Consider the following 45,458-nt stretch of genomic DNA (forward strand, 5'->3'; position numbering starts at 1 on the left):
GGTCCAGAGAGTATAGTTGGATGAGGGAAAACATTTTCCGGGGAATCTTCAATGATGAAACCCATAACTCCGAAAGTCAGAATTAACGCTATGTACAGGCTATAAAATATACCGTTCTTTTGTCTGGTCCATTTATAATAGACAGCAAAGGATACCCAGAATACCCACAGAATCCAGAGGATTAGAAAGTAGGAGGTAAGGTTTGCCATGTTTGAACTGTCTTTCTGAATCTTCAGGATGAGAAAAATAAGATTAAATTCTTCGCATCGTTCATTATGAACTAAGGATAATAATCAATTATTATTTCTCAATTGTTAATTAAAGCTTTCTAACCCAGATATTCCTGAACTGCACCGGGGTGCCATGGTCCTGGAGAGCGATCACATCTTCGCCATGGGCTTCAGGATAGTTGTGTAAGCCAATATAAAGGGTAAGGCCCTGTATACTGGTGTTGTGTTGCACTACGACTCCATTGTGTAATACAGTGATCCTGGCGGGACTTTCCAGGTTGCCGTCTTCCCCAAATCGCGGAGCGGTATAGATCACATCGTAGGTGTTCCATTCGTCAGGAGAACGCATGGCATTTACCAGGGGCGGCTTATCTTTGTATATGCTTCCTGCCTGGCCGTTGCTATAGGTCCGGTTGTTGTAAGAGTCAAGTATCTGCAATTCATACCTGTTTTGAAGAAAAAGACCACTGTTTCCCCTTCCCTGTCCCGAATACTGGACCTCATCTGGGGCGCTCCATTCAAGGTGTAACTGTACATCGCCGAACTTCATTTTTGTCTGAATGCCGCCGGTGCCGGGAACTACTTCAAAATACCCATCTTTGATGGCCCAGGGTGCCGGTTTACTGGTGTCTTTCTGGCTCACCCAGTGTTCCAGACCGTTAGCATTAAAAAGTTTAATAGCGTCTGAGGGAGCTTCTCCAGGCTTGTCTCCAGGAGTGATCACTTCTACCTCGGGTTCCCAGATCTCCGTCATTTCCGGTTTCATGGGCATGGGGGATTCTTCGGGTGGTGTGGTGGGATAGTTTTTTTGAGCAATAGCAGAGGTGGAAGCTAAAATTAGGATCGTCAACAGATAATGATGGCTTTTTTTCATGAAATTTTATTTACTGATTCAATGCTTCTAAAATAAACACTTTTTTATGGCTTCAGCCAGAAAATAGAGAAGAAGAGAGCAATATTTCTTTTTAGACTTAAATGAATGGAAGCAAATAAGAGGCTGAAGTATAAAGAATAGACAATCAGGATTCCTGATCTAAGTCTTCATTTTTCTTTCATTAAGGTAAGCCTTATCGGTAAGGTCCAGGATCATAGGGGTGATACTCGTTTTGCCGTTTTTGATGGCCCATCGATCAGAGTCCTCTTCTTCAGGTTCTACTGGAAAAACTGTGAACCAGTAATGCTGCCTTCCTATAGGATCCTTTCCCATTCTTTAAAATTCGTCTCTACTCCCGAATGAGATTTCCACTAATATAACGGGTATATAAAATTTAAAAACCGGCTGAAAATTTTCTCACTATCAGACTTCGGAAACGACGTTAAATAATATCTAAATTTATTTATCAGAACAAATTTTTAGTATCTTTATGACTGTCATTCAGGGTGCTACATTAAGTTGAGCTGAGAATACACCCGTAGATTGTCTGGATAATGCCAGATAAAGAGTATGACATTCAAAGGGAACAGTTAATGTGAAATATTCATTTTTGTTCCCTTTGTTACTTTTAAAGAATTCTCAAATTTCTGGTATCCTGGCCATTATTCTGAATAGTTCTGCTTTGCTGTAAAGAAGTTTATTCTGCAGTAAGATGTTCTTTTGACGGGCCGCTATCAAACTGGATTCCCTTGAATTCACAAGGAAAACTGAACTTTCTCCCAATTCAAGCTTTCTTTCTTCTGCGCGAAGCATTTTTTCATAGCTGTCTATGAGGTTGTTCATTATTTTACTCTGCTCACTGAGTGACCCTACTTCTGTCCTAAGTGAGAGGATCTTGTTCTGTAAGGTCACACGTTGACTTATAAGATCAAATCCTGCGTTCTCAAGTTTTAGTTTGGCCAGTTGCAGTTCACCTCTTTCTTTTCTCAGGAACAATGGAATGCTGAAATTCATTCCAAATTTATAATCATCATAATTAAGGCTGTTAATTCCCTCAATTTCACTGCTAAGAAAGTTGTATTCGAGGTCAAGTTTGGGGAGGAGCTTGTTTGCTTTTAATTTTTTATCAAATTCAAATGCCCGAATCTTATAATTCAAAGACCGTAATTTAGGATGATCATCTAGATCAGAAAGTTCATTTATCTCAAGGATCTCATCTAACTTTACCGGTAATTCCCTATCGGGGAACATATTTTCCTTCAGTTCCAGTGGCGTATTTTCCTGTCCCCATAGAAAATTAGATAGGTGAAGAGATGCCTTCATGTAATCAAGTCTTGCCTGTTCAAGATTTAATTTACGGTCCTGGACGGTAAGACTGGCTTCAAGGGTATCTATGGCCGGTTTGTCACCAAGTTCATAACTTTTTACAATTCCCTTGAAGCGGGTTTCAGCATTTTTGGCGAAGTTCCTGTAAAGCAACAAGTGTCTGTAGGTTTTCAACCAGTCAAAATAAGCCAGCGAGGCTTCATACAGTATACTGTTTACAGCGATTTGTCGCTCAAGTTCTGACTGCTCCCGAAAGATCCTTGCCTGTTTTAGAGAAGCCATTCTTTCATTGATGAGAAGTCCCTGGGCTACAGGGATGGCAATTCCTGCAGAAAATAGGCCGTCTTCAGGTGTCTTATTCTGTGGATTCAGAAATTCACCTGAGTTATTTTCAAATTTTGCTTTAAGTTCAATACCATACCAGGTTGGGATCTTAAAACTGGAAGTAAGAATATCATAATATTCAGTCTGCTTGAAATCTTTTCGGTCATAATCCACTTCAATTTTAGGGTCAAAATTTCCCCTGGATTTTCTTACTTCAGCTTCAGCCCGGTCTACCATTATCCCGGCCTGTTTCACTACGGGATGATAGGTTTTGACCATATTTAAATATTCTCTGAAGCCAAGCGAGAGACTGTCTGTTTCCTGTGAACTGAGTAAGGAAGGCAGAATTAACAACAATATGAAAATCCCAGTGTGCTTCATTTTTTTTGTTCAATTTTGTTTTCAGGATCATAATAATTTGGAGGGAAACCATTAAGATGGCGCCATATCTCATACCAGATTGGTACATCCTCCAAAAGAGCCAGTGTATTTGCTCCAGAGCCTATTCTAAGGGCATCGGGCCATTCGTGATCTTTAGAATCCGGGGCCAGTAATACCCTGTATTTTCCATTCTCACTGATATAATTTTCTATAGCTACGACCTCTGCACCATAGGTCCCATAAGAAACATTTGGCCATCCGCTGAATACAATTGCAGGCCAGCCGTCAAATCTTACGCGAACTTTCTCTCCTACATGAAGCAAGGGTAAATCCAAAGGATTTACAAAGGTTTCCACGGCAAGATCATAATTAGCCGGCATAATATTTACCAGTTTTTCTCCTTCCTTGAAAGTTTCACCTATACCCCCAAACAGGGCCTTATTAATGTAACCGTCCTGCGGAGCTCTCACATAATAGAGATCTTCCCTTAGATCATAATTAACATAGGCATTCTCAAGTTTACTTACTTCTGCTTCAGTATCGAATCTCATTGACCGTGCTGTAGATCTTTCGCTCTTTGTTTTTGAGATTTTATCACTATATTCAGCGGTGATCCTGTTTATTTCCAGTTTTGCATTTATAAGTTCGTTTCTACTTGCCATCAGTTTATTCTGCTGTGAAATAAACTTAGCCTGGTTTTCCTGGAGTTTCAGCCTTTTTTCTTCAACATCGGTAACAGCCTTCAGGCCTTCCTCCTGCAATTGTCGGGTTCGGTTATATTGTGTTTCGGCTATACTAAGATTGGTCTTTGCCGCTTCCAGGTCTATACTATCGCTTAGAATTTTTAATCTGGCCTGTTCCAGTTTATTCTGGGCCTGTTCCAATTTAAGTTCCCTTTCCTGGTTTAAAGCAATTATCTGGTCTTCCAGGGCTTCTATCTTTTCATCATAAGAAACCAGGGAGTTTGATTTGGCCCTCACCTGATCACCGGTTCTTTTTACGAGCTCAGGGTCCATATATTCATTTTTGATCTCAGTAATATGGAGAATAGTATCTCCTTTTTCCACGAAATCCCCTTCTCTTACAAACCACTTGTTGATCTGTCCCGGGATGGGAGATTGAATGGTTTGAGGGCGATGTTCCGGGTTTAGGGTAGTGACTGAGCCTGTTCCGGAGATCGTTTGAGTCCACGGAAGAAAAAGGATAATGATACCCGCTGCGCTGAAGTATTTCAGAAAGCGATTGAAATACTTATAATGCCGCTGGTGGAAAACCTTTTTGCCAGCTTCGTATTGGCTAAGGTCCACCTTTTCGTGCAATGTATTTTTGGTGATGTTTAACATTTTTATAAACTGTTTTTTATCTCTCCGTTTTCCAGACTGATTTTTTTATTGGCGTATTTCCTCCAGATCCTGTCCTGGCTAGTGACGATTATAGACCAGTTCTGATTTGGGCTGAAAAGAAAATTTAGGATCCTTTCAACTTCAGTTTCATCTATCTGGTTAAGAGGATCGTTCAGGATAAGCAAATGCGGTTTTCTAACTATACTTCTGGCAAGTACTATCTTTTTTGCAATAGTATGGGGAAGTTGCCTTCCTTCCGGAAAAATTACGGTATCGAGTCCTTTTGGTTGTTCTTTTACGAAATCGATAAGCCCTGTATCTCTTAATACTTCTGATATTTCCTTTTGTGATATGGTTTTATCTCCAAAAGTGATATTCTCCAGCAAAGTACCTTCAAAGGGGCTTTCCTCTGAAATGGATTGTCCTAATAGAGAACGATAGTGGTTCAGATTGATATTCTGAAGTGAAATTCCATTGATGTAAATCTTTCCTGAAGTAGGTTCTAATAAACCGGCTATGATTTTAAGCAGAGTGGATTTTCCTGATCCATTAGGACCATCAAGTATGATCTTATCTCCGGGTTCAATTTTAAGATTTATATCTTTCAGGATCTCTGCACCATCTGCCGTAACATATCCAATATTTTTAAGTTCTATGGTAAGGGAAGCATTCTCTGAAAAGCTTTTATCTTCATTAACAGGTTCCAGTTCCTTATCTACCACCTCACCAAGTTTTTCAAGTGAAGTAAGTACGTCGTAAAAGTTCTCTAAGCCTATGATCATTTTTTCTACCGAACTAATTATGAGTAGTATAATGATTTCGGCCGCTACAAACTGGCCTATATTCATCTGTTGGTTAAGTACCAGCAATCCCCCGATGATCAATAATCCAGCCGTAACCAGAACCTTAAAAATGATCATTTGTATGAATTGTAATCTTAAGATACGGAAATGGTTCTCCCTGGCATCAAGGTATTTGCTAACCAGCTTATCGTTTTTTGTGATCGCCAGGTTGGTGCGGCCCGAGATCTTAAAACTGATGAGGGTACGGGCTACTTCCTGAATCCAGTGAGCAATCCTGTACTTCATTTTGGATTCTTTAATACTGGTATTTAATCCCGCTTTTCCTGTAAAGCGAAATACCAGGAAAATTAGAAGAACCAGTAGAATGCCATAGATTATGAAAAATGGATGATATAATGATAAAAGGATGAGCCCGAAAGTGATCTGGAATATTGCAGCAGGGAAATCAAGAACGAGTTTTGAAATTCCCTTTTGTATGCTCAAAACGTCAAAAAAACGGTTAGCCAGCTCAGGAGGATAAAAGTTATGCAATTGGGACATCTTGATTTTTGGAAATCGATAAGTGAACTCAAAAGAAGCCCGTGTGAATATCTTTTGCTGAACATTTTCAAGGATACGTATTTGCATAAGCTGAAGTATCCCTACAAATCCAACTCCCAGTGTAACCAGGCTTACAAGCACTATCCATGAAGTTGAAATACGGGCACCCTGGATAAGGTTAATGATAGCCTGGATTCCAAGGGGCACAGATAGATTGACAATTCCTGCAAAGATCGCATAGTAGAGGATCTGCATGAAATCTTTCTTTTCAAGCTTTAGAAGCCCTGTAAATCTTTGCCAGGTTGTGAGGGTGGTCTTAGACATTATCTTTCATGTTTAATACGCTAATAATAAGGTGCCGGAAATAAACAGGAGGCATTACCTTTTTATTGCAATCTGTTATTGAAGTGAAATGGTCTTTTAAAAAATGCTGATGCAAGGCTCCTTCTATGATCATACTTGCCAGGCTTCCCGGATAAGGATAGGAAGATTGCACTTCGAGGATCATTTCCCGTATTCTGTGAACAAGTCGTTTGTAAACAAGAAAATAACCTTCCCTGTTTTCGTCGTCAACCTCTTTGGTTAAAAATGACTTGGAAGATTCATTGATGATGATCTGGTTTAGAGCTACTTCGTTGATGTGACCAAATGAATCATCTTTTTTAACGGTCTCAGTAACGACCTCTATTGCTTTCAATAATTTTTGAGAGGGATCAGTAATACTGTTGGTTGCGAAAACCAGCTGATATTCTTTCCACCCCCAGTACCATGAAGTTAGATAAACCAATAACTTGTGCTTATTCTCAAAGTAGCGATAGATTGAACTTTCATTAGATTTTATTTTTATTCCCAGTTTTTTAAAAGTGAAATTCTCAAAACCAATTTCATGAATTAGTAATATCCCATTTTCTACAATGCGCCTTCCTAATGCCGTAGACTCGGGATCCTTTATATAGACCTTATCATTTACACTTATTTTAAGGTCCTGTAACAAGTATTTCATGTTTAAAACATTTGCTGTCAAAGATAATAGTAAAAATGTTATAAATAATAGTAAAACTATTATTTAACAATAAATTGATAATTGCATAACTTTTAGTTTAAGGCTTAATGGTTGTGTAAAGAAAGAACCTGTGCCTGACTGAAACATTGAGCTTTTTCCATGCCTGGAAAAAATATTTTTTTTAAAAGCTATATTTCATTCAAAAAAAAGGGGAAAAACAATTTCAAATTCCAGATTTTGAAAATTAATAAAGGAATTTTTGCGGATACCGTAAATGCTTAATTATTCCCTTAAATACCTGTTTTTAAATGCTTCAAAAAGACTTAGTTTTATCCATTCAATTTTAAAGGATTTTATATTTCGGCATGGAAAACAAACGCTATTTTGTGATAGATTTTGATAGTACTTTCACTCAGGTGGAAGCCCTGGATGTACTCGGTGAACTGTCACTTACTAATCATCCAAAGAAAGAACAAAAACTAAAGGAACTGAAAGATCTTACAGACCTTGCCATGGAAGGGGAACTGGCCTTCCGGGAATCCCTTGAAAAGCGTCTGGAGATTCTTGAGGCGCATAAGGATTCCATCCCGGCACTGGTTGACATGTTGAGGAAAAAAGTCTCAGTCTCCTTCGTGCGGAATGAGGAGTTCTTTGAAGAATATAAGGAACGTATCTATATTATTTCCAGTGGTTTTAAAGAAGTAATTGTCCCTATTGTCAGCAAGATGGGGGTGAAGAAAGAAAATGTCTATGCCAATACCTTTGAATTTGACGAGGAAGGCAATATAATTGGATTTGATAAGGATAATGTGCTTTCCTCTAATAACGGTAAGGTAGAATTACTAAAACAACTGGAACTTAAAGGAGATGTATATGTGATTGGTGATGGATATAACGATTATGAGATAAAGGCAGCCGGTCTTGCCAATAAATTTTATGCCTTTACCGAAAATGTTGAACGCGATAATATTCTTGAAAAAGCCGATCATATAACTCCCAGTCTTGACGAATTCCTATACCTTCATAAAATGAACAAAGCCATATCCTATCCTAAAAACCGTATTAAGGTTCTTCTGCTTGAAAATGTACATGCCGATGCCGTAGCCATCATGAAAAATGAAGGTTACAATGTAACTACAATTCCGGGTGCGTTGGATGAGGATGAGCTAGCAGAAAAGATAAAAGACGTTTCCATCCTGGGAATCCGGTCTAAGACAAACCTTACTGCCAAGGTTCTTGAAAACGCCAACCGGCTTATTGGTGTGGGCGCATTTTGTATAGGAACCAACCAGATAGACCTGGAGGCCTGTCTCAAGAAAGGAGTGGCAGTATTCAATGCGCCATTTAGCAATACCAGATCTGTTGTAGAATTAGCCATTGGCGAAATCATATTGTTAATGAGAAATTTGCCCGATCGTATTGCTGAAATGCATCGTGGGGAATGGAATAAGTCGGCCAAAGGGAGTTATGAGATAAGAGGTAAGAAGCTTGGGATCGTAGGCTACGGAAATATCGGGGCTCAGCTTTCGGTGGTTGCTGAAGCTATTGGTTTCGATGTATATTACTATGATCTTGTGGAAAAACTAGCCATGGGGAATGCCACTAAGTGTGGCAGCCTTAAGGAGCTCTTCGAAAAGGTGGATATAGTAACCCTGCATGTGGATGGAAGAAAGCAGAACAAGAACATGATTGGGGATAAGGAATTCAGCTGGATGAAAGAAGGCTCTATCTTCCTTAATCTTGCCCGGGGGCAGGTAGTTGATGTGGATGCTCTGAAAAAGCATATGGAATCTGGCAGGATAAAAGGAGCCGGGATTGATGTGTTCCCTAAAGAACCTAAGACTAATCAGGAAGAATTTGAATCTGTCTTAAGAGGCCTGCCAAACCTGATCCTTACTCCGCACATTGGAGGTAGTACTGAAGAAGCCCAGGAAAACATAGGTAATTTTGTACCCGGAAAGATCATTGAGTATATAAACACTGGTAGTACTACCAATTCGGTGAATTTCCCTAACCTGCAGTTGCCAATTCTTGAGAACGCTCACAGGCTTATTCATATTCACCATAACAAACCGGGGATCATTGCGCACATTAACAAGATTCTTGCCGCTCATGATATCAATATCGTAGGACAGTATCTTAAGACCAATGAGACAATAGGTTACGTAATCACTGATATAGATAAGGAATATGACAATGAAGTGATCAAGGAGCTGAAAGGAATACAGGGAACCATCAGGTTCAGAGTATTGTACTAATCGTTAGTCTATAGAGATATAACCTTGATCCTTTTACATTAAATATTTTTTATTAATTGTTCAAGACTTGAATTATGAATATACATATACCTGAAGAATTTAGGATAACCGAACAGTTGCACCAGGAAACCTATCTTTCCAGTGGTGAGCTGATCAAATGGAACGGAAAGACAGATGAGGTCTACTCAACGATCTCTTCGACAGATGAATATGAACCAACTCTGCTGGGCACCGTACCGCATATGGATAAGGAATCGGCCCTGGAAGTTTTAGGTTCGGCATGTGATGCCTATGCCAAAGGCCAGGGAAAATGGCCTACCATGAAAGTAGCCGACAGGATTGCCTGTATGGAGAATTTTGTGGAGCAAATGAAGACCAAACGGGAGCAGGTGGTGAAATACCTGATGTGGGAAATAGGCAAATCCCTGCCAGATTCCAGGAAGGAGTTTGACCGTACCGTTGAATATATTCTGGATACTATAGAAGATTATAAACAACTGGATCGCGATAGTGCAAAATTCCAGGAGAAGGACGGAGTCTATGCACACATACGTCGTGGTCCGCTTGGAGTTGTTTTATGCCTTGGGCCCTATAACTATCCGCTGAACGAAACCTTTGCCCTTCTTATCCCCGCAATCATCATGGGGAATACGGTGGTTTTCAAACCAGCCAAACACGGAGTTTTACTACTATCTCCATTATTGGAAGCATTTCAGCAATCATTTCCTAAAGGAGTGGTGAATGTGATTTATGGTAGGGGCAGGGAGGTAGCTGCACCCATTATGCAAACAGGAAGAATTGATGTGCTTGCCCTTATAGGAAACAGTAAATCGGCAATTGCCTTACAGGACCAGCATCCATACAAGAACAGGCTCCGACTGGTACTGGGCCTCGAAGCCAAAAACCCGGGAATTATCCTGCCAGACGCCGATCTTGATCTGGCCGTTGAAGAATGTATCTCCGGAACACTTTCCTTTAATGGTCAGCGTTGTACGGCTTTAAAGATTTTGTATGTGCACGAAGAGGTGCGGGAAGAATTCAACAGGAGGTTCTCTCAAAGAGTTGATGAGCTTAAATATGGAAATCCCTGGATAGATAATGTAATGCTTACTCCTTTACCGGAACCTAATAAGCCGCAGTATATACAGGAGCTTATAGATGATGCCACAGAGAAAGGAGCCGTTGTGATCAATGAACGTGGAGGAGCTACATCCGAAAATTATATCTTCCCTGCAGTGCTTTACCCGGTGACAGAAGATATGCGTGTTTATAAAGAAGAGCAGTTTGGTCCTGTGATCCCGATCAAACCATTTAAGTCTATTGAAAAACTTCTTGATGAAATAGCCGATTCAAATTATGGACAGCAGGTAAGCCTCTTCGGAACCGGAATAGACAGGATCGCACCTCTTATAGATACATTAGTGAACCTGGTATGTCGTGTGAACCTTAACAGCTCATGCCAGCGAGGTCCTGATGTTTTTCCTTTCACCGGAAGAAAGGATTCCGCTGTGGGTACCTTAAGTGTACATGATGCCTTGCGTTCGTTCTCCATAAGGACTTTTGTAGCCAGCAAGGATAAGGCCTACAATAATGAAATCCTAAGAAAGTTACTTGACAGCAAGAGTTCGAATTTTGTGAGTACAGATTATATACTTTAAACTTCAGGGATAAAGTATAAATCAGAATGTAGATTCGTGGTTTGGTTCAACAGAACTGGATCACGAATTTCTTTTATCCCTTTTTTACTCCTTTTATTTTAGGTTTTTATTGGCTTAAAATTAGCTATCAGTTAACTATATACATACTCTTTTTGAACTATATTTACATTGTAATTATCGGTGAAATAGACGATAATTGCGAAGGGTAACTGAGAAATGGTTTAAATATTTCGGTTACCCTTTTTTAGTTTCTAAACCGTAATATACATGTAGTGTGTTTGGCATAAAAGGAAAAGTGGTTTTAATATCAGGAGGTACTATTATCCACATAATGGTTTTACTTCTTCCAGAACTGCAATAGCTAACTAAACAAAATGGCTGGCAGTTGAATTAGCGTCCAAATATGGTGATACTTTCCGTGTAAATGCAATTGCACCGGGCTTCTTCCTTACAGATCAGAACAGAGTTTTGTTAACAAATAAAGATGGGTCTTTAACCCCAAGAGGGTCTACTATAATAAATCAAACACCTTTTAAAAGATTTGGAGATCCGGAAGAAATAATAGGTACTGTAATATGGCTTTGTAGTGATGCTTCAAAATTCATTACAGGAACAATTATTAAAATTGATGGAGGTTTTAGTGCTTTCAGTGGTGTGTAATTATTATAAAAGTGAGTTTGGATATAGAACAAAGGTGGAGCTGGTATGGTCCTGAGGATCTCGTGTCCTTAAAGTAATAATCAAAAGGTTTTTTAAGTCGTTATAGAATTTCAATTCTCATTTAATTATTTTTGCAGGTTAAAATAATTTTTCTTCATGAAAAGGGAGTTTAGAGAATAAAACTTCGTAACAACTGAAAGTCTTTTCCTGCTAACTATAGTATAATATTAAGATAAATAACCTGTATATCCTTTAAAAGGATTGGTTCTCAGCTATATTTAGTATATTTCGCACGCAAATATACTTGATTAGAATGAGGAAGATCTTGGTGATCCAGGAAGATATTGTAATTCTCAAAATTCTTGAACAACTTGTAAAAATAAATAATTTTGATTGCAAGGCTATCAGATCACTTGAAGAACTCAATATTGATGATCAGCAATCTAACTTTGACTTTATAATAACAGGGATATTATTTGAAGGCATTAGCCCCTTGGAATTTGTGGCACAGGTACAGGAGGTAATTTTACATAAAAATTTACTAATAGTTACCAATATGGGACAGGACAAGGTAAAACAGGAAATTTTTGCTCTACGAGGTGTTACGGGTTTTTATACCGTACCCATTGATCTTGACGAAATAGAAGCTATTATACAGGCCTATTAAATGAATAAAGAATCCTTACTTTTAAGCATAGAGATTGTTTTTTCTTTAATAGCCATATTCTGGATATTTATTGCTTTCAGCCTTCTTTACCGCAGAATAAGAACTTCCCAGCTCAGGTTAATTGAGGAAACTTTCGCTGATATCGTAAGTCGGTATCTATATAACGATCCCAAGAATCCCCTCACCCTTGCAGAGATTACAAGAACTTTAAGAAATGTCGGGATTAAATCCAAGAACAGTAATAATATACAGTTCTTAATACGCCTGATGATACGTACTCAGCGTACTTTATTAGGAAATAATTTCAAAAAACTTCAAAAACTATATACACAAATCCCACCTTACGGAGTTTCCATTAAGAAGATATCGAGCTGGAGCTGGTATAGTAAGGCAAGAGGAATACGGGAGATATATGAGATGAATCAGTCTCAGTATTTTGATGAGATCTTTAAATATCGTAACGATAAGAATATTTATGTCAGGCGGGAAGCCCAGATCGCGCTGGTGGTATTCTTAGGTTGGGAGAGCCTTAGATTTCTACCCTATCTAAAGCATAATATTACCCTGTGGCAACAAATTAAGATCGTGGAGAAATTATATGATCTTTATCCCAGGCCAGAATTAAAATGGCTGCACAGGGCCTATGAAACTGAAAAACTTTTCGGTAAAAAACTCCTTATGCGTATCATTAGGAAATATGAACTGCATGATGAAACTGGCTATATCATAGATCATTTAAACCATTATGACTATGAAGTGAGGGAAACTGCCATTTACTGTATTCAAACTTTTGCTGTTTCTTTAAATAAGATGAATTATATAAAGGAACTTTACGAAGATATTCCGAATGTAAACCAGCAAGGATTACTACTGAATTATATTTTTGAAAATTCTGAAATAGATTTAGATTTTTATTTACAGCAATTATATAGTGACAATGAAGATTTAAAACTAAGCATAGCTGAAATTCTTTGGAACAATGGTTACAAGGAAAAAGTGCAGGAATTCTATTATCAGCAATATCCAAAAAGGGAATTGAATGTTGGATAATATTGAAAATATAATTAGGAGTTCTTACGTCTATACAACTGCGAATTATTTTTTTTTCATTTATGGACTAACACTCTTCGGTCTGTATTTTAGTGGGGTTTTACTGGCAATAAAGGGAATTAGGAGAACAAAAAGAAAGTCAACCTTTTTACAGGTTGGCGATATTGTAAGCGCTACTGATATACCATCTGTCACCCTGATTGCTCCTGCCTACAATGAGGGTTTAACGATAATAGAAAACGTTAAGTCTTTATTATCAATACAATACCCGTATTATGAATTTATCCTGGTAAATGATGGAAGTAAAGATGACTCTCTTGAAAAATTAATAAAGGAATTTGATCTTGAGAGAAATGATGCCAGTTTTATTCAACAGCCTATCCCCACTGCTTCGGTTAATTATATCTATAAAAGCCGGAATAAGAAATATGCCCACCTAACCGTAATTGATAAAAATAACGGAGGGCGGGCAGATGCACTAAACGCAGGAATCAATTTCGCCAATACAGAGCTGGTGGTTTGTACAGATGCCGATTGTATTATAGAACAGGATGCAATTTTAAAAATGGTACGTCCTTATTTAGAAGCAAATGAGAAGGAAATAGTTGCCTGTGGCGGAGGAATAGGTATTGCTAATGATTCTGTTGTTAAAAATGGAGTGCTGAAGGAACTAAAATTGCCGGATAGTATTGTGCCTATGGTTCAGGTTGTGGAATATATACGGGCATTCCTTTTAGGTCGAATGGCCTGGGGGGAAATTAATGGCTTAATGCTGGTGTCGGGAGCCTTTGGAATGTACCCGCGCAAAAGGGTGATACAAGTGGGGGGATTTAATCCCAGGACCGTTGGGGAAGATCTGGAATTATGTATCCGTCTCCGTACCCATATGGAAGATTTGAATATCCCTTATAAGGTAGTCTATTTGCCCGAGACCTTATGCTGGACAGAAGGTCCTCCGGATTATGATATCTTGATTAAACAGCGGGACAGGTGGGCCAGAGGTTTGTGGGAAACAATGAGTTTGCATAAAAAATTATTCTTTAATCCCAGGTATAGGTACATGGGCATTCTGTATTATCCATACTGGCTATTTTTTGAATTTGGTGCGCCGATTGTAGAATTTCTAGGTATTTTACTTATCATATTCTTTGGAATTTTTGGATTGATAAATTGGCCCATGGCGGTACTTCTTTTTTTCTTGATATATGGAATAGGGTGTTTGTTTTCTACCACGGCAATCTTTCTGTATGTAAAGAATTTTGATCACTATACCAGACCAAAGCAGGTCGTGGAATTACTTCTTGCAGCATATCTGGAGCCTTTTCTTTATCATCCTGTTCTGGTATATGGCCAAATGAAAGGATATTATAAGAAATTATTTAATATAAAATCAGGATGGGGAACCATGACAAGAAAAGGATTTAAGATTTCAAAATCCTAAAAACGAAACCTATATCCAATATTGCCAATAAATTGATTTCCTTTATTGCCATTACTAAGATCTTCAACTAGATAGCCCCCAGTTAGCTGTAATATATGATTAGTGCCAAGGGTTTTATTGATCCCCGCAGTGAAGTAATAAGCTTCAAGATCAGGATTGTTTTGAACCTGGGTAAATATGGTTCGTTCATCTGGTGAAATACCACTTCCTAATCTTCCGAATATATAATTATCGGTATCAGAAAAATAATAGCGAATATTGAACTGATAGTTTTGGATAAGCTGATTAAGCCTTTCAGGACCAAGAAAGCTTCTTGCATTCAGATAGAACCTGCCCTGGTAAGCGGTTAATCCTAATATACCTGTGAAGTAATCCTGCTCACTGAAATGTAATAATCTACCACCGGCTTCTAACTCAAGGATTTTTAAAAAATTTATAAAAACTGAAGCACTACCTCTGAAATCGGGAAAGAGACTGCCGTCTGATATTCCAGCATTTAAGAACCCATAAACCTTTTCGCTGAAGACCGGGTAAGATTCAATTTCATATAAATAACTCTGATCATAGGACCGGTCGGTATAGGTTACTCTTCCAATTAACGCAGTTCTTTTGAAGTAATGCAAAAATTCACCGCTAACAGTATTCCAGGGCGAATTACGTGAATAATCCTCACTAAAATTAATGTACTGGTAATTGAGCCCTATTTCATTAGACACCGTTCTATTGAGGATATTCTGAAGAGTATATCTTAAATCGTTGCCTATGTCCTGGTTAAAAAGACTGAGCGCTATTTCTCTGGCCTCTTTTCTCTCACCATTTTTCAAAAACAGTGAGGCTTTTAGTACCTTAAGCTTATCATCAGGTTCATAAAAACGTTCCAGATTATTTATATAGGCTAAAGCAGTGGCCGGCTCCCTTAGATAGTTGGCCTGTCGTATTGCAAGTTCTTTTACTGAGGGATAATCTTTAGCCTCTTTCAATAAAAACCGGAGGTCATCCCCAGCCTTATCGATCTTTTCTAAAGCCCAATAATTTCTTATTCTTAGAATACGAATATCATGATATTCCGGAGCGAGTTCAAGACCTCTATCCGTATAATTTAATGAAACCCGGTATTCTTTATTCTTATACAGACTTAATGCCTTAAAATAGATACTATCAGTATTGATTTCTTTTATTTCTTGGGAGAATGATGAGATACAGAAAAAGTTCAAAAGTATTATTACGAAGATTCTGTAAATCATAAAGCAGGAGATGGTTCGATTCGGGATCAAATTTACTTTTTAAATTGAATCAAAAAAAATAAAAGACAGGTATCTGGAGGGCTCAATACTCTATACGACTTCGGGAGTTCTTAAAAACCGGAGTTGATACTTTATTCCTAATAAATTTTAGTTTTCTGAAGACAGTCTTATGTATGTGTAATGACGGTTTACTGTATAATTAAAAAAAAGCCTTGCTCCGGCAACTTCATGCTTTGATAACCTGAATTAACAGGTTCCTGCCGAAGAGCCGGGTTTTATTTCTTTTGCCAGTATTGTGGTGAAGTATCCTCGCTTTCCTGATTCCAGTATTGCGGGGTGACCTTATGACCATCGAAGGTTTTTAATTTTCTTTCAAAGACTGCGACCACCGGGTTAAAGGTGATATCGGTGACACCCACAGTATAAAGCTGAGGTTCTTCCTCACTTTTTCGTTTTTCTTCGTCCACGATCACTTCAAAACCATTGTGTTCCAGGAGCTTTTTCAGAAAATCTTTCCGGTTTTCATCGATCTTCTTTTCGATAAAGCTTACGCGGGTATCGCTTATGCTGCCAAATGTATGTTTACCTTCAAGTGCCATAATTTCTTATTTTAAGATCCCACTTAACTGAAAAATATAATCATATAGCGGACTGTATAATCCCAGGGCCAGAATCCCGATCACGGTTATCAGCAGACCTATTCTCATATAGACTTTATTCCTGAAAAACGGAATAGGGTCTTCTCCTTTTCTTATGAACATCGCCCTTATCACCAGGAGATAATAGTATAGGGAAATGGTAACGTTCACCACCGCAAGGAATACGAGCAGGTAATAACCCTCGCTTGCCGCGGCGGTAAAGAGGAAGAACTTCCCAAAAAATCCGGCTACCGGTGGAATTCCTGCCAGTGAGAACAATGCCAGCATCATCACCAGGCTTAAATTGGGATTGGTCCTGTACAAACCTTCATAATCTTTCATGTTTTCTCTTCCGGTTTGGAGTGAAATGGCCTGAACCACTCCAAAAGCTGCCAGGTTAGAGAAGATATAAATAGTCACAAAGTAAACCACAGTTGCTGTTCCTAACTGAGTTCCTGTAATAAGGCCAAGCAGAATAAATCCTGCCTGGGCAATAGAAGAGAAAGCCAGGAAGCGTTTCATATTCTGTTGACGCAAAGCGAACAGGTTCCCTGTGAACATAGTTGCCAGTGCAAGAACATAGATAAGTTTTTCCCAGACTTCCATCAGCGGTTTTAAAATGCTGAACAGTAATATCATTAAAATAAAGACTGCGGCTCCTTTAGAAATAACCGAAAGGTAGGATGCAATACTTATGGGAGCTCCTTCATATACATCGGCGGTCCAGAAATGGAACGGAACCAAAGATATCTTAAAGGCCAGTCCTGCAAAGAACAGCAGGAATCCGAGCAGGGTCAGATTATCGGCAGTGATATTCAAAATGATCTCATCAAAGTAAATAGAACCCGCAGTGGCGTACAGCATCGAGATTCCGAAAAGAGAAACTCCTGAGGCCAGAGCTGCGGAAAGGATCAGTTTGATGCCTGCCTCACTCGAGCTTCTTTTCATCACTTCAAAAGCAGCAAGAGCGGCTATTGGAAGGGTAGAAAGTTCCAGCCCAATATAGAACATCAGGAAATCTCCGGCTGAGATCATAAAGTACATTCCGAACAAAGAGGCGAATAGGAGGATAAAGAATTCGGTACCACGATCGTTGCTGGTCATTTTTTCCTTCACCCAATCTGCCGACTGTAGCAGAAGGATCAATACACCCAGATTGAGAACATTCTTAAAAAAATGAATCAGCTCATTGCTTCGGAACATTCCCCCAAAGAGATTGCTTTCCGCTAAAGGAAAGAACCCGGAAACGGTATGTATTCCAAAGAGGAGGAGAGCAAGAGAAACCACCCGGCTCTTCTTAGCTTCCGAAATGAATATTTCAGCAATTAAAAGAATCAGTATTATGACGAGAAGGGTAAGCTCGTGGCGCATTAGAAAAAAATTATTTAGGTCCATTACAATTCTTTTTAAAAGTTATAGTACTCCGCGGATAAAAGGTTCAAGACTTTCCAGGATCATATTGCTAAGCCATAAAGGGGCCACTCCAATACCAACAATTGGGATAAGAAGCAGCATTACTCCAGCTTTTTCATACCAGGTTGCTTTGGGTAATTTCAGATATGCGGTATTTTTCACCGGTCCCATCAGCATTATTCCCACTACGCGAAGAACATATACGGCTGTCACCACTATGGCTGAAATGGAAACAATCGTGAGTACCCGGTGGAACATATCGTCATGCAGGAAGGCTCCCATAAAGATGTTCATTTCGGCAACAAATCCGCTAAAACCAGGTAGTCCTAACAGGGCAAGTCCCGTGATCACATATATAGCCGATATGAAGGGAATGACTTTAAGCAACCCCCCTAGTTTTGTGATATCTCTGGTATGAGTTCTACTGTAGATCATCCCTATTAGGGCAAAGAAAAGGGCGGTCATAAACCCATGGGAAAGGGATTGCAGGATCGCGCCATTCCAGGCAGTCTTATTCAGCATTAGCAGGGCAAAACTCACCATTCCAAGGTGGCTTACCGAGGCGTAGGCGTTAATATATTTCAGGTCGGTTTGTCTTAAGGCAGCGAAAGCTCCGTAGATGACTCCAATTGCTGAGAGTATGATAAAGAACCAGGACCATTCCAGGGCGCCTTCCGGAAGCAAGTACATCGCAACCCTGAATATCCCATATCCACCAAGTTTCATTAAAACCCCGGCGTGTAACATTGATACCGCGGTTGGGGCGGATGCGTGCCCGTCAGGAGACCAGGTGTGGAATGGGAAGAGAGCTCCCAGAACGGCAAAGCCTATAAAGGTCATAGGGAAGAACAGTTTTTGTGCCTCGAAAGGTATATTCACTTTGGCAATCTCAAGGATATTGAAGGTCAGCGCTCCACCATCGGCATTGGAGTTGAAATAGATGCCCAGAATTCCTACGAGTAGAACAGCTGAAGCTCCCATCAGCATCAGGGTGAGTTTCATAGCCGAATATTCCTTGGGCCCGGAACCCCAGATACCGATTAGAAGATACATCGGGATCACCGCGATCTCATAGAAAACGAACATCGTGAACAGGTCTATTGAAATAAAGAACCCGTAAACACCTGTTGAAAGTACGATGAGTGAGACAAAGAATTCTTTGGGAAGATCCTCTATTTTCCAGGAAATGAACACTCCGGCCAAAACTACAATGGAAGTAAGCGTGATAAGGGCAACCGAAATTCCATCGACTCCAATACTATAATGAATATTCATTTGCTCAAACCAGGTAAGGTCTTTGGTGAAGAGCATAATAGAATTGTTCACAGCTCTTTCCCTGATATAGGCAAATATGAGATTGATAGCCATTCCCAGCTGGATGATCCCACCGCTCATAGCAATGATGCGGGCCTGTTTTAGTCCTTTTGAAAAGACCAGTGCCAGGATGACCAGAATGGGAACTATTACGAAAAGTGATAAAATGTCCATAATGCTAATTAGTTAGTCCATATATAAATGAATACAAAGGCGATGATCACTACTCCGGCAACAAAACCGAAGGCATAATCCTGTACTTTTCCCGATTGTATAGCTTTGATCTTCCGGGAGACCAGTACCGTTTTATTTCCGATTCCTTCCATAGTGCCATCCACGAATTTCTTATCGAAAAAAGCGATGGGAGCCGCTACACTTTTAAAGAAGACCTTTCGGGCCATAAAGAAGTAGATCTCATCAAAATAGAACTTATGGCTGGTCCATTTGTAGAAGACCCCAAAAGCACTGGCAAATCTTGTGGCCAGATCGTTTTCCTTTTTATAGAAGATCCAGGCCAGGATGATGCCAATAAGGCCTACGCCCACTGCGATAGCCGCAAGCGGAAGGTTTAAATGCGCTTCAAATCCAGTTTTATCGGCGGTAACGAGTTCGCTGAAAGGAACAAACCCGGCAATTAAGGTCAGGAATGCCAGTATAAGCAGGGGTAAGGTCATCGATGATGGCGATTCGTGAGGGGTATGTTCATATTTTGTGTCCTTACCCCAAAATATTCCGAAGTAGATCCTGAACATATAGAAGGCCGTAAGTCCGGCTACAAATACTCCAATATAATAGATAAACTGGCTATTCTCATAGGCAGCCACTAAGATCTCGTCCTTACTCCAGAAACCTGCCAAAGGGGGGACACCTGCGATTGCCAGTGCGGCAATAAGGAAAGTGATATTGGTTACCGGCATATATTTTCTTAATCCGCCCATATCTTTCAGGTAATTACTATGAACCGCATGGATCACAGAACCAGCTCCGAGGAATAATAAGGCTTTGAACATCGCATGAGTAAAGAGGTGGAACATTGAAGCCATGTAACCTACTCCTTCATGACCTTCAAATCCCGAAACACCTAAGGCCATCATCATATAACCAAGCTGTGACATGGTGGAGAAGGCCAGCACCCGTTTGATATCGGTCTGGGTTATGGCAATTATGGCAGCAAATAAGGAAGAAAATGCCCCCACATAAGCTACTATTTGAAGGGCGAATCCACCTTCCACCAGATAAAACATCGGAAAGAGTCGGGCCACAAGATAAACACCTGCGACTACCATGGTGGCTGCATGGATAAGTGCTGAAACTGGAGTTGGACCTTCCATCGCATCTGGAAGCCATATATGCAACGGGAACATTGCTGATTTTCCGGCACCCCCCATAAAGATTAATATAAGTGCCCAGGTGATCACCGAAAGCCCCATAAAGGAAGTGGAGGCCCAGTTAAGGATAACAACTCCTTCAGGATTGGTAAGTTCCTGGAAATCGAAAGTTCCGGTGTAATAACCCATTATAAAAATACCTATCAGAAAGCCGAAATCAGCGAAACGGGTCACTATAAAGGCTTTTTTAGCAGCCGCAATGGCTGAAGTTTTGGTATAATAATATCCTATAAGCAAAAAGGAAGAAACCCCTACCAGTTCCCAGAAAATATAGATCTGGAAAAGATTGGTAGCCAGTACCAGTCCGAACATTGAAAAAGTGAATAGAGAGAGGTAAGCGAAGAAACGGGTATAGCCGTCGTCTCCTTTCATATAGCCACGACTGTAAATATTCACCATAAGGGAAACCGTAGAAACCACTACCATCATCATTACCGAAATAGGATCTATCAGATATCCCATATCTATATGAAGGCTTTCAGTAAAATGCATCCAGATAAACTTGTCTACAAAGGTCTGGTAGACACCGTCTGCTTTACCATGAACAAAGAAATACTGAAAAGCCGTATAGTAGGAAAGCAGTGTTGAAATGGCCAGGCCGGCAACTCCCACATATCCCGAAACAGCCGGTTTTATCTTCTGGTTGAAAATTCCCAGTACCAGAAATACTGCAAGGGGAACAAAAGGAATTAAAAGTATATAGCTTAGGTTCATAATTTCCGGTTTTTAGTACTTCATAACTTCAGTTTCTTTTACTTCCACAGAACTCACCTGCCTGTATAGGTTGATGATGATCGCCACGGCCAGAGCAGTTTCTGCTGCTGCCACAGCAATGATGAAAATCGAGTACACTACTCCCTGTAACACATCAGGGAAAAGGTATTTGTTGATGATCACAAAATTCACCACCGAGGCATTCAGGATCAGCTCTACAGAGATCAGGATCGAGATAAGGTTCTTTCTCGTAATGAACCCGTAGATCCCAATAAAGAAAAGGATCGAGGTGAGGGTGAGTATTTCGGTTATGCTAACTCCTGGGATCATATCTTTCAGATTTGATAATTATAAAATTCTTGTTATTCTGTTTCTACCGTAGATTTTTCATTTAGTATCCTGTCCAGTTGAATCTCCTGTTCCGTTTCAAGGCTAACTTCTTCATCCGGTTCAGGACTTTTATGTGGTTGTTTGTTTTTGATCTTCTTTTCTCCTTTAGCAATTATGATTGCTCCAATCATTGCCGCCAGTAGGAGTACACTTATCACTTCAAAAGGAAGGATAAATCCGCCCGGCCCATAATCAAGTAGCCTTTCCCCGATCTGGGCCGTGGTTGTAGTCACTGTTTTTCCGGCAACGTCAAAGGGATGGGAATAGATGGTGGTAAGGAAAACCGCAAGGCCTGCAAAACAAAGGAGCCCTGTGAGTAATTGCTTTTTTCGGTTTGCCACTTCCAGCTGCATTTCTATATGATGAACCAGTAAAACCGAAAAGATGATAAGTACTACCACACCACCGGCATAGACCGTGAGTTGTATCGCTGCCAGGAAGTTATAGTCGGCAAGAAAGTAGATCCCTGCGATCCCGATCAGGACAAAAAGCAGGTAAACCACCGATCGTAACATTTTGCGGCTACTTACTGAAGCGATAGCAAAAATGACCATTATTGCTGCCAGGAGATAAAAAATGATTCTTTCCATAATCTTAATCTTCTACACCGGCTCTCACTTTAGAACCGGGTTTATTCAATATTCTGGTTAGTTGTGTCCTGTCATAGACCGAATTCTCAAAATTCTGCGCCCATTTAATGGCATCACTGGGGCAGGCATCCACGCAAAGACTGCATTGAGTGCACATCCCAAAATGATAGATATGCTTGTCTATAATCTTTTTCTTTTTACCGGTCTCTTCGTCTATAACCCGGTCCCAGATGATCTCGATACTTCCATTGGGGCATGCGATCTCACATTTCTGGCAGCCAGTGCAGCTGTGTTCGTTGTTCTCGTCGTGAGGCATCACTACTTCTCCCCGAAAACGTTCGAACATCTGAAGACTATCACGGTTATCTGGATATTGCTGAGTAATAGCTCCTTTTTTTGAATGAAGGAAATATTTTCCGGTAACCTTCATTCCTGTGAGGAGGGTCTTTATACCTTTATATATTTCTGAAAAATAACTCATAATCCTAAAGTTGAAGGGTTAGACCCAGCCATACGATCAGGGCCATTATTACGATATTAGCCAGATTGATTGGCAGAAGGTATTTCCATTCCAGGGTGAGCAGCTGGTCTACCCGAAGTCTCGGAAAGGTCCAGCGGAACCACATCATAAGGAATACCAGTATAAAAGTTTTTAACAGGAACCAGAATACGCCCAGCCAGGGAATAGACTCGGTGATCCCAAAGGGGGATAACCAGCCTCCGAAGAAGACCGTAGCGGCAATAGCCGCAATGATGAACATATTGATGAATTCTGCCAGAAAGAAATACGCGAACTTCATTCCCGAATATTCGGTGTGAAAGCCGGCGCCGAGTTCAGACTCTGCTTCAACCATATCAAAGGGAGCACGATTTGTTTCCGCGGTTCCGGCTATCATATAGATCATAAAGGCGATCACGGCAGGGATATGCCCCTGAAGGATCAGCCATCCATTTTTTTGTACTTCAATGATCTCTGAAAGCTGAAGGCTTCCTGTGATCAGGACCATTGTAAGTAGCGAGAGTCCTATGGAAAGCTCATAGCTAATGGTTTGTACTCCGCTACGCATAGCCCCAATCAGGGCATACTTATTATTACTGCTCCATCCTCCCAGTAAAACCCCGATCACTCCTATGGAGGAAATGGCAATCAGGAAGAACAGTCCTATGTTAATGTCATAGGCCTGCAGATTTTGGGTGAAGGGAAAGATGCCTAATGCCATCAGAGAGGTGACAATCACAAAATAAGGAGCAAGATTATAAAGGAATTTATCGGCTTTTACCGTTCCGGTTAGTTCTTTAGAAAGTAGTTTAAGAGCATCGGCCATTGTTTGCAGTAGTCCCTGAAACCCTACACGGTTTGGTCCGATCCTTAACTGGAACCATGCGGCAACCCTTCTTTCCAGTAAAACGAGATAAAGGCCCAGCACGGCAAAAAGCGTAAGATAGGTAAGGGCGATCAAAGCCATTTTGGTGAATCCGGTGATTTGGGCTGGAAGTAGGCCCAGAAACCAGTCATGTATGCTTAAGATTATATCCATGGGTCAAGATTTATCGGTCAATATCCGGTACAACAATATCAATGGTCGCCATCGTGGCAACCAGGTCGCCTATCTTTCCACCCACCGTTATATGGTTGAGGAGTGAAAGATTAGAGAGTCCTGGAGAGCGGAACTTAACCCGGTAAGGGTTCTTGGTCCCGGTGCTTACAATGTATACCCCAAGTTCGCCTCTGGCGGTTTCCACTTTCTGATAATATTCTCCTTTCGGAAGTTTGATCACGGCATTGGTAGCCACTTTGTGATCACCATCGGGAATATAATCTATAAGCTGTTCTATGATTGAGATAGACTCCCACATTTCCTGGATCCTAACAAGGTAACGGGCGTAAGAGTCCCCATCGGTATGTAAAGCTTCATTAAAATGCACCCGGTCCAGCGCACTGTAGGGGTGATATTTTCTCACATCGCATGAATAACCCGAAGCCCGCCCCACAGGACCGGTTGCTCCAAAAGAGATAGCATCTACTTTGTTCAGGATACCAACACCTTTGGTACGTTTTTGGAAGATTATATTGCCTGTTAAGAGGCGGTCATATTCGGGTATTTTTGTTTTAAAATGGGTGATAAATTCTTTGACTCTTCTTACGAAGTTTGGATGAATGTCGTGCATGAGTCCACCGGGAATATTATAATTCATGGTGAGCCTGGCACCGCAGGTTTCTTCGAATATATCATTGATCATCTCACGATCCCTGAATCCATAAAAATAGGAGGTAAGGGCTCCAACATCCATTCCCATTACTCCCCACCAGAGACAGTGAGAAGAGATCCTTGTGAGTTCATCTAAAATGGTTCTTATTACCTTTACTCTGTCTGGTACTTCAAGTTCGAGGGCATTTTCCACTGCAAGACAAACCGCTTCATTATTAATGTGGGAAGAGAGGTAGTCCATCCGGTCTGTGAGATGTACTATCTGCTGATAACTGTCATTTTCGCACATTTTTTCAATAGACCTGTGAATATATCCTAGATCGGGTTCTACCTTTTTGATGATCTCTCCATCAATGGTCAAAAGGAGCCGAAGAACGCCATGAGTAGCAGGGTGCTGTGGCCCCATGTTGATGAAGTATTCTTCAGATTTAAAGTTGTTATTTATTGTAGCGGTTTCCATAACTTCTTATTTAACAACCATGTTTTTTTCGTCTACAAAATCCTTCCGGAGCGGATAGCCTTCAAAATCTTCTGAGAGGAACAGCCGTTTCAAATTCGGATGATTTTTAAATCTGATTCCGAATAAATCAAAGGCTTCACGTTCATGAAAATTGGCTGTAGCCCAGATGTCCTGCACCGATTCGATCTCGGGATTTTCGCGGTCCTCAATTTTTGAACGGACTACCATAATATGCCTGTAATCGGTAGACTCCAGATGGTAAACCACTTCCAGTTCTTTTCCCCAGTCTATGCCGGTGAGGCAAAAGAGGTAATCAAAACTTGTATTTCGATTTAATTTCAGGTAATACATCAATTCATGCAGATAATCCGGATGTATACTCAAATTGAGGAATTGTGAACCTTCTTCGGTAAATTCCAGTTTTACTGCGGCAGGATCGGTAAACCAGCCAGTAATTAGGTCTTGGAGTTCTTGATTGGTCATGACTTTCAGTTTTTAAAGTCCTTCATCAAAACCATCCACAGGATTCTTCTTTTGCAGCCTGCGTTCGGTCTTTATTTTTTTCTGAAGCATCAGCATTCCCTCCAGGAGTGCTTCAGGCCTCGGAGGGCAGCCAGGTACATATACATCTACGGGGATCACATGATCGGCTCCTTTCACAACCGAATAGGAGTTATAGAAGAACGGCCCTCCGGAGATGGCACAGGCTCCCATTGCGATCACGTATTTAGGTTCGGCCATCTGGTCATATAATCTTCGTAGTACAGGAGCCATCTTTGTAGTGATGGTCCCCGCGATGATGATAAGGTCTGCCTGTCTTGGGGAAGGCCTAGCGACTTCAAACCCAAAGCGGGAATAGTCGTGACGGGCAGCTCCCGTTTGCATCATTTCTATCGCACAGCAACTGGTACCAAAGTACAGGGACCAAAGCGAATTGGACCGCCCCCAGTTGATGATCTTGTCCAGGGAAGTGACAAGAATATTTCCTCCGTTCCCGGCAGGGATCACTTCTCCCGGAAAATCCTTCGGGATCTTATTAACGTTGTTTTTTGTTACTCCCATTTTAAAGCTCCTTTTTTCCACGCGTAAGCCAGACCTAATCCAAGGATGAGAAGGAAGATGAGTATTTCAATAAATGCCACTGCGCCAACGTCCTGAAAGACTACAGCCCAGGGTACTAGAAATGCTACTTCCACATCAAAGACAAGAAACAGGATTGCGAAGAGGTAATAACCAACTTTGAATTGCACCCAGGTAGGCCCAATAGTGGTCATCCCGCTTTCGTAAGGTTCCCTTTTCTGTGGATTGTCTGATTTAGGGGAGATTAATTTTGAGATGAAGTTCGCGCCGGCAACTAAAAGCACCCCGGCAAGAAAGAACACTATGATAGCTTCTGAACCCATTTTTTTTCAGGTTAAATTCTTAATAAAATTAACAGTATTCAGGCAGGCAGGAACTGATCAAAGTCAGTTATCCCGCTATTTTACTTCATAAGTTTCACCTGAAAAGAATAGATCATCAGTACACCTGAAAGAGGATTTGGATTTGATCTCTTCGGTGAGAGCATTTTCTCTTTCCTCAAGGGTTACATCATTATAACTTCTAATAATTCCGGTCACTAATGGATACTCTAAACGTACTAGCATCTGATGCAGTGTGGGGTCTTTTTCATGGGCATCGTGTACCAGGATATCATCTTCGGTTATTCCATTCTCACCGATGGTAACTACTTCTAATTTGAGACCATTCAAAACGAGTCCTTTATTTCCCTCTTTTCCGAAGATCATTGGCTTACCATGTTCTACATAGACTTGCTTGTCTGAACGTACGTTCTTATCTGTGTATTTAAGGTAACAGCCGTCGTTAAAGATCACGCAGTTCTGCATTACTTCTACCAAAGAGGTACCTTTGAATTTCTGGGCTTCCACGAAAGTTTCGGTCATTTCTTTTGGAGTGTTCCCCGAGATTCTTGCAAAGAACCTGGCATGAGCTCCTATTGCCAGTTCACCTGGAGAAAAAGGAGGCTGGGTATTTCCGTAAGGCGAAGATTTTGTTTTCTGCCCGACAAGCGAAGTGGGGGAGAATTGCCCTTTGGTAAGACCATAGATCTCATTGTTGAAAAGGATGATGTTGAGGTCGATATTCCTTCTAAGAACATGAATAAAATGGTTTCCTCCAATGGCCATACTATCACCGTCGCCGGTGATCACCCATACGCTTAGGTCTGGATTGGCCAGTTTCACTCCGGAAGCGATAGCCGGAGCACGCCCGTGTATCCCGTGCATTCCGTAGGTTCCCATATAATAGGGAAAACGTGAGGAGCAGCCTATTCCGGAGATGAAGACCACATCTTCTTTTTTTACATCCATTTCTGGCAGGGCCTTTTGAACCGAGCGAAGGATCACATAATCATCACAGCCCGGGCACCATCTTACCTCCTGGTCGTTGCCGAAGTCTTTGTAGGTATACTTTTTATTATTGAGAGTTGGTGTTTCCATAGTTAGATCAGACTTTTAAATTGTTCAACCAGTTCGGAATTGGCAAAAGGCAATCCCTGTACTTTGTTATACTGTAAGAAGTTAATATTGCTAAAGTTCATTCGTAATACATTCACGAATTGGCCATTGTTTAGTTCACAAACAATAATCTTTTTGAACCTTCTCAGGATATCTTCGGTGTTCTTTGGAAGTGGATTGATATAGTTGAAGTGGGCAAAACCAATATTTCTATGCCCCTCTTCATATAATTCTTTTACAGCCGAGTGTAAGGCACCGTATGTGCCTCCCCAGCCAATCACCAGAAGGTCCCCTTCATTACTGAATTCAGGTACTATTGATGGGATATGGTTCTGTACTCTTTTTACCTTTGCTGCACGCGTCTGCACCATAACCTCGTGGTTTTCGGGTACATAGGAAACATTCCCCGTCACCTTATCTTTTTCAAGTCCTCCAACCCGGTGTTCAAATCCCGGTGTTCCGGGAATAGCCCAGGTTCTTGCCAAAGTTTCTGGATCCCGGTCATAGGGATTCCAGTCTCCTTTGGCTTCCTTTATAAGATGATTTTTGATCTCGGGCATTTCTTCAATGCTCTTGACCTTCCATGGTGCCGAACCGTTAGCGATATAGCCATCGGTTAAAAGAATTACGGGGGTCATATGTTCCAATGCTAACTTTGCAGCTTCATAGGCATAATTAAAACAGTTGGCCGGTGTACTTGCGGCAAGCACTATTACCGGGCTTTCTCCGTTGCGACCGTATAATGCCTGAAGGAGATCAGATTGTTCTGTTTTTGTAGGAAGTCCAGTGGAAGGGCCACCTCGCTGGACGTTCACAACCACCAGCGGTAATTCCACCATCATGGCCAGCCCCAGGGCTTCCCCTTTTAAGGCAAGTCCCGGCCCTGAAGTGGTGGTAATGGCAAGGTCTCCTGCAAAGGATGCACCAATGGCCGACGTGATTCCTGCTATCTCATCTTCTGCCTGGAAGGCTTTTACTCCAAAATGTTTATGTTTCACCAGTTCATGGAGGATGTCTGTTGCCGGGGTGATAGGGTAGGAACCTAAGAAGAGTTCCAGTCCCGATTTCTCTGCTGCTGCGAGAAATCCCCAGGCGGTAGCCGTATTTCCCATAATGATCCTGTAAGTTCCCTTTGCCATCCTGGCTGGAGAGATACTATAGGAATTAGGAATAAGTTCAATGGTCTCCGCATAAAAATAACCCGCATTCAGGACCTTGGTATTGGCCTCTATTAAATGGGGTTTGCTTTTGAATTTTTTATTGAAAAATTCGATGGTATGTTCGGGAGATCGGTTGTAAAGCCAGTAAACCATTCCAAGGGCAAACATGTTCTTGCTTCTTGTAATACTTTTGTTATCCAGACCTTCCACGTCCTTAAGAGCCTCCTTGGTGAGAGAGGTCATTTGAACCTGGACCACCCGGTAATTCTCAAGACTTCCATCTTCCAGCGGATTGGTTTCATATTGTGCCTTTTCAAGATTCTTCTTGGTAAAGGAATCGGTGTCTACTATAATAGTATGTCCCGGTTTAACTGCATAAAGATTGGTCTTTAAACCAGCCGGATTCATAGCGACCAGCAAATCTACATTATCCCCGGGGGTGCTTACTTCCACACTGCCAATATGTACCTGGAATCCCGATACCCCATATAGACTTCCCTGGGGAGCACGTATTTCGGAAGGGTAATTCGGAAATGTTGCTACATCGTTTCCGAACATTGCAGAGGTATCAGAGAACTGAGTACCGGTAAGTTGCATTCCATCACCTGAATCACCTACAAATCGTATTACAACGGCATCCAGGGCTTCTGCGTTAGGTTTCTTGTCTAGTGTAATCATATTTGGCTTATTTAAACAGCTCAGTTAACAACTGATACTTTTAATATATCTGTACCAAATTTAGATTCACTATTTAGCATTAAATATGATGTTCGTCATATATAAAGGACATTAAAAAAATTAGAGTTTTGATCAAAATATGATGAACGTCATATTAAGGCAGGTAGGAGCAGGGTAAATTTATGCGAAAGTTTAAATTAAAATTTTACGATTATGGCACTAATTATAACCGATGAATGTATCAACTGCGATGCCTGCATTTCAGAATGCCCAAACAACGCCATTTATGAACCAGACCAGGAATGGTCTTATTCCGATGAAACCAATTTAAGCGGTACCGTTACGACCCCAAAAGGAAAAGAGATCGATGCTGATTCTGAAAATGAACCGCTTTCTGATGAATTCTACTTTATTATACCGGAAAAATGTACCGAGTGCAAGGGCTTTCACGATGAGCCTCAGTGCGCTTCTGTATGTCCTGTAGATTGCTGTGTTCCTGATGAAGACCATCCTGAATCTGAAGAAGAGCTTCTTGAAAAGAAAGCATGGCTTCATGGTGAATAACTGAAGATAGAAGATATTAATATAAAAAAGGAATCATGACTAAGGAATTCCCTAAGCTCATTTGTGATGCCAACGAGGCAGTAGCGCGAGTGGCACACAAAACAAATGAAGTCTGCGCGATTTATCCCATAACACCGGCGTCTCCAATGGGTGAACACGTAGATGTTTTTAGTTCAAAAGGAAAGAAAAATATCTGGAGCAATGTTCCAAGAATTGTTGAAATGCAAAGTGAGGGGGGTGCTGCCGGAGCAGTACACGGATCACTCCAGGCTGGAGCTCTTACTACTACATTTACGGCATCACAGGGACTGCTGCTTATGATCCCTAATATGTATAAAATAGCAGGAGAGCTACTGCCTTCTGTTATCCATGTGGCGGCCAGGACTATTGCCACCCATGCGCTGTCTATTTTTGGAGATCATTCAGATGTAATGGCGGCAAGGCAGACAGGTTTCGCTATGCTGTTTGGCGGCTCTGTTCAGGAAGCGCAGGATTTTGCGCTGATCTCTCAGGTCGCCACCTTAAAGTCACGTGTGCCTTTCATGAACATTTTTGATGGTTTCAGAACCTCTCATGAGATCTCAAAAATTGATGCGATACCAGATGAGGTAATCAGTGCATTGATGCCTGAAGACAAGATTATGGAGCACAAAAAACGCTCTCTCGATCCCGATTCTCCGGTAATTCGAGGTACTTCTCAGAATCCTGATGTTTTCTTCCAGGCACGGGAGGCAGCAAATCTCCACTATGAAAAAGTGCCAGTCACGGTTCAATCGGTCATGGATGAATTTTATGAACAAACAGGTCGCAAGTATAAACTGTTTGATTATATAGGTCACCCAGAGGCTGAAAGGCTAATCATTATAATGGGGTCCGGGGAAGGAGCTGTTAGTGAAACAGTAGATACCCTCCTTAATAACGATGAAAAAGTTGGAGTACTTCAGGTACGCCTGTTCAGACCATTTTCTATTAAACACTTTATTGATGCAATTCCGGAAACCGTTAAGAAAATTGCGGTCATGGATCGTACTAAAGAGCCTGGAAGTACCGGAGAACCTTTATATCTTGATGTGGTTACCGCTTTTAACGAAAGCCAAAGGAAAACTCCGGTAATTGTTGGAGGCCGTTATGGTCTATCTTCCAAAGAATTTAATCCGGCAATGGTCAAAGGAATTTTTGATGAGCTGGAAAAGCCTCAACCAAAGAATCACTTTACCATTGGTATTAACGATGATGTGAGCCACACCAGCTTGTTATACAATCCTGTTTTCAAGACTAAAAAGACCACCTTTAACTGTATGTTCTATGGTCTCGGGTCTGATGGTACTGTTGGGGCTAATAAGAACTCTATTAAGATTATTGGGGAGACGACCGATAATTATGTTCAGGGGTATTTTGTATACGACTCCAAGAAGGCCGGAGCGCAAACTGTTTCCCACCTTCGTTTTGGCCCTCAACCTATTTATTCCAGTTACCTTATTAATACAGCCGATTTCCTCGCCTGTCATCAGTTCAATTTCATTGAGAAATATGATATTCTGAAAAAGATCAAAAAAGGAGGAACTTTCCTTTTAAATGCGCCTTTTTCAAATGAGGAGATCTGGGATCAGCTTCCGCAGAAAATGCAGGAGGAGATCGTGGAAAATGAACTTGAATTTTACGTGGTAGACGCTACTAAAGTAGCCCAGGAGACCAAACTTGGTAAACGAACCAATACCGTGCTTCAAACCTGTTTCTTTGCGATTTCAGGAGTCCTTCCCAAAGAGGAAGCCATTCAGAAGATCAAGGATGCCATTGTGAAATCATACTCTCACAAGGGGGAAAAGATCGTGAAGATGAACTTTAACGCTGTAGATAAATCTCTGGAATATCTTCAGAAAGTAGATTATCCGAAAACAATAACCAGTGACCGTGCACTCAAACCGATGATGACCGGTGAAGCCGATCCTTTCGTGAAAGAGGTGCTCGGTAAGATACTTTCAGGTTATGGTGACGAACTTCCTGTAAGTGCCTTTCCGGTGGATGGAACGTTCCCGACCGGAACAACCCAGTACGAAAAACGTGGTATTGCCGATTTCATTCCCGTATGGGAAGGAGAAGATCTGTGTACCCAGTGTAATAAATGTGTAGCGATTTGTCCGCATGCCGCCATAAGGGCGAAAGTGGTTCCCACTGAAGAACTTGCCGATGCACCGGAATCGCTAAAAGCGGTTCCTGCCAAAGGCAGGCCATTTACCAGTGCAACCGATTCTTATGTGCTTCAGGTTTCTCCTGAAGACTGTACCGGTTGTGACCTTTGTGTAGCTGTTTGTCCTGCCGAAAGCAAGGAGATAGAGAACTTTAAGGCCATCAATATGAGAAATAAACTTGATGTCGCCGAAGAAGAGAACAAGAACTGGGACTATTTTGTAGATCTGCCTTATTACGATCGTACCGAACTGCAGATAACCAATGTAAAGGGATCACAGTTTCTTGAGCCATTATTTGAATTTTCGGGAGCCTGTTCGGGTTGTGGGGAAACCCCATACATCAAGATGCTTACCCAACTATATGGTGACAGGATCCTGATTGCAAATGCTACCGGCTGTTCTTCCATTTACGGGGGAAACCTGCCTACTACGCCTTATAAAAAGAACGCTTTAGGACAGGGACCTGCCTGGGCCAATTCATTATTTGAAGATAATGCAGAATTTGGTCTGGGAATGAGACTTGCCCTTTCCAAGAAGGAAGAAATCGCCGTGGATCTTTTGAAATCTCTTGAAGAACAGGTTGGCAAAGAGCTGGTAGAAGCCATTCTAACCAATCCTGAAGAGAATGAAATTCAGAAAAAAGAAAAGCTAGTACAAATAGAAAAGCTGAAAGCGATTCTAACGACTATCGATAGCGATAAAGCCAGAAAGCTTAATGAACTTAGCGAATATCTGCGCAAAAAAACTGTCTGGATACTCGGTGGTGACGGCTGGGCTTATGATATTGGTTACGGTGGTGTAGACCATGTGCTCGCATCGGGAGAAAACATCAATATCCTGGTGATGGATACTGAAGTTTATTCCAATACTGGAGGACAGATGTCTAAAGCTACGCCGCTTGGTGCGAGTGCTAAATTTGCGGTTTCCGGAAAAAGAACCTCGAAAAAGAGCCTTGCATTACAGGCAGTATCCTATCAGAATGTATATGTGGCCCAGGTTGCGATAGGTGCGAAGGATCTGCAAACCCTCAAGGCGATAGAAGAAGCGACGGCCTACCCCGGACCATCTATAATAATCGCTTATTCGCACTGTGGAGAACATGGTTATGATCTTAAACACGGCCCCGCCCAACAGGAAAGAGCTGTAGAATCGGGTTACTGGCCTTTATTCAGATTCAATCCTGCCCAGCCAAAAGGCAAAAGATTCAAGCTGGATTCAAAACCGCCAAGAATACCAATCAAAGACTTTATGTACAATGAGACCCGCTTTACCCGGGTGGCAAAAGAAAATGCCGAAGTGGGTGAAGCTTTACTGAAACAGGCCCAGGAAGAGGTTGAAGTTAAATGGGAAAGACTGGAACTTTTCAGAGATATGTAATTGCCAACAACTATTAATCAATTCAAAATACGTTTTTAGTTATATGTTCAGAACGTGATAATTCAGAGATATGGCTAAAAACGTATTTGTTTAATCTTCTAAATTAAACATTATGGAAAATAATACCGTAAAAATCCTGGACCAGGCAATTAAAAAGCTGGATGAAGCAAAAGAAGAGCTTGGAAGACCCGAGGAAGATGTTGTATCATTCCTGGTATGTAAAAATTCACAATTTGCAATAGAGAACCTTCTCAAGGCATATCTGCTGAATAATAATATTGATCCTTCAGATTGTAAGACAGTAGATAGTTTATATACGAAATGCCGGTCTATAAACAAGAACTTTGAATCAATTGATCTATCAGGTTTTAATTGTAAAGCCAGTGATTTGCAAAAAAGCTATTGTAGTGATAATCCAAAAGTAAGTAATTGTTATAAGCTGGCTGATGACCTAAAGGCCTTCTTGCGCAGAGAGCAACTTTTTAGTTAGTTTTTTCTTGGTTTCTGGTGCACATAAAGTCTGCTTATTGATTTAACCAGGTTCAAATAAATGTTATTTCAATTCTGCGGGTTTATATAACCTGAAGGCTTGTTGAGATTACAGAAATTAATATGCTTTTCTGCATTCAGGCTGCTTTCTTTGTTCAAATTGAACGGCGTGTTCCAAGACAAGATATGCAGCGGTAACAAGATTCCGAAGTTCATAATATTCCAGGAGAAAACAATTATTATCAAATTTTTCGACCAGCATATTTCTCATAAGTTTTAGTTCTTCCAGGGCAGATTTCTTTGCCGGGACAGGAGAAAGGTATACCAGTTCGTAGGTCATTAGATGTTTAAGCCTTTTTCTTAAAGATTCGAGGCTTATCTTATTTTGATCGGAATTTTTACTTCTGCTCTCCATGGAGATAGAACCTCTTTGGCTGTCAATTTCATCTATCCCGGGTGCCAGGAATTTGGCTGCCTGATGAGAGAAAACCAGGGCTTCCAGAAGCGAGTTTGAAGCCAGGCGGTTTGAACCGTGTAGCCCCGTGGAACTACATTCTCCCGATGCAAAGAGATTCTTTAGGGAAGTCTGCCCGTTCTTGTCCACCTTTATACCTCCACATTGATAATGTGCAGCGGGAATAACAGGGATAAGGTCTGTCTTAAGATTTATTCCTTTTTTCCAGCAATTTTTACTAATAGTAGGGAAATGCCGGGCAAACATACCTTGATCAAGGTGCCGGCAATCCAGGTAAACACATTTTTCACCTGAATTAGACAACTCTTTTAAAATAGCAGCAGAAATAATATCTCTTGTAGCCAGTTCTCCGCGGCGATCATGGTCAAATAGGAATCTTTTGCCGTCTTTATTTACCAGGTAGGCTCCATAGCCTCTGACGGCTTCAGAAATAAGAAAAAGACCTCCTGGGGTTTTTTCATATAAAGCAGTAGGATGAAATTGCACAAAATTCATGTCTCTAATCTCAGCCCCGGCATTAAATGCCATTGCCACACCATCGGCTGTTGCAACCGATGGATTTGTTGTATTGGCGAATAGTTTACCACTTCCTCCAGTAGCCAGAAGGGTTACCCTGTTTTTGATTTCGGTAAGTATATTTTTGCTAAGGTCCAGGGCTCTAATTCCAATACAGCGCGGAATTCCTCTCCAGTATTTTATAAGCAGATCGGTCACAAAATACTGGGAATGCAATTTTATATTAGGATAGGAAGCCACTTTTTCCAGAAGCTTGGTCTGGATCTCAAGCCCGGTAAAATCCTGTTTATGCAGTATCCTGTTAAAAGAATGCCCACCCTCCAGGGCCAGGTCGAATTCACCGGTAGAAGAGAGGTCGAAATTGCTACCCCACTCCAAAAGTTCGTTAAGCCTCTCCGGCGCCTGTTCCACCACCATCTTTACAGTTTCGGGATCGTTGAAGCCCTTTCCTGCATTGATAGTATCCTGGAAATGGGATTCAAAGCTATCATGCTTATGATCCAGAACAACGGCTATGCCTCCCTGGGCACTTTTGGTGTTTCCTGAATCGGATTTTTCTTTAGTGAAAATGGAGATCTCCAGATCGGGTCTTTCTTCTGCTAATTTTATGGCGAATGAAAGACCAGCTATACCTGAGCCTACAACCGCAATATCAGTTTTGAACAACATATTCTATTGATAATTCGAGCATTCGTTTAATAGGAAGCGCTGCTTTTTCCATTATTCTCTCTTCGAGTTCGATTTCCGGAGTTTCATTTTTAAGACATAAATGAAGTTTTTGGAGACTATTCATCTTCATATAAGCGCACTCACTGCAGGCACAACTGTTATCTTCTTTAGCGGGAGCGGGAATTATGGTCTTTTCCGGGAATTTTTTTTGCATATCATAGAGAATACCGGCTTCGGTGGCTACGATAAAAGTGGTCCAATCGGTTTTTGCGATATATTTAATTAAACCAGAGGTTGAACCAATATAGGAAGCGGCCCTCAGGATATGACTTTCCGATTCGGGGTGGGCAATGATCCGGGCTGAAGGATATTTTTTATGCAGATCCAGTAATTTGTCGATTGAAAAAGCCTCATGAACCACACAGGAACCATCCCAGAGCAGCATTTCACGTCCGGTTTTTCTGATGAGATAATCCCCCAGATTTTTATCGGGAGCGAAAATTATCTTTTTTTCCTTCGGAATGGAATTGATGATCCTTTCAGCATTTGAAGAGGTACACACTATATCACTCATCGTTTTGATCTCTGCTGAACAATTTATGTAGGTTACCACTATGTGGTCTGGGTGCTGCTCTATAAATTTCCTGAAACTTTCCGGTTCACAACTATCAGCCAGGGAACATCCGGCATTAAGATCGGGCAGGAGAACTTTCTTTTCCGGATTGAGGATCTTGGCGGTTTCAGCCATAAAATGAACTCCGGCGAAAACAATGATCCCGGCACTGGTCTGTGCTGCTTTTTTTGCCAACTCCAGGCTGTCTCCCACAAAATCGGCAACCTCTTTAATTGCAGGTTCCTGATAATAATGGGCAAGTACAACCGCATTTTTTTTCTTTTTAAGTATCTGTACCCGAGTCTGTAATTCTTGAGTTTCAGAAGGAAATTCTTTCATTTATCAAAATCTTAGATAGGGGCTGATCTTTTTGAAGCCTCTTCATTCGTCGGGTTACAAAATTAGTGACCACATTCAGCTTATTTTATGACCATTGTCATTTTTTGAAAAGAATCCATAATTGAAACTAATTGATTTTCATTGAAAATAATAGAGTTGAAGAGATCAATTTTATAACTTCGAGAATTTTGAAAGTAAGTCGAAAAACTGGTCTGAAATTGAGTACAAAGTACTGATAAAGGCAAATTAAAAGGAATTGAGAATGCAGATAGGTGACCTTAATGGAACCATGAAACTTAAGAATGGAATTGAAATGCCATACCTTGGGTTGGGTGTTTATAAGGCAAAAGACGGAGCTGAAGTTATTCGTTCAGTAAAACACGCCCTGAATACCGGATATCGTTTGATAGATACGGCCTCCTTTTATGAGAACGAAGAGGGAGTGGGTGAGGCGATAAAAAATTCCGGAATTTCACGGGAGGAAATATTCGTTACCACGAAGATCTGGATCGATGATCAGGGTGCTAATTCTACCCGGCGGGCCTTTGAAACCTCACTTCGTAAGCTTGATTTCGATTACATTGATATGTATCTTATTCACTGGCCTGTACCTGATAAGTTTCTTGATAGCTGGAAGGTTCTTCAGGAGTTATATGAAGAGGGGAAAGTAAAGGCAATAGGAGTGAGTAATTGTCTTGTTCATCACTTGGAAAGTATAAAGGAAACCGGAGGAGCTCAGCCTATGGTCTTGCAGAACGAATTTCATCCAAGACTGGTACAACAGGTGTTGCTGGATTACTGTATGGAGAACGATATTCGGTATCAGGCCTGGTCACCATTGATGCGGGGTAAAATACTTAGCAATGAGATACTGGAAGATCTTGCCGTAAAATATTCCAAAACCCCTGCCCAGATAGTACTTAGATGGGACCTTCAAAAAGGAGTGGCAACTATTCCCAAGAGCGTACATAAAGAAAGGATAATCGAGAACTCCATGGTTTTTGATTTTGAACTGGCTCCAGATGAGGTGGACCTGATAGATTCTCTGGAAAACGATACACGTACCGGAGCTCACCCCGATCATTTTATGGCACATTTCCAGAATAAATCTTGAAAATTTTAAATTCCGATTTCCTTTTGATAATTAAAATAAAGCTGTTTAATTTGCAGTCCTAAATCGGGATGTGGCGCAGTCTGGTAGCGTATACGCCTGGGGGGCGTGGGGTCGCAGGTTCAAATCCTGTCATCCCGACTCTTTAACTATGTAAGTTAAAATTAATAAATAGGGTAATTATATGTTTTTCATGTAATTGCCCTTTTATTATTTGGAGTTGTTGAATAAATACTTCTATGGTCCTTTCCCTTTAGAGAAGCATGTCGTAATTCAATTTTGTAAAGATAGTCTACTTTCCCCTTAGTATTTGGCCTCCTCGACTATTTTTAATGTTATCGATTACAATTTAATTTTTTAAGAGGTTTTTTTCGGGTTTTATATTCTGCAAAGTTCTAAATTTCTAAATTTACTGGTCATATAAATTATAAATCCACGGTTTTAATCACTATTTATTACTATAATATCAAAATTATTCCTGAAAAATTTTGTTTTTGATTTATAATAAATATATTTACGTAATCGATTGCATTGTTAAAATATTAAGAAATGGTAATTGTTTACAGTAATATCAGGTGTTTTTGATAATTTTTCAAACGTTGTAGTTACTAGATTTTAACATTTTTATTAAGCTGAATTGAAAAATCAATAATCATTAGTGTTGACAAAATGGGAAAATGGCACTAAAAAATAATTTAACTAACTAATTTTATGGAACAAGTTCTTGCGAAAAAAAAATCGTTTCTCATAGGGTTTCCAGGGAGGCGATTAAGGTACAAACTACATGGCCTTTTATTTTTGTGTATTCTATTTAGTGCCAATGTGATTTTTGCTCAAACCACTGAAGTTACCGGAACTGTAATTGCTGCCGATTCAGAAATGCCTCTGGCCGGAGTGACGGTTTTGGAGAAAGGCACTTCAAATGGAGTGGCAACGAATTTTGATGGAGAGTATTCCATTACCGTCTCAAACGAAAATGCTGTACTGGTATTCAGTTATGTGGGATTTCAAACCATCGAAGAGAATGCAGGTGGACGATCCACGATTAATGTTCAGCTTCCTGTAGATTCAAATGCACTGGATGAAGTTGTAGTTGTGGGTTACGGTACGGCCAGAAAATCTGATCTAACTGGATCTGTCGTTTCTATCTCTGGTGATGAATTGGATCAGCAGGCGAAAGCTAGTGTTGCAGAAACCTTAACGGGAAGACTGCCCGGAGTACAGGTGCTCTCTACTGAGGGTTCCCCCGATGCTGAAATAAATATCAGAATTCGAGGTAATGGTTCATTAACCCAGGATAGTTCGCCCTTAATCATTGTGGATGGATTTCCGGTAGCCAGCATGAGCGACATAAGTCCAACCGATATTGCCAGTATTTCTGTATTAAAGGATGCTTCTTCAACAGCCATTTATGGTTCGCGAGGTGCTAACGGAGTTATTATTATTACTACCAAGGATGGCGTCGCTGGACAGATTAATGTAAATCTTAATACCTTTTACGGATTTCAGAAAATAGCCAATACAATTGATGTTCTTGAGCCCGAAGATTATGTGAAATGGCAGTACGAATATGCCCTGCTTCGTGATCCTGAAAACCTTGATTCCTATGAGCGATATTTTGGATTGTGGCAGGATTATGATCTATACCAAGGTAAAGAAGGTAATAATTGGCAAAAGCAGATTTATGGAAATATGGGCGAGGTACAAAGCCATGACCTGTCAGTTAGAGGAGGTTCTGAGAAGGCCAGTTTTAACTTTAACTATGCACATTATGATGTGAATACGATTATGGTCGGATCAGATTTTAAAAGAGATAACCTCTCCCTGGCCTTAAAAAGTCAGGCAGGAGAGAAGGTTGATTTATCCTTTACAGTTAGATATTCAGATACTGAAATTAATGGTGGAGGTGCCAATGAACAAAATGAAATATCTTCAGCAGATTCGAGATTGAAGTATAGTGTTCAGTATTCTCCGATTCCAATTTCAGGATTAACTACAACGAATACCGATGAAGCCTTAACTGGATATTTAGTAAATCCTTTTGTTGCTACGGCAGATAATCAAAGACTTCAATTAAGAAAAAACTATAATATGTTAGGGAGCTTTGGTTGGGATATTATAGATAATCTTAGATTCCAGTCAGATTTTGGTCTTGATTACCGTACCGAGCAGGATTATCGGTATTATGGTCGTTCTACTTATTACGCAAGTAATAGGCCATCTGCAGAAAACCAGGGACTTCCTTCGCTGGTCTATAGTGACCGGAAGCGCGAAAGCTTCAGAAATGCTAATACTATAAATTACGATTTTGCTGATTTACTTGGTGAAGATCATAATTTAAAACTATTAGTAGGTGAAGAGATGATCATTACTCAGGATAATGAAGAAACTTCTGAAATTCAAGGGTTTCCAAAGGATTTCGATTTTGAAACAACTAGAAAATTAACTACTCAGGGTACTCCTCAAACTGTGGATAATTTCTATCGTCCAGATGATAAACTCTTATCTTTCTTCGGCCGTGTTAATTACGATTTTAAGAACAGGTATTTGCTTACGGCTACCTACCGGGCAGATGGTTCAAGTAAATTTCTAGGTGACAATCGTTGGGGTTACTTCCCCTCAGCTGCAATAGCCTGGAAAATAAAAGAGGAGGATTTTCTTAAAGATTCAGAATGGCTGGATGCTCTTAAATTAAGATTAAGTTATGGTGAAGCTGGTAATAACAATATTCCGGCAGGTCAAACTGTACAAAGCTTTCAGTCTAACACCACTACTTATTTGAACGAAATTCCAACTTACTGGTCCGCATCAAGAGTTCTAGCTAATCCTGATCTTAAATGGGAAACCACGGTTACCCAAAATGCCGGTCTGGATTTTGAAATGTTCCACGGATTTTTGAGAGGTAGCGTTGAGGCCTATAAGAATGTAACTACAGACCTTTTACTTGCCTTTAGAACCCCGGGTTCTGGATATGAATTCCAGTACAGGAACCTGGGAGAGATTCAGAATACAGGTGTGGAAGGATCCCTGAATTTTAACCCGATTATGGAACAAGATTACGGATTAAGTTTCTCCCTGAATGTTTCGGCAAACAAAAATAAGATCAACTCTCTTGGATCTCTGGAAGATTATCAAGACTATTCTGGGTGGGCATCTTCCCAAATAGGAAGTGACTATGCCGTGTGGGTTGGTCAGCCAGTAGGTGCCATGTACGGTTATCAGAGTGATGGACGATATGAGGTGTCAGATTTTGATTTTGATGCTGCAACAAACACTTATACTTTAAGGTCTGATGTTGTGGATAATAGTGATGTTATAGGTGAAGTGATGCCGGGATCATTAAAGTTAAAGGACATCAACGGGGACGGAGTAGTGGATATTAACGACAACTCGATCATTGGAGATGCTAACCCGGATTTTACAGGAGGTTTTGTTCTTGATGGCTATGCATATGGATTTGATCTTTCCGCTGCATTTAATTTTAGCGTAGGAAACGATGTTTATAATGCCAATAAGGTTCAGTATACCACAGCCAATGAAAATAGCCAGTACAGAAACTTAAGTACGGCAATGGCAGACGGAAGAAGGTGGACCAACCTTAATCCTGAAACCGGAGAGCTTATAACCGATCCTGATCAACTTGCAGCGGCTAATGTAAACACTACGATGTGGTCGCCTTATATGAGAAATTATGTTTTTAGTGACTGGGCTGTGGAAGATGGATCATTCCTTAGGTTGAATACTCTTACCTTAGGTTATACCCTGCCAGATTCTCTGGTGTCAAAAGCGAATATTACTAAACTAAGATTTTACGCAACAGCTAACAATGTGTTTGTTCTAACCGATTATTCCGGGTTGGACCCTGAAGTTTCTACCAGGAGAAAGACACCGCTTACTCCGGGTGTGGATTATTCTCCGTTCCCTAGAAGTAGGCAAGTGGTATTCGGTTTAAACCTTAATTTTTAAAATTTAGATGATAATGAAGAATATAATAAAAATCTTTTCGATAATCCTTTTGACAGGTCTTATGGTATCCTGTGAGGAAGATTTGTTAGATGGGGAGTTTTTAGATGCTCCGGCAAAATCTACACTGGATGAATCTACTATTTTCTCCACCGTTGACCTCGCCAAAGGTGCTGTAGATGGTATTCTTGAACCTATGGGACAAACAAACTCCTATCGCGGACGGTTTATCCCTTACTACGGATTTAATACCGATGTAGAATATAACTATAGTGCTGGAGATGAAGGATCAGATGCCGATCTGGTTTACTACGATGCCAAGCCTACTAACTCCAGGATGAATACTGATAACAATGCGTGGGCAATGATGTATCAGGGTATAGAAAGGGCAAATATTGTTATTCGAGGACTTAGAAACTTCGGTAACCCAGAACCTGGAAATGAGTTTGGCCAACTTTTAGGAGCAGCGCTTACTTACAGGGCGGTTTATTATGCTGATCTTATGAAAGCCTGGGGAGATGTGCCAGCACGTTTTGAACCAATTACTTCCGAGACATTATATCTTCCAAAAACTAGTCGTGATACCATTTATAAAAGGCTGATAGCAGATCTTGGGGAAGCTGCTGAACTTGTAGCCTGGCCAAATGAAACACCTTCAACATCTTCAGTAGAGCGAATTAATAAAGCCTTTGTAAAGGCATTTAGAGCTAGATTGGCGATGGTTGCAAGTGGTTACCAGCAATATCCTGATGGAGTAAGACGAAGCAATGATCCTGAACTTTCAGTTCAAAACATGTATCAGTTAGCGCTGGATGAAGCTACGGATGTTATTAATAGCGGAAGAGCTTCTCTAAATCCGTCATTTGAGGGATTTTGGCGAAGATATAATGAGGAAAATACAACCGCAGGTGGAGAATCCTTATGGGAAATTCCTTTTGCCGACGGTCGTGGTCGTGTTCTCTTCTCATTTGGAATTAGACATCGTAGCGTAGACCAATTCACCGGTCAGCCAAGGGGAGGTACTGCTGGTCCAACCCCAACAGTTTACTACGATTTTGACGAAGATGATACAAGGCGTGATGTAACAGCTGTTCCTTACCAATGGGGAACTGCTGTAGATGGAATCGCGCAGCAGGAACTTACTGGCATCGACCTCTGGTATTTCGGTAAATATCGTTACGAATGGATGAACAGGTATGTAACTTCTACCAATGATGATGGATTGAATTTGATCTATATGCGATATGCTGAAGTGCTATTAACAGCTGCTGAAGCGGCCAATGAACTTCAGGGACCTGGTGCAGCGGCACCTTATTTAAAAGAAATTCGACGAAGAGCATTTCCGGAGGATGTTCACGCCGAGAAAGTAGAAGCTTACGTAAACGCATTGGGCTCTAAAGAAGAAATGTTTAGAGCAATCGTAGAGGAATATAAATATGAGTTTACAGGTGAAATGGACAGGAAAATGGACCTTATTCGCTGGAATCTGCTGAGTGAAAAACTGGATGAGGAAAAACAGGAACTGTCAGATCTTAACAATAGGACCGGTGATTATGCTAATGTACCAACCACCTTATATTACAAATATGAAGATGATGGTTATACGCTGGATATCTATGGATTGGAAAGAGGAGAAACTGGAAATCCGGGTCCTGAATATTCCGCTTTCAACTGGAATCAGCCGTTAGATGAAATTATAAATACCTTGTACAAACCGGGAGTTGATCCAGATAACAGGCAATTCTGGCCAATCTGGCAGGTCTTTATTGACGCCAGCAATGGGCAGTTAGTAAACGATTACGGATACTAGAAGTGAAAAACAGACTTAATTTATAATTATGAAAGTTAGAGATATTTTAAAAAATTTACTGATAGTCATCACAATTGGGGCTACAGTTGCCGCTTGTGATTATGATAAAGAGCTCATAGAGGAATTGCCAGTAGAAAGAGAATTCGCCCCTGTTAATTTATCCGCCTTTGTTCGAAATCAGGTGAATGTAGAACTGAACTGGACAGTGAACGAGAATGCTAATAGTTATATAGTAGAATTCGCTGCCGATTCTTTGCAGTTCAATAATATTGTAAAAACTGTGGAGGTGAATCCCGATGAACTGCCTGTTCTGGTTCCGCTAGACAGTGAAACCCTGTATTCAATCAGGGTAAAAGCGATTAGTGACCGAGGTCTGGACGATTCCTCATGGGCGGTAACCACAGCCAGAACCCTGACCGAGCAACTGTTTCTTGAAATCCAGGATGGAGATATTCTGGCAAAAGAGGCTACATTAAGGTGGGTGCCAGATAGTGAGGTTACCGAAATCACTTTGAGCCCGGGAGATATTAGCTACACTATTACAGCTGAAGACATAGCTAGCGGAGTAGCGACAATTTCGGGTCTCGAATCGGAAACAGAATATACTGCTACCCTTCTTAACGGAAATACTATTAGAGGCGTGAAGACCTTTACAACTGGAATCGACATAGGAGGCGGGAAACTGGTTACTCCAGAGGATGATCTATTGCAAATGATTGCCGATGGAGTTTCAGGAGACGTATTCGTATTGGAACCGGGGGATTATACAAGCCAGACCGGTACCATAACCCTCGATAAATCTATTACCATTCAGGGATTAAGAAGTTTTGATAAACCTCTATTGCAAGTCAACTTCGAACTTGTTGCTGGTGCTGAGGACGTTGAATTGATCGACCTTAATTTACAGGGTCTTGGGGAAGGTTCAGAAGATCTATCAGATGTGGTAAGGTATACTGGACCCGGTAATTACAATTCTCTATTGATTAGAGGATCTGAAATACATAATTATTCACGTTCCTTCATTGCAGGAAATGAGACAGATGCCATCCTTCAAAATTTGACCGTAGAGAACTCTATTGTATACGACGTCTTTACAAGTGGTGGTGATTTCATCGATTTCAGGAATTCAGATGTACTGAATGTTACCCTAATGAACAGTACGTTCTATAATTGTGCCCCAGGAAGGGACTTTATCAGGATGGATGCAAGCGGTACCTCAAATGATTCAGGTGTAACGGCTAATATCCTTTTAGATGGTCTTACCATAAATGCCTGTTCCAATTCTGATAGCAGAAGGATACTCTATGTTCGATTTGTGTCGAATGACGTGACCGTACGTAATACAATAATTTCGAATACAGAGTCTGAAGGTTATGCCGACAGGGAGGGAATTGATGAATCCCCAACTTTCAGTAATAACAATTACTGGAACGCACCTGGATTCACCAATGATTCTCAATATATTTTTGATAGCAGCAATCCATTCACTCAGGATCCTGGTTATGTTGATCCTGCAAATGGAGATTTTACGCTAACAAATCAAACTCTAATTGATAACAACGTGGGAGATCCACGATGGAGATAAAATTATGCTAGGTGAATTTTAAATATAAAAGGGGTATGCGTCTTCACGATGCATACCCTTTTTTATTTCTGTGATCAACCAGCATCAGAAACTTACCATAATTCAATCTGGATTATGACCTGGGGCTTTTGGGCCGAATAATTACAATTTGTTTAAAATTTAAAACAATTCAGAAACCAGGATAGGAAACATTTTAAACTTAAATCTTTTATTGAATGATGAAACGATTACACTTACTATACCTCTTCCTCATAATTGGGGGCTTAATGGGGTATTCTCAGGAATCCACAGATCTTCCAGATGTCTGGGACTTTGGAGCCACTCAGCTGGACGAATCCCAGTATGACAATCAATTATCCGTAGAAGTTATCAATTCATGGTATGATGAATCGATCACTCCAGGAACTAGCGGTCATACCCTGCCAGATTTCACGGCAGGTGATTTGAGCTTCACTGGTGGCGGAAGTGACCGTCTTAGAACGAGC

36 protein-coding genes, 1 tRNA gene and 1 pseudogene are annotated in these 45,458 nt (G+C 40.8%); 15 read left to right on the top strand and 23 right to left on the bottom strand.

Translation table 11 applies throughout. The annotated features are described in order from the left end of the window. Nucleotides 1–318: 318 nt before the first annotated feature. From LU635_RS01475 to LU635_RS01500, 6 genes are all read right to left on the bottom strand, one after another. On the bottom strand, nucleotides 319–1,104 hold the full coding sequence (locus LU635_RS01475; protein WP_240095425.1) for a 3-keto-disaccharide hydrolase: 786 nt from the start codon (nucleotides 1,102–1,104) through the stop codon (nucleotides 319–321). A 159-nt stretch (nucleotides 1,105–1,263) separates the two neighbouring features. Continuing rightward, nucleotides 1,264–1,437 (bottom strand): hypothetical protein, encoded by a 174-nt coding sequence (locus tag LU635_RS01480; protein WP_240095427.1) that lies wholly within the window; start codon nucleotides 1,435–1,437, stop codon nucleotides 1,264–1,266. Nucleotides 1,438–1,743: 306 nt separating this feature from the next. Then, nucleotides 1,744–3,135, bottom strand: coding sequence for a TolC family protein (locus LU635_RS01485; protein ID WP_240095429.1), 1,392 nt, complete (start codon nucleotides 3,133–3,135; stop codon nucleotides 1,744–1,746). Then, nucleotides 3,132–4,478 carry an HlyD family secretion protein gene (locus LU635_RS01490; protein ID WP_240095431.1) on the bottom strand — a complete coding sequence of 449 codons (1,347 nt, stop codon included), beginning with the start codon at nucleotides 4,476–4,478 and terminating at the stop codon, nucleotides 3,132–3,134. Before LU635_RS01490 ends, LU635_RS01485 begins: the two co-directional genes overlap by 4 nt. A 2-nt stretch (nucleotides 4,479–4,480) precedes the next feature. Beyond that, the gene (locus LU635_RS01495) at nucleotides 4,481–6,145 is read right to left on the bottom strand and encodes a peptidase domain-containing ABC transporter (protein WP_240095433.1); all 1,665 of its coding nucleotides are present in this window, start codon (nucleotides 6,143–6,145) and stop codon (nucleotides 4,481–4,483) included. Continuing rightward, nucleotides 6,138–6,824 (bottom strand): TetR/AcrR family transcriptional regulator, encoded by a 687-nt coding sequence (locus LU635_RS01500; protein WP_240095435.1) that lies wholly within the window; start codon nucleotides 6,822–6,824, stop codon nucleotides 6,138–6,140. The genes LU635_RS01495 and LU635_RS01500 overlap by 8 nt, the downstream gene beginning before the upstream one ends. 365 nt (nucleotides 6,825–7,189) lie before the next feature. On the opposite strand from LU635_RS01500, the gene serA reads away from it, so the two are divergent. The 6 genes and pseudogenes from serA (at nucleotide 7,190) to LU635_RS01530 (ending at nucleotide 14,558) form a co-directional block, all read left to right on the top strand. Beyond that, nucleotides 7,190–9,082: a phosphoglycerate dehydrogenase gene (gene serA / locus LU635_RS01505; RefSeq protein WP_240095437.1), complete on the top strand. Its 1,893-nt coding sequence runs from the start codon at nucleotides 7,190–7,192 to the stop codon at nucleotides 9,080–9,082. A 74-nt stretch (nucleotides 9,083–9,156) separates the two neighbouring features. Continuing rightward, nucleotides 9,157–10,740 (top strand): NADP-dependent glyceraldehyde-3-phosphate dehydrogenase, encoded by a 1,584-nt coding sequence (locus LU635_RS01510; RefSeq protein ID WP_240095439.1) that lies wholly within the window; start codon nucleotides 9,157–9,159, stop codon nucleotides 10,738–10,740. 369 nt (nucleotides 10,741–11,109) lie between these two features. Continuing rightward, nucleotides 11,110–11,400 (top strand): annotated as a pseudogene (locus tag LU635_RS01515) (SDR family oxidoreductase); the annotation flags it as partial. 313 nt (nucleotides 11,401–11,713) lie between these two features. Beyond that, nucleotides 11,714–12,067 (top strand): DNA-binding transcriptional response regulator, encoded by a 354-nt coding sequence (locus LU635_RS01520; RefSeq protein WP_240095441.1) that lies wholly within the window; start codon nucleotides 11,714–11,716, stop codon nucleotides 12,065–12,067. Then, nucleotides 12,068–13,117, top strand: coding sequence for a hypothetical protein (locus LU635_RS01525; protein WP_240095443.1), 1,050 nt, complete (start codon nucleotides 12,068–12,070; stop codon nucleotides 13,115–13,117). Further along, nucleotides 13,107–14,558 carry a glycosyltransferase family 2 protein gene (locus LU635_RS01530; RefSeq protein WP_240095445.1) on the top strand — a complete coding sequence of 484 codons (1,452 nt, stop codon included), beginning with the start codon at nucleotides 13,107–13,109 and terminating at the stop codon, nucleotides 14,556–14,558. Before LU635_RS01525 ends, LU635_RS01530 begins: the two co-directional genes overlap by 11 nt. On the opposite strand, the gene LU635_RS01535 is transcribed toward LU635_RS01530, so the two are convergent. The 15 genes from LU635_RS01535 to LU635_RS01605 all read right to left on the bottom strand — a co-directional run bounded on the left by LU635_RS01535 (nucleotide 14,555) and on the right by LU635_RS01605 (nucleotide 29,273). Further along, a complete protein-coding gene (locus LU635_RS01535; protein ID WP_240095447.1) occupies nucleotides 14,555–15,802 on the bottom strand; it encodes a YaiO family outer membrane beta-barrel protein in 1,248 nt (415 codons plus the stop codon). The genes LU635_RS01530 and LU635_RS01535 overlap by 4 nt on opposite strands. Before the next feature lie 275 nt (nucleotides 15,803–16,077). Then, nucleotides 16,078–16,401 carry a hypothetical protein gene (locus LU635_RS01540; protein WP_240095449.1) on the bottom strand — a complete coding sequence of 108 codons (324 nt, stop codon included), beginning with the start codon at nucleotides 16,399–16,401 and terminating at the stop codon, nucleotides 16,078–16,080. Between the two features lie 6 nt (nucleotides 16,402–16,407). Beyond that, nucleotides 16,408–17,835: an NADH-quinone oxidoreductase subunit N gene (locus LU635_RS01545; RefSeq protein WP_240095451.1), complete on the bottom strand. Its 1,428-nt coding sequence runs from the start codon at nucleotides 17,833–17,835 to the stop codon at nucleotides 16,408–16,410. Nucleotides 17,836–17,853: 18 nt separating this feature from the next. Then, entirely contained in the window at nucleotides 17,854–19,341 is a 1,488-nt protein-coding gene (locus LU635_RS01550; protein WP_240095453.1) for a complex I subunit 4 family protein, read from the bottom strand. 8 nt (nucleotides 19,342–19,349) lie between these two features. Beyond that, the gene (gene nuoL / locus LU635_RS01555; RefSeq protein ID WP_240095455.1) at nucleotides 19,350–21,269 is read right to left on the bottom strand and encodes an NADH-quinone oxidoreductase subunit L; all 1,920 of its coding nucleotides are present in this window, start codon (nucleotides 21,267–21,269) and stop codon (nucleotides 19,350–19,352) included. A 12-nt stretch (nucleotides 21,270–21,281) separates the two neighbouring features. Then, a complete protein-coding gene (nuoK, locus tag LU635_RS01560) occupies nucleotides 21,282–21,599 on the bottom strand; it encodes an NADH-quinone oxidoreductase subunit NuoK (RefSeq protein WP_240095457.1) in 318 nt (105 codons plus the stop codon). A gap of 32 nt (nucleotides 21,600–21,631) precedes the next feature. Beyond that, the gene (locus LU635_RS01565) at nucleotides 21,632–22,249 is read right to left on the bottom strand and encodes an NADH-quinone oxidoreductase subunit J family protein (protein ID WP_240095459.1); all 618 of its coding nucleotides are present in this window, start codon (nucleotides 22,247–22,249) and stop codon (nucleotides 21,632–21,634) included. Nucleotides 22,250–22,253: 4 nt separating this feature from the next. Beyond that, complete coding sequence (locus LU635_RS01570; RefSeq protein WP_240095461.1) at nucleotides 22,254–22,730, bottom strand: 4Fe-4S dicluster domain-containing protein; 477 nt, start codon at nucleotides 22,728–22,730, stop codon at nucleotides 22,254–22,256. A 4-nt stretch (nucleotides 22,731–22,734) separates the two neighbouring features. Beyond that, on the bottom strand, nucleotides 22,735–23,787 hold the full coding sequence (gene nuoH / locus LU635_RS01575) for an NADH-quinone oxidoreductase subunit NuoH (protein ID WP_240095463.1): 1,053 nt from the start codon (nucleotides 23,785–23,787) through the stop codon (nucleotides 22,735–22,737). A gap of 10 nt (nucleotides 23,788–23,797) precedes the next feature. Then, a complete protein-coding gene (locus tag LU635_RS01580; protein ID WP_240095465.1) occupies nucleotides 23,798–24,919 on the bottom strand; it encodes an NADH-quinone oxidoreductase subunit D in 1,122 nt (373 codons plus the stop codon). Between the two features lie 6 nt (nucleotides 24,920–24,925). After that, a complete protein-coding gene (locus LU635_RS01585) occupies nucleotides 24,926–25,402 on the bottom strand; it encodes an NADH-quinone oxidoreductase subunit C (protein ID WP_240095467.1) in 477 nt (158 codons plus the stop codon). 12 nt (nucleotides 25,403–25,414) lie between these two features. Further along, complete coding sequence (locus LU635_RS01590) at nucleotides 25,415–25,981, bottom strand: NADH-quinone oxidoreductase subunit B (RefSeq protein WP_240095469.1); 567 nt, start codon at nucleotides 25,979–25,981, stop codon at nucleotides 25,415–25,417. After that, nucleotides 25,972–26,322 carry an NADH-quinone oxidoreductase subunit A gene (locus LU635_RS01595; protein WP_240095471.1) on the bottom strand — a complete coding sequence of 117 codons (351 nt, stop codon included), beginning with the start codon at nucleotides 26,320–26,322 and terminating at the stop codon, nucleotides 25,972–25,974. The genes LU635_RS01590 and LU635_RS01595 overlap by 10 nt, the downstream gene beginning before the upstream one ends. 75 nt (nucleotides 26,323–26,397) lie before the next feature. Continuing rightward, the gene (locus LU635_RS01600) at nucleotides 26,398–27,417 is read right to left on the bottom strand and encodes a 2-oxoacid:ferredoxin oxidoreductase subunit beta (protein ID WP_240095473.1); all 1,020 of its coding nucleotides are present in this window, start codon (nucleotides 27,415–27,417) and stop codon (nucleotides 26,398–26,400) included. A 2-nt stretch (nucleotides 27,418–27,419) separates the two neighbouring features. Then, nucleotides 27,420–29,273 (bottom strand): 2-oxoacid:acceptor oxidoreductase subunit alpha, encoded by a 1,854-nt coding sequence (locus LU635_RS01605; protein ID WP_240095475.1) that lies wholly within the window; start codon nucleotides 29,271–29,273, stop codon nucleotides 27,420–27,422. A gap of 213 nt (nucleotides 29,274–29,486) precedes the next feature. Between LU635_RS01605 and LU635_RS01610 the strand changes: the two genes are divergently transcribed. The 3 genes from LU635_RS01610 (at nucleotide 29,487) to LU635_RS01620 (ending at nucleotide 33,893) form a co-directional block, all read left to right on the top strand. Further along, nucleotides 29,487–29,837 (top strand): 4Fe-4S binding protein, encoded by a 351-nt coding sequence (locus LU635_RS01610; protein WP_240095478.1) that lies wholly within the window; start codon nucleotides 29,487–29,489, stop codon nucleotides 29,835–29,837. Nucleotides 29,838–29,872: 35 nt separating this feature from the next. After that, nucleotides 29,873–33,403, top strand: coding sequence for a pyruvate:ferredoxin (flavodoxin) oxidoreductase (gene nifJ / locus LU635_RS01615; protein WP_240095480.1), 3,531 nt, complete (start codon nucleotides 29,873–29,875; stop codon nucleotides 33,401–33,403). A 112-nt stretch (nucleotides 33,404–33,515) separates the two neighbouring features. Continuing rightward, nucleotides 33,516–33,893 (top strand): HEPN domain-containing protein, encoded by a 378-nt coding sequence (locus LU635_RS01620; RefSeq protein ID WP_240095482.1) that lies wholly within the window; start codon nucleotides 33,516–33,518, stop codon nucleotides 33,891–33,893. 117 nt (nucleotides 33,894–34,010) lie between these two features. On the opposite strand, the gene nadB is transcribed toward LU635_RS01620, so the two are convergent. Further along, nucleotides 34,011–35,552 (bottom strand): L-aspartate oxidase, encoded by a 1,542-nt coding sequence (gene nadB / locus LU635_RS01625; RefSeq protein ID WP_240095484.1) that lies wholly within the window; start codon nucleotides 35,550–35,552, stop codon nucleotides 34,011–34,013. Beyond that, the gene (nadA, locus tag LU635_RS01630; protein ID WP_240095486.1) at nucleotides 35,536–36,504 is read right to left on the bottom strand and encodes a quinolinate synthase NadA; all 969 of its coding nucleotides are present in this window, start codon (nucleotides 36,502–36,504) and stop codon (nucleotides 35,536–35,538) included. Before nadA ends, nadB begins: the two co-directional genes overlap by 17 nt. Before the next feature lie 262 nt (nucleotides 36,505–36,766). Here nadA and LU635_RS01635 point away from each other — a divergent pair, with 262 nt between their 5' ends. The 6 genes from LU635_RS01635 to LU635_RS01660 form a co-directional block, all read left to right on the top strand. After that, entirely contained in the window at nucleotides 36,767–37,618 is an 852-nt protein-coding gene (locus LU635_RS01635; RefSeq protein ID WP_240095513.1) for an aldo/keto reductase, read from the top strand. Nucleotides 37,619–37,682: 64 nt separating this feature from the next. After that, a tRNA-Pro gene (locus tag LU635_RS01640) sits at nucleotides 37,683–37,756 on the top strand. 570 nt (nucleotides 37,757–38,326) lie between these two features. After that, nucleotides 38,327–41,581, top strand: coding sequence for a SusC/RagA family TonB-linked outer membrane protein (locus LU635_RS01645; RefSeq protein ID WP_240095515.1), 3,255 nt, complete (start codon nucleotides 38,327–38,329; stop codon nucleotides 41,579–41,581). Between the two features lie 13 nt (nucleotides 41,582–41,594). Next, entirely contained in the window at nucleotides 41,595–43,388 is a 1,794-nt protein-coding gene (locus LU635_RS01650) for a RagB/SusD family nutrient uptake outer membrane protein (RefSeq protein WP_240095517.1), read from the top strand. Nucleotides 43,389–43,416: 28 nt separating this feature from the next. Continuing rightward, complete coding sequence (locus LU635_RS01655) at nucleotides 43,417–44,973, top strand: DUF4957 domain-containing protein (protein ID WP_240095519.1); 1,557 nt, start codon at nucleotides 43,417–43,419, stop codon at nucleotides 44,971–44,973. Nucleotides 44,974–45,188: 215 nt separating this feature from the next. Continuing rightward, on the top strand, nucleotides 45,189–45,458 hold a 270-nt coding region (locus LU635_RS01660; protein ID WP_240095521.1), incomplete at its 3' end, for a hypothetical protein.

It is taken from the genome of Christiangramia crocea (assembly GCF_022410465.1).
Lineage (GTDB): Bacteria > Bacteroidota > Bacteroidia > Flavobacteriales > Flavobacteriaceae > Christiangramia > Christiangramia crocea.

Bases quoted from the DNA above. Each gene is read 5' to 3' on its own strand.
- LU635_RS01475 (WP_240095425.1), bottom strand. From the start codon at position 1,104: ATGAAAAAAAGCCATCATTATCTGTTGACGATCCTAATTTTAGCTTCC.
- LU635_RS01480 (WP_240095427.1), bottom strand. From the start codon at position 1,437: ATGGGAAAGGATCCTATAGGAAGGCAGCATTACTGGTTCACAGTTTTT.
- LU635_RS01485 (WP_240095429.1), bottom strand. From the start codon at position 3,135: ATGAAGCACACTGGGATTTTCATATTGTTGTTAATTCTGCCTTCCTTA.
- LU635_RS01490 (WP_240095431.1), bottom strand. From the start codon at position 4,478: ATGTTAAACATCACCAAAAATACATTGCACGAAAAGGTGGACCTTAGC.
- LU635_RS01495 (WP_240095433.1), bottom strand. From the start codon at position 6,145: ATGTCTAAGACCACCCTCACAACCTGGCAAAGATTTACAGGGCTTCTA.
- LU635_RS01500 (WP_240095435.1), bottom strand. From the start codon at position 6,824: ATGAAATACTTGTTACAGGACCTTAAAATAAGTGTAAATGATAAGGTC.
- serA (WP_240095437.1), top strand. From the start codon at position 7,190: ATGGAAAACAAACGCTATTTTGTGATAGATTTTGATAGTACTTTCACT.
- LU635_RS01510 (WP_240095439.1), top strand. From the start codon at position 9,157: ATGAATATACATATACCTGAAGAATTTAGGATAACCGAACAGTTGCAC.
- LU635_RS01520 (WP_240095441.1), top strand. From the start codon at position 11,714: ATGAGGAAGATCTTGGTGATCCAGGAAGATATTGTAATTCTCAAAATT.
- LU635_RS01525 (WP_240095443.1), top strand. From the start codon at position 12,068: ATGAATAAAGAATCCTTACTTTTAAGCATAGAGATTGTTTTTTCTTTA.
- LU635_RS01530 (WP_240095445.1), top strand. From the start codon at position 13,107: ATGTTGGATAATATTGAAAATATAATTAGGAGTTCTTACGTCTATACA.
- LU635_RS01535 (WP_240095447.1), bottom strand. From the start codon at position 15,802: ATGATTTACAGAATCTTCGTAATAATACTTTTGAACTTTTTCTGTATC.
- LU635_RS01540 (WP_240095449.1), bottom strand. From the start codon at position 16,401: ATGGCACTTGAAGGTAAACATACATTTGGCAGCATAAGCGATACCCGC.
- LU635_RS01545 (WP_240095451.1), bottom strand. From the start codon at position 17,835: ATGGACCTAAATAATTTTTTTCTAATGCGCCACGAGCTTACCCTTCTC.
- LU635_RS01550 (WP_240095453.1), bottom strand. From the start codon at position 19,341: ATGGACATTTTATCACTTTTCGTAATAGTTCCCATTCTGGTCATCCTG.
- nuoL (WP_240095455.1), bottom strand. From the start codon at position 21,269: ATGAACCTAAGCTATATACTTTTAATTCCTTTTGTTCCCCTTGCAGTA.
- nuoK (WP_240095457.1), bottom strand. From the start codon at position 21,599: ATGATCCCAGGAGTTAGCATAACCGAAATACTCACCCTCACCTCGATC.
- LU635_RS01565 (WP_240095459.1), bottom strand. From the start codon at position 22,249: ATGGAAAGAATCATTTTTTATCTCCTGGCAGCAATAATGGTCATTTTT.
- LU635_RS01570 (WP_240095461.1), bottom strand. From the start codon at position 22,730: ATGAGTTATTTTTCAGAAATATATAAAGGTATAAAGACCCTCCTCACA.
- nuoH (WP_240095463.1), bottom strand. From the start codon at position 23,787: ATGGATATAATCTTAAGCATACATGACTGGTTTCTGGGCCTACTTCCA.
- LU635_RS01580 (WP_240095465.1), bottom strand. From the start codon at position 24,919: ATGGAAACCGCTACAATAAATAACAACTTTAAATCTGAAGAATACTTC.
- LU635_RS01585 (WP_240095467.1), bottom strand. From the start codon at position 25,402: ATGACCAATCAAGAACTCCAAGACCTAATTACTGGCTGGTTTACCGAT.
- LU635_RS01590 (WP_240095469.1), bottom strand. From the start codon at position 25,981: ATGGGAGTAACAAAAAACAACGTTAATAAGATCCCGAAGGATTTTCCG.
- LU635_RS01595 (WP_240095471.1), bottom strand. From the start codon at position 26,322: ATGGGTTCAGAAGCTATCATAGTGTTCTTTCTTGCCGGGGTGCTTTTA.
- LU635_RS01600 (WP_240095473.1), bottom strand. From the start codon at position 27,417: ATGGAAACACCAACTCTCAATAATAAAAAGTATACCTACAAAGACTTC.
- LU635_RS01605 (WP_240095475.1), bottom strand. From the start codon at position 29,273: ATGATTACACTAGACAAGAAACCTAACGCAGAAGCCCTGGATGCCGTT.
- LU635_RS01610 (WP_240095478.1), top strand. From the start codon at position 29,487: ATGGCACTAATTATAACCGATGAATGTATCAACTGCGATGCCTGCATT.
- nifJ (WP_240095480.1), top strand. From the start codon at position 29,873: ATGACTAAGGAATTCCCTAAGCTCATTTGTGATGCCAACGAGGCAGTA.
- LU635_RS01620 (WP_240095482.1), top strand. From the start codon at position 33,516: ATGGAAAATAATACCGTAAAAATCCTGGACCAGGCAATTAAAAAGCTG.
- nadB (WP_240095484.1), bottom strand. From the start codon at position 35,552: ATGTTGTTCAAAACTGATATTGCGGTTGTAGGCTCAGGTATAGCTGGT.
- nadA (WP_240095486.1), bottom strand. From the start codon at position 36,504: ATGAAAGAATTTCCTTCTGAAACTCAAGAATTACAGACTCGGGTACAG.
- LU635_RS01635 (WP_240095513.1), top strand. From the start codon at position 36,767: ATGCAGATAGGTGACCTTAATGGAACCATGAAACTTAAGAATGGAATT.
- LU635_RS01645 (WP_240095515.1), top strand. From the start codon at position 38,327: ATGGAACAAGTTCTTGCGAAAAAAAAATCGTTTCTCATAGGGTTTCCA.
- LU635_RS01650 (WP_240095517.1), top strand. From the start codon at position 41,595: ATGAAGAATATAATAAAAATCTTTTCGATAATCCTTTTGACAGGTCTT.
- LU635_RS01655 (WP_240095519.1), top strand. From the start codon at position 43,417: ATGAAAGTTAGAGATATTTTAAAAAATTTACTGATAGTCATCACAATT.